The sequence below is a fragment of the Streptomyces sp. NPDC058637 genome (assembly GCF_042717325.1).
Lineage (GTDB): Bacteria > Actinomycetota > Actinomycetes > Streptomycetales > Streptomycetaceae > Streptomyces.
The window spans coordinates 140,697-198,367 of sequence record NZ_JBHXRD010000006.1 but is presented as its reverse complement, the minus strand read 5'-3'; the positions used below and the strand labels follow the sequence as shown (position 1 = coordinate 198,367).

Sequence of the window (57,671 nt, the reverse complement as noted above, 5' to 3'; positions counted from 1 at the left end):
GGCGCGCCGGAAACGAGAAGAAGGTCGCCTGGCCGGAGGTGACGAGTCACCCCGCCGCAGGTCAGGACGGTGGACAGGGCGCCGCCACCCCGGCACCGGACGGTGGGGACAACCGGGCGGACGCGGATGCCGGACCTCCCGGGATACCGGACGGCCCGCCGGACGGCGACGGCCCGCCGGACGGCGACGGCCCGCCGGACGGCGACGGCCCGCCGGACGGCGACGGCCCGCCGGACGGCGACGGCCCGCCGGACGGTCCGGTCGCGCCGGGCAGCGGGCCCGCCGTGCGTCGCACGGGCGCCGGGATAGCCGCGCTCTCGCTTCCGTACCAGATCACCGCGGCACTGGCCCTGTCCGTCGTGGGGCTCCTGGCCTGTGGACACCTGGCCATGGTGTTTCTGCACGTCGCCCCGTCCAACACGCTGACGAAGCAGCACGGCGAAGTGGTCGACGACTGGATCTACCCGGAGTTCGAGCAGAACTGGAAGCTGTTCGCCCCCAATCCGCTCCAGCAGAACATCTACGTGCACGTACGGGCCGAGGTGGCCGGTGCCGACGGGCGGACCACCACGCGCTGGATGAGCCTGACGCACGAGGACGGCGAGGCGATACGCGGTAACCCGCTGCCCAGCCACGTCCACCAGAACGAGCTGCGCCGTGCCTGGGACTTCTACACCGGGTCGCACACCGACGATAACCGTCCGAACGGCCTGCGCGGTGAGCTGTCCGAGCGCTACATCCGCCGGATCGTGATGATGCGCCTTTCCGGGCACGACTACGGCGGCACCGTGGAGCGCATCCAGGTGCGCTCCGCCGTGCGGTCGGTCGGCGCCCCTCCCTGGAGCGACGAGAAGATCAGCACCGAGCCGACCTACCGGGTCCTCCCGTGGTGGACCGTCACACCGGCCGATCTGCCCGCGAAGGCCGGGGAAGGCCAGGCATCACAGGGCGAGGAGGCGGAGAAGTGAGCGCCCCCGTTCAGGTCCGCGGCACCACCCGGAGCACCGCCCCTTCTTCGGCGGCCCGTGCCGTTCAGCGCATCACCGCCATGCCTCTCGGCACGTACCAGAGCGCGGTCGTCCGGATCGGCGTCTCGGCCACGTATCTGCTGTTCCTGCTGCGCGAGCTGCCGCACCGGCATGAGCTGTACGGCCCCGACAGTCCCTGGCAGTGGGACATGGCCCGTCAGCTCATCAGCAACAACGGCTCCTTCACCGTGCTCATGTGGTCGCAGAGCGCGCTCTGGTTCGAGATCGTGTACGCGCTCACGCTGGTGTCGGCCGCGCTCCTGATGGTCGGCTGGCGGACCCGCGTGACGTCCGTCCTGTTCATGGTCGGGGTGCTCTCCCTCCAGAACCGCAGCATCTTCATGGGCGACGGCGGCGACAACGTCATCCACCTCATGGCGATCTACCTGGTACTTACACGGTGTGCGCGGGTGTGGTCCCTGGACGCGCGCCGTGCCGCGCGGAACGCGGCACGCGTCGCGGAGGGCGAACGGCCCGCGCGGGACGTCACGGGACCCGCTCTGTGGGCCGTGCTCGGGCTGGTGCTGCTCCCGGCCACGGTGATGGGCGGGTTCGGCGGCACCTGGTGGCTGCCGTCCCTCCTGTGGGTGCTGTGGCTGGGCAACGCCGCGTGGTGGGCCCTGAGCCGTCACGCTCCGGACGCTCCGGACGCTCCGGACCGTGAACTGCGCACCCTGTTCGACGTCCTGGCCAACCTCGCCCACAACGCCACTCTCGTCGTGATCATGGCGGAGGTCTGCCTGATCTACGCGACCGCCGGCTGGTACAAGATCCAGGGCTCCCGCTGGCAGGACGGCACCGCGCTCTACTACCCGCTCAAGCTGGACTACTTCACCCCGTGGCCCGGCCTCTCCGGGATCCTCGCGTCCAGTGCGCTCGCGGTCCTGGTGCTGACGTACGCCACCGTCATCGTGCAGGTCGCGTTCCCGTTCACGCTGTTCAACCGGCGGGTCAAGAACATCCTGCTGGTCGTCATGATCGGCGAGCACGCCGGGATCGCCGTCCTGCTCGGGCTGCCGTTCTTCTCCCTGGCGATGATCAGCGCCGACGCCGTCTTCCTGCCGACGGTCTTCCTGGTCTGGCTGGGCGGCAAGGTGACGCTCGGCCGGCGGCGGCTGTTCTCCCGTCCCGCGGGCAAGACGGTGGTGCCCGGCCCGCGCCGGGCGGACACGGACGAGCCGGAGGCGGCGCGGACCGGTACCGGCACTGGCCATACGCTCGTCGGGTGACCAGCGAGACCGGCAGTACACGAGAGCCCGGGGCGACCGAAGAGCCCGACGCGGCAGCGGCGCCCGATCCGTCGGCGGATCCGATCCAGTACGACGACGGGTACGGCACCGAGATCGGCGTCGGGCCGCACCCTTCGCCCTGGCCCGAGGGTGAGCGCTACGACCCCGAACTGCTGGCCCAGGGGGACCGGCGGAACGTGGGCGACGCCTATCGGTACTGGACGCGGGAGGCGATCGTCGCCGATCTCGATCTGCGGCGGCACGACTTCCATGTGGCGGTGGAGAACTGGGGCCACGACTTCAACATCGGGTCGGTCGTGCGCACGGCCAACGCCTTCCTCGCCAAGGAGATCCACATCGTGGGGCGGCGCCGCTGGAACCGGCGGGGGGCGATGGTCACCGACCGCTACCAGCATGTGCGTCACCACCCCGACACCGCGGACCTGACCGCGTGGGCGGAGGCCGAAGGGCTGCCGATCATCGGTATCGACAATCTTCCCGGGGCCGTGCCGCTGGAGCGGACGGAGCTGCCGCGACGGTGCGTGCTGCTGTTCGGGCAGGAGGGTCCCGGGCTGACGGAGGAAGCACGCGCACACGCCTCGATGGTCTGCTCGATCGCTCAGTTCGGTTCCACCCGGTCGATCAACGCCGGTGCCGCCGCAGCCATCGCGATGCACGCCTGGGTGCAGCGGTACGCGGACATTCCTGACCCGCGGGGCCGGTAACCGGGGGAGCGGGTGGCCCGCTCTCCCGGCCACCGGAGGTCACTAGGCCTGGCGGCGGACCTCCACCACCCGGAAACGGTTGGACACGAAGGCTCCGTCGCACAGCGCCGCGTTGGCCGCCGGGTTTCCGCCCGAGCCGTGGAAGTCGGAGAACGCCGCGGTCTGGTTCACGAACACGCCGCCCGTGAGGTTGAGCGAGAGCTGGGCCGATTCCTCGAAGCAGACCGTCTCCACCGCCTGCTCCACGTCGGGGGACGTGGTGTAGGCGCCGACGGTCATCGCGCCCTTCTCCCGGACCGTGCGACGCAGCAGGTCCAGCGCGTCGCCGGTCGATTCGACGGCGACCGCGAACGAGACCGGGCCGAAGCACTCCGAGAGGTAGGCCGCCCCGTCATCGGGCTTGGTGCCGTCCAACTTCACGATGACCGGCGTACGCACCACCGCGTCGGGGAACTCCGGGTTGGCCACCGCGCGTGAGGCGAGCGCGACGTCCCCCAGGCCCGCGGCCGCGTCCAGGCGGGCCTTCACGTCCGGGTTCACCAGAGCGCCGAGCAGTCCGTTCGCCCGGGCGTCGTCGCCCAGGAGGCCGTTGACGGCCTCCGCGATGTCCGTCACCACGTCCTCGTAGGACTTGGCGCCCGCGTCGGTCGTGATGCCGTCCCGGGGGATGAGCAGATTCTGCGGGGTGGTGCACATCTGACCGCTGTAGAGGGAGAGCGAGAAGGCCAGGTTGGACAGCATGCCGCGGTAGTCGTCCGTGGAGTCGACGACGATCGTGTTGACGCCGGCCTTCTCCGTGTAGACCTGGGCCTGCCGGGCGTTGGCCTCCAGCCAGTCGCCGAAGGCGGTCGAGCCCGTGTAGTCGATGATCTTGATCTCGGGGCGTACCGCCAGGGTCTTGGCGATGCCCTCGCCGGGCCGCTCCGTCGCGAGCGCGACCAGATTCGGGTCGAAGCCCGCCTCGGCCAGGACCTCGCGCGCCAGCTGGACCGTCAGGGCGAGCGGCAGCACCGCCCGGGGATGCGGCTTGACCAGGACCGGGTTGCCGGTCGCCAGCGAGGCGAAGAGGCCCGGATAGCCGTTCCACGTGGGGAAGGTGTTGCAGCCGATCAGCAGTGAGATGCCCCGCCCGGCCGCCGTGTACGACTTGTGCAGCTGGAGCGGGTCGCGCTTCCCTTGGGGCTTCGACCAGTCGGCGGACCGGGGCGTGCGCGTCTGCTCCTCGTACGCGTATGCCACTGCCTCCAGGCCGCGGTCCTGGGCGTGCGGGCCACCTGCCTGGAACGCCATCACGAACGCCTGCCCGCTCGTGTGCATCACGGCGTGGGCCAGCTCGTGGGTCCGGGCGCTGATCCGGGCGAGGATCTCCACACAGACCAGTGCCCTGGTCTCCGGTCCCGCCGCGCGCCAGGCACCCATGCCGGCGCTCATCGCCGGGAGGAGGACGTCCGGGTCCGCGTGGGGGTACTCGACGCCGAGCTCCGGCCCGTACGGCGACACCTCCCCACCGGTCCAGCCGTCCGTGCCGGGCTGGCCGAGGTCGAACCGGGTGTTCAGCACGGCGTCGAACGCGGCCTTGCCCTCGGCCGCGCCCAGGCTGCCGGGAAGGCCGCCCTCGCCGTAGGCCTTGGGGTGCTCGGGGTGCGGCGACCAGTAGGCGCGGGTGCGGATCGCGTCGAGGGCCTGGTCGAGCGTGTGGCGGTGGGTCTCGAACAGCTTCTCGGGGGAAAGCTCGGCGGCCATGACGGACCAACTCCTCGTCGAGCCGGGCAGGGATGTGCGGACGGAGTTAGAGTAACCGAACGATCGGTCGGGACAAGGGGCCCCGGCGAACCTGTGGACAACTCATGGGGGAGGATCGCGGTCATGACCACGGCCAAGCGGGACACGTACACCCCGGAGACCCTCCTCACCGTCGCCGTCCGTGTCTTCAACGAGCGCGGCTACGACGGCACGTCCATGGAGCACCTCTCCAAGGCGGCGGGCATCTCCAAGTCGTCCATCTACCACCATGTGGCGGGTAAGGAAGATCTGCTGAGGCGCGCGGTGAGCCGCGCGCTCGACGGGCTGTTCGGCATTCTCGACGAGCCGGGTGCGACGCGGGGGCGCGCCGTCGCGCGGGTCGAATACGTCACGCGCCGGACCGTCGAGGTGTTGATGGACGAGCTGCCGTACGTCACCCTGCTGCTGCGCGTACGCGGCAACACGAAGACCGAGCGCTGGGCCCTGGAGCGGCGGCGTGAGTTCGACCAGCGGGTGTCCGAGCTGCTCACGGCGGCGGTGGCGGACGGGGACCTGCGTGCCGACGTGGACATACGCATGGCGACCCGGCTGCTCTTCGGGATGGTGAACTCCCTGGTCGAGTGGTACCGCCCCCAGCCCGGCGGGTCCCTCGAGCGGGAACAGCTGGCCGATACGGTCGTCCAGCTGGCCTTCGACGGCATGCGGGCCAGCCGCTGAACCCGTTCCGTCCCGTGCGACCGGGCCACTGAGCCGTCCGTGCGGGCTGCCTAGGCGAGCTCGGTGGGGCGGTCCGGGCGGGTGCCCAGGTCGGTCTCCTCGAACACCAGCAGAGTGCGGGTCGAGAGGACCTCGGGTATGGCCTGGATCCGGGTCAGGACCAGCTCACGCAGTGCCCGGTTGTCCGGGGTGTGGACCAGGAGCAGGACGTCGAAATCGCCGCTGACCAGGGCGATGTGGGTGGCGCCCGGGAGCGCCTGGAGCTCTTCACGCACAGTGCGCCAGGAATTCTGGACGATCTTCAGCGTGATGTAGGCGGAGGCCCCCTGCCCCGCCCGCTCATGATCCACCCGTGCGCTGAAGCCGCGGATCACGCCGTCCTCGACCAGCCGGTTGATCCGGGCGTACGCGTTCGCGCGTGACACGTGGACGCGCTCGGCGACGGCCCTGATCGACGCCCGGCCGTCCGTCTGCAGGATGCGGAGGATCGCCCGGTCGATGGAGTCCAGCGGTCGCGCGGGCGGAACCTGGCCGGCGTCCCCGCCCCGGTCGGCCATTTGTTCAGCTGCCATCTTCCCGTGCCTCCCTGTTGTGGACGACCTGCACCTATCCCAGGCTGTGGAGAACCGTTTGTCCACAGGCTGGCGGTGCCTGTAGCCAAATTGCCCTGACGACCGAACAATCGGTAGGTGAGGCACACCACACCGGTGCCTCGCCCACGCCTCGACGTTCCTGCGGATTTCGACACCCCTCGATATACCTCGATGCCTGGAGGTGCTTGTCATGACGGTCCAAGAGCTGCCCGGCGCAGCCGCCTATCGGCCCACGCCGCCCCCGGCCTGGAAGCCGCTCACCGACCCGGCGCCGCTGCTCCCGGACCCCGAGCCGTACCGCGTGCTCGGTACGGACGGCGCGGCCGCGGCGGACCCCGAGCTCCTGCTGCGGCTCTACGCCGAGCTGGTGCGCGGTCGGCGGTACAACGCCCAGGCCACCGCCCTGACCAAGCAGGGCAGGCTCGCGGTGTATCCGTCGAGCACCGGGCAGGAGGCCTGCGAGATCGCGGCGGCGCTCGTGCTCGAGGAGCGCGACTGGCTCTTCCCCAGCTACCGCGACACCCTCGCAGCCGTGGCGCGCGGCCTGGACCCGGTCGAGGCGCTCACCTTGCTGCGGGGGGACCGGCACACCGGGTACGACCCGCGTGAGCACCGCATCGCCCCGCTCTGCACCCCGCTGGCCACCCAGTTGCCGCACGCCGTCGGCCTGGCGCACGCGGCGCGGCTGAAGGGCGACGACGTGGTGGCGCTCGCCATGGTCGGCGACGGCGGCACGAGCGAGGGCGACTTCCACGAGGCACTGAACTTCGCGGCCGTCTGGCGGGCCCCCGTGGTCTTCCTCGTACAGAACAACGGCTTCGCGATCTCCGTGCCGCTGGCGAAGCAGACAGCCGCGCCGTCCCTCGCCCACAAGGCCGTCGGGTACGGGATGCCGGGCCGGCTGGTCGACGGCAACGACGCGGCCGCGGTGCACCAGGTGCTCGGGGAGGCGGTGGCGCGGGCCAGGCGTGGCGAGGGGCCGACGCTGGTCGAAGCCGTGACGTACCGCATGGACGCCCATACGAACGCCGACGACGCCACCCGCTACCGGATCGACAGCGAGGTGGAGGCGTGGCGCGCACACGATCCCATCCTGCTGCTGGAACGGGAGCTGACCGGGCGCGGGCTGCTGGACGAGGACGGCATCAGGACGGTGCGGGAGGCGGCGGAGCGGATGGCGGCCGGTCTGCGTGAGCAGATGAACGCCGATCCGGTCCTCGACCCGATGGACCTGTTCGCCCATGTCTACGAGGAACAGACCGGGCAGCTGCGCGAGCAGGCCGCCCGGCTGCGGGACGAGCTGGACGCCGAGCACGCGCACGGCGAGACCGGCGCGGAGGAAGGGCGATGACCACTGTTGCGGCGGCGGCCGGTGAGCGGACCGGCAGGGCCAAGCCGGCCACCATGGCGCAGGCCCTCGGGCGCGCGCTCCGCGACTCGATGGCCGAGGATCCGAGCGTGCACGTCCTCGGTGAGGACGTCGGCACGCTCGGCGGTGTCTTCCGTGTCACCGACGGCCTGGCCAAGGAGTTCGGCGACGATCGCTGCACGGACACGCCGCTGGCCGAGGCGGGAATCCTCGGTGCGGCGGTCGGCATGGCGATGTACGGGCTGCGGCCCGTGGTGGAGATGCAGTTCGACGCGTTCGCGTATCCGGCGTTCGAGCAGCTGATCAGCCATGTGGCCAAGATGCGCAACCGCACCCGGGGCGCCATGCCGCTGCCGATCACGGTGCGGGTGCCGTACGGCGGCGGGATCGGCGGGGTCGAGCATCACAGCGACTCCTCCGAGGCCTACTACATGGCGACGCCCGGCCTGCACGTCGTCATGCCGGCCACGGTCGACGACGCGTACGGGCTGCTGAGGGCGTCGATCGCCTCCGACGATCCGGTGGTCTTCCTGGAGCCCAAGCGGCTCTACTGGTCGAAGGCAGCCTGGTCCCCGGACGCGCCTGCGGCGGTGGAGCCGATCGGGCGTGCGGTTGTCCGCCGCCCCGGGCGCAGCGCGACTCTGATCACCTACGGGCCCTCCCTTCCTGTGTGCCTGGAGGCCGCGGAGGCCGCCACGGCCGAGGGCTGGGACCTCGAGGTCGTCGACCTGCGGTCGCTGGTGCCGTTCGACGACGAGACCGTCGCCGCGTCGGTACGGCGCACGGGGCGTGCGGTGGTAGTCCACGAGTCCTCCGGCTTCGGCGGTCCGGGCGGCGAGATCGCGGCCCGGGTCACAGAGCGGTGTTTCCACCACCTGGAGGCGCCGGTGCTGCGGGTGGCCGGGTTCGACATTCCGTATCCGCCCCCGATGCAGGAGCGGCACCACCTGCCGGGCGTGGACCGCGTGCTCGACGCGGTGGCCCGTCTTCAGTGGGAGGCCGAGGGCTGATGGCGCAGGTACTCGAATTCAAGCTGCCGGACCTCGGCGAAGGACTGACCGAAGCCGAGATCGTGCGCTGGCTGGTGGAGGTCGGCGATGTCGTCGCCATCGACCAGCCGGTCGTCGAGGTCGAGACGGCCAAGGCGATGGTGGAAGTGCCGTGCCCGTACGGGGGTGTGGTGACGGCAAGGTTCGGTGAGGAGGGGGCGGAGCTTCCGGTCGGGGCTCCACTGCTGACGGTCGCGGTCGGGACCGAGCCGGGGACGGGACAGCCGGCCTTCGGTCCCGCCTCCCGTTCCGGCGCCGAGAAGGAGACCGAGTCGTCCGGCAACGTGCTGGTCGGATACGGCACGGCCGCACCCGCAGCCCGCCGGCGCAGGGTCAGGCCCGCGCCGGTCACGGCTGCCGCTCCCGTGGCGGCCCCGGCTCCGGCCCCTCCCCCGGCTGCGGATGCCGGTTCCCATGAGGTGCGGGGGCCCGTGGCGGTCGTCTCCCCCCTGGTACGGAAGCTGGCGCGGCAGCACGGTCTCGATCTCCACACGGTCGTGGGTTCGGGGCGGGACGGGCTGATCCTGCGCACCGATGTCGAATCGGCGATCAGGGCGACGGACGAGGAGCTCTCGGCTGCGGCACCAACTGTGGCCCAGGGGCCGGCTCCTGTTTCGGCTTCCGCAGGCGAGCGCATCCCACTGCGCGGGGTCCGGAAAGCGGTCGCGGAAAAGATGGCGCGCAGTCGACGGGAGATTCCCGACGCCACGTGCTGGGTCGACGCCGATGCCACCGAACTGATGGCGGCGAGGGCCGCGATGAACGGTGCCGGCGGATCCGCCACGGCGCCCAAGGTGTCGGTACTCGCTCTGTTGGCCCGCATCTGCACGGCGGCTCTGGCCCGGTTCCCCGAGCTCAACTCCACCGTGGACACCGAGGCCAGGGAGATCGTGCGGCTTCGGGAGGTCCACCTCGGCTTCGCCGCCCAGACGGACCGGGGTCTGGTCGTCCCGGTCGTACGGGACGCGCACTCCCGGAACGTGGAGTCGATCGGTGCGGAGATCGCCCGGCTGACCGGGGCCGCCCGGGCCGGGAAGCTGACACCGGCCGAGCTGACCGGCGGGACCTTCACGCTGAACAACTACGGGGTGTTCGGAGTCGACGGCTCGACCCCGATCCTCAACCTTCCGGAGGTGGCGATGCTCGGTGTCGGCCGGATCGTTCCCAAGCCGTGGGTGCATCAGGGGGAGCTGGCGGTGCGCCAGGTCGTCCAGCTCTCGCTCACCTTCGATCACCGGGCGTGCGACGGCGGCACGGCGGGAGGCTTCCTCCGGTACGTGGCCGACTGCGTGGAACAGCCTGCGGTGCTTCTGCGCACCCTGTAGCCGCCTCTGGCACGCGGATGCGGCGCGTGACGCGGTGTCCGGATGCCGCGCGTGCGGACGAAGGGTGACCGGCCGGGGCCGTCGGCCGGTGGTCCAGGGACGGCCCCGTTCACAGGGGCCCGTCGCGGCCCGGCGCCCAGTGGCCCCGTTGCTCCCTGGCCGGGCTCCCCGCCGTCGTCTGCCGGTGAGTAGTTCCGCGCCGGTGCCGCGCCGGTTCCGCCCCGGTTCCGCCCCGGTTCCGCCCCGGCGGAATCGGCGGAGGCGGGTGGCGCGCATACTCGGGGCATGACCGCGTATGACGCCATCGTTCTTGCCGGAGGGGCCGCGAAGCGGCTCGGGGGAGCCGACAAGCCAGGACTCCGCGTGGGTGGCCGGGCACTCCTCGACCGGGTGCTCGCCGTCTGTGCCGATGCCGGGACCACCGTGGTGGTGGGCGGGCGCCGTCCCACGGTGCGCCCGGTCGTCTGGACGCGCGAAGTACCCGAACGCGGAGGCCCGTTGGCCGCGCTGGGGGCCGGGGTGCGGCACACGACCGCGGAGAGGGTTCTCGTTCTCTCCGCGGATCTGCCGTTCCTGGGGGAGGCGACGGTCCGTTCGTTGCTGGCTGCCGCGGGAGTGGGAGCCCACGAAGGTGCGTTGTGCAGGGACCCCGACGGGCGGGACCAGCCGCTCGTCGCGGTCTATCGCGGCGAGCCGCTCCGGCGGGAGCTCGCACTCCTCGCCACCGAGCACGGCGGTCTCGCCGGTCTGCCGCTGCGGTTGCTGACGGCCGAACTCGACCTGGCGCGGGTCGAGGCCGGCCCCCTCGCCTCGTTCGACTGCGACACCTGGGAAGACATTGCTGCCGCCAGGGCCCGGATCAGGGAGCATGGAACCGTGCTGGATGAATGGATCACCGCAGTCAAGAACGAACTGGGCATCGAGCTCGACGTCGACACCGGCGTCCTCCTCGACCTCGCGCGCGATGCGGCGCACGGCGTCGCCCGCCCCGCCGCACCGCTGACCACCTTCCTGGTCGGGTACGCGGCGGCGATGGCGAGCAGCGGGAAGAGCCCGGAAGTCGCGGCCGAAGCGGTTGCGGAAGCTTCCCGCAAGGCCACCGCGCTCGCGCTCCGGTGGGAGGAGGAGACGGCGACCGGTAGCGGAACCGGCTCACCATGACGGCCCCCGAAGGCGGGGCCCGTGGGTCCTTGCCCGCAAGCGGCCGGGACCGCCGATCGGACGCCTCGGCCCAGGCCCTACCTCGGACCGAGGCCCAGGTCTCGGCATCGAGCGCGGGCCCGTCCGGCCGGCCTTCGCCGCTGACGGCCGCAGAGACCCGGTCCGGCCAGGGACTCCGGACCGCCCAGGAGCCCGGGTCGGCTCAGCAGCGACTGTCAGCCGAGGCGAAACGGGCCGCCGAGGCCAAGCGGGTGACCGAGACGGAGCGGGTCGCCGAGGAGGAGCGGGCCGTGGAACAGGCGCTCGCCCTTGTGGGGCGGCAGGCGCAGGCCGGGCACCTCCCGCCGGACCGGGCCGACGGAACGCCCAGGCCGCCCAGGCCCGCCGGCCCGCCAGACCGGCCCAACTCGCAGCCGACGGGCGAGACCCCCGGCCACGCCGGCGCCTCCCCGGACGCCCCGAACCCTCCGGGCCGCGCACCGAAGGCACCCCCGACGCCGACGGCTCACCGCGCTCACGCCACACCCTGGAGCGAGGCCCGTGCCCTGGCCGAGCGGCTCGGCCGGGCCGCCCCCCGTACCGCCCACCGGCTTCCCCTGGAGCGGGCCCTCGGACACGTCCTGGCCGAGGCCGTCATGGCGCTCACCGATCTGCCGTCCTTCGACACCTCCGCCATGGACGGCTGGGTCGTCGCCGGGCCGGGCCCCTGGAACGTACGGGAGGGTGAAGGGCTCCTCGCGGGACGTGGGGCGGCGCAACCGCTCCTCGACGGCGAGGCGGTACGCATCGCCACCGGTGCCCGCATCCCGGCCGACGCCACCGCCGTCATCCGGAGCGAGCACGCACGCACCGACGTGACCGAAGGCCTGCTCCGCGCCACCCGCGAAGTCGTCCCCGGACAGGACATCCGGCCCCGCGGCCAGGAATGCCGTTCCGGCGACATGCTCCTGCCCGTCGGCACTCTCGTGACCCCGCCCGTTCTCGGTCTGGCCGCCGCCGCGGGGTACGACGCCCTCGTCGCCGTGCCCCGGCCCCGGGTGGACGTCCTCGTGCTCGGCGACGAGCTCCTCACCGGCGGGCTTCCGCACGACGGGCTCATCCGGGACGCCCTGGGACCGATGTTGGGCCCCTGGCTCCGGGCACTCGGCGCAGAGGTCACCACCCCTCGACGCCTCGGCGATGACGCGGGCGCGCTCCGGGAGGCTCTCACCGCCTCCGACGCCGATCTGATCCTCACCACGGGCGGGACCGCCGCCGGCCCCGTCGACCACGTCCACCCCGTCCTGGCCGAGACCGGGGCCGAACTGCTCGTCGACGGGGTGGCCGTGCGCCCCGGCCACCCCATGCTCCTGGCCCGGCTCGCCGGTGACGGCCCCTACCTGGTCGGGTTGCCCGGCAATCCCCTGGCCGCCGTGTCCGGACTGCTCACCCTGGCCGAGCCGTTGCTCCGCGGGATCGCCGGACGGCCCGCTCAGGACGCGTACCGTGCGCCCATGCGGGAAGCGGTGCACGGACATCCGCACGACACCCGGCTCGTCCCCGTGGTTCACCGTACGGACGGTGTCGTCGCCCTGCACTACAACGGTCCGGCCATGCTGCGGGGGATCGCCGCCGCGGACGGGCTGGCCGTCGTGCCGCCGGGCGGGGTACGGTCCGGCACCGAGGTGGAGATCCTCGATCTGCCGTGGGCCTCGGTGACGCCCTGGACGGAAGGGTGTTTCACGTGAAACTTCCCGGCCAAGACGCGATGGCCAGGCGCGCGGACGAGCACGTCGTCCCCACCCGGGTGCTCCTGCCCCGACGGGTGGTCGACAGACCGCTGCGCCAGGTGGCCAAACGCCTGGCGATGGCACTGACCGTGCTGGCCGTCACCGTGTTCATCGTCTGGGCGGACCGCAGCGGCTACCACGACAACGCCGACGGAAAGGTCGACTTCCTCGACGCCGTCTACTACGCGACGGTGACGCTGTCGACGACCGGATACGGCGACATCGTCCCGTACAGCGACCCGGCCCGGCTGATCAACGTCGTGCTGGTGACGCCGTTGCGCGTGCTCTTCCTGATCATCCTGGTCGGCACCACCCTCGAGGTCCTGACGGAACGGACCCGGGAGGACTTCCGGCTGAACCGTTGGAGAACCAACTTGCGTGAACACACCGTTGTCGTCGGCTTCGGCACCAAGGGCCGCTCGGCGATCCAGACGCTTTGTGCCACCGGTCTGAAGAAGGACCAGATCGTCATCGTCGATCCTGCGGGCAAGGTGATCGAAGCTGCCAACGCCGAAGGGTTCGTCGGTGTGCTGGGCGATGCCACCCGCAGTGATGTGCTGCTGAGGGCCGAGGTCCAGAAGGCGCGTCAGATCATCATCGCGACCCAGCGCGACGACACCGCCGTACTCGTGGCGCTGACCGCGCGTCAGCTCAACCGAGGGGCGAAGATCGTCGCCGCCGTGCGGGAGGAGGAGAACGCTCCGCTGCTTCGGCAGTCCGGTGCCGACGCCGTTATCACCAGCGCGAGCGCGGCCGGCCGTCTGCTGGGACTTTCCGTCCTCAGCCCGAGCGCGGGCACGGTGATGGAGGACCTCATCCAGCAGGGCAGCGGTCTCGATCTCGTCGAACGGCCGGTGATAAAGGCCGAGGTGGGCAAGAGCGTCCGGGAGACCGACGACCTGGTGGTCAGCGTGCTGCGGGGGCACCGGCTGATGGGGTACGACGATCCGGCGGCCAGTCCGCTGCAGTTGACGGACCGCGTGATCACGATCGTGCGGGCCTCACCGACACATGTCCCGCAGGCGAACCACCTGCCGCAGTCCAACCAGCGTTCCTGGAAGGACGGCGGCTCGCAGGCCTGACGGTCTCCAGGGCCTGACGGCGTCTCCCGGACCTGGCAGCCGCTCGCAGGCATGGTGTGGCGCTCCCGAGCCTGGTGGCGCCCCCAGGTTTGACGGCGCTCGCAGACCTGACGGTGTCCCCCGGGCCCGACGGTCGCTCGCAAGCCTGACGGCGGCTCGCAGGCTTGACGGCTGTCAGGGGGCGCACGGAGTAGCCTCGCGGCCATGCATGCGATCACGATCCCCGAACCCGGTGGCCCCGAGGCGCTCGTATGGGCCGAGGTACCCGATCCCGTACCAGGCGAGGGCGAGGCCCTCGTCGAGGTCGTGTCCAGCGCGGTCAACCGGGCCGACGTCCTTCAGCGGCAGGGCTTCTACAACCCACCGCCCGGCGCCTCCCCCTACCCCGGCCTGGAGTGCGCGGGCCGCATCGCGGCCCTCGGCCCGGGCGTGACCGGGTGGTCGGTGGGTGACGAGGTGTGCGGGCTGCTGGCGGGCGGTGGGTACGCGGAGAAGGTCGCCGTACCGGTCGGCCAGCTGCTCCCGGTACCCGACGGCGTGGACCTGGCGGTGGCCGCCGCGCTGCCCGAGGTGACCGCGACGGTCTGGTCCAACGTCTTCATGGTGGCCCACCTGCGCCCCGGTGAGACCCTGCTGGTGCACGGCGGGTCCAGCGGCATCGGCACGATGGCGATCCAGCTCGCGAAGGCCGTCGGCGCGCGGGTCGCGGTGACCGCCGGCGGACCCGAGAAGCTGGCGCGCTGTCAGGAACTCGGCGCCGACATCCTCATCGACTACCGCGAGCAGGACTTCGTCGAGGAACTGCGCAAGGCGACGGACGGAGCGGGGGCGGACGTCATCCTCGACATCGTCGGGGCGAAGTACCTGGACCGGAACGTACGGGCCCTGGCCGTGAACGGCCGCCTCGCGATCATCGGTCTCCAGGGCGGCGCCAAGGGCGAGTTGAACCTGGGCGCCCTGCTGAGCAAGCGGGCCGCCGTCACGGCCACCTCCCTGCGCGGACGCCCGCTCGCGGAGAAGTCCGCGATCATCGCCGCGGTACGGGAACACGTCTGGCCGCTGATCGGTGAGGGGGTCGTCCGCCCGGTCGTGGACCGTACGGTGCCGATGCCGGACGCCGCCGAGGCCCACCGGGTGCTGGAGTCCAGCACCCACATCGGCAAGGTGCTCCTGCTCTCCCCGAAGGCCACCGACCCGAAGGCCACCCCGAACGCCTGACACACGCGGCCGACACAGCACGGGATACGCGCGGGGCCCGGCACACATCACGTGTGCCGGGCCCCCGCGCGTACTGCTGTCGGTGCAAACGAAGAAGGGATGACAGAGGCGCGAATCAGAGCGGGTGGTTACAGATACGGACCGGAGCGCGCCGGGCCGTGCGGGTCCGTGCCGCCTTCCTCGTCCTCATGGACCGAACCCGGCGGGAGGGCGCGGCGCATCTGCTCGAGCTGTGCGCGGGCGGCCATCTGCTGGGCGAACAGCGCCGTCTGGATGCCGTGGAACAGACCCTCCAGCCAGCCGACCAGCTGCGCCTGCGCGATCCTCAACTCGGCCTCGGAGGGCACGGACTCCTCGGTGAAGGGCAGCGAGAGCCGTTCCAGCTCCTCCACCAGCTCCGGCGCCAGGCCGTCCTCGAGCTCCTTCACCGAGCTCTGGTGGATCTCCTTGAGCCGGACCCGGCTCGCCTCGTCGAGAGGAGCCGCCCTGACCTCCTCCAGAAGCTGCTTGATCATGCTGCCGATGCGCATGACCTTCGCGGGCTGTTCGACCATCTCCGTCACCGGGACCTCGCGCGACTCGTCGTCACTGCCACCGCCGCCGATAGCCATTCCGTCCTGTCCCACCACGAGGACCTGGGGGTGCTCCTGCGACCGGTCATTCCTCGGCATCTCCATGCCGCCATTGTCTCGTACACCTGCTGCACATCACGTTGGTGCCCCCGGAAAGGGATGATCCACCCTCCCCGGGGGTACCGGAACGGCCGGTCGGCGGTGGTCCGTCAGCCGGCGCGGCGGGTGAGCGTCAGTCGCTTCCCGGCGAACGCGGCGGCGAGCAGCCCGGCCAGCACGGGTACGACCAGGGCCAGCAGCCCGATGGTCTCCCATGGCAGCACGATCGGCGTGTACGCGGAATCCATGGGCTCCGCGCGCATGGACTCCATCGCGTCACGCAGGTCGATCAGACGCAGTGACACCGCGGGGACGACACCTGCCACCGTGCCGAGCAGTACACCCGTGAGTGCGACCACCAGGCACTGGAAGCCGGAGAGCGAACGGCGTACGCCCGGCGGTGCGCCGACCGCGCTGAGCGTGGTGAGGTCGGCCTCCGCGTCGGCCTTGGCGAGACCGGTCGTGATGGCGGCGGCGCCCAGGGTCACCACACCCGCGAACAGCGCGAGGATCAGCATGACCACGTCCTCGTCCCGGGAACTCGGCCCGCGTTCCGACTGGAGGTAGGCGGCGTTCCCCACCTGAGCGAACGCTGCCCGAAGCGCCTGCTGCTCGGCTTCCGTCGGGGGGTGCGCGACGGTGTAGAAGCTGCCGTGGTCCTGGGTGTGCAGCCCGAGCCGGTCCGCCGTGCCCTGCGGCATGATCATGCGGATCCCGGGGGTGGCGGCGTACCTCGCGGGCGCGACGTACACGGCCAACCGCTCCGTGGTGGTCCTCGCCTTGCCCGGGTGCAGCTTCCGGTTCTCCTTGTCCTGCTCGCTGTACGTGTGGACAGCCTTCAGGGTGACCCGGCCGTCCTTCGCGTAGGCGGGGTTCAGCAGCACCGGCGTGCCGTTCGCCAGCGCCCTGGCCGCCCCGGGGTCGTCGATCTTCGCGTACGAGGTGAGTACGGCGGTGTCGCCCACGACGATCTTGGCTGGGCCCGAGTTGAACGAGTACGCCTGGGTGTATTCGTCGACACACGCGGGGGAGCCCATCAGCTTCTTGTGCGCGTCGGCGGAGAGACCTTCGGCCAGCTTCCTGGCACCTGGTCCCTGCAGCGGGCAGTTGTGGCCCTTTCCGGTCGGCTTGACCAGTTCGAGCGTGCCGCAGCCGTCCTCCTCCTCGTGGTGGACGGCACAGTCGGAGCCGACCCAGACGCGTCCGAAATCGGCACGGCCGCCGCTGACGGCCAGATTCTGTTCGACGGCGGCACGGGCGAGGGGGAGCTGGTCGGCCGTCCCCGACTCGGAGCTCACGAGCGCCGCCGTGCCGGGCGTGAGCATGGGAACGTGGTCGTACGCGTGCTCGGCCGTCACGCTGGTCGTGTACGTGGCGATGGCCACCGTGCCCGCGACCGCGGCCATCACGGCGGCGACCGCGGGGGCCGTGCGTCCCCGGTTACGCGCGGCGTCGCGCAGTGCCATCCGGGGGGAGAGCGGCAGCCGGGAGCCGAACCGGCCGAGGAAGCCGACGATCACCGGGATGCAGGCGAGCACCCCGAGTTCGGCGACGATCGACCCGCCGACGACCAGCGTCGTGTCTCCCCCGGTCCCGCCGACGACGGCGACCGCGATACCGCCCGCCAGGGCCACGCAGCCCACGGCGGGCAGGATCCGGGAACTCCGGCGCGTGCCACGGCGGCCGGTGAGCGATTCCAGCACGGACTGGCGGCCGGCCACGATCGCGGGGGCCAGCGCCGCCAGAATTCCGGTGACGAAGCCGATCAGAGCGATCGCGAGCAGTTCCTGGACACGGATCTCGAGCGTGCCGAAGCGGCTCTCGGTCCAGCCCTCGATCATCGGACGGCACAGGACGGTCAGCCCGAGACCGCCGACGACACCGGCCACGGCGCCGAATCCGCCGAGCACCGCACCCCCGGCCAGCACCACCGCCCGTACCTGGCTCCGGTCACCGCCGCAGGTGCCGAGGAGACCGAGCTGCCTGCGCGAGCGGCGCGCACCGACCGCGAACGCGGGGCCCGCCAGCAGGACGACCTCCAGGACCGCCATGGCGACGACGGTCACGACGGCCGCGCTCAGCTCCATTGAGTCGTCGGGAAAACCGGATCCGGCGCGTGCGGCCAGGGGCACCTCGGAGTCCGGCGGCGGGTCGAGGGCCACCTGGCGGGACAGCACCAGCACGCCCTTCCTGTTGGCCGCGAGCACGTCCTGCCAGGTGACACCGGCCCCGGCCGCGCCCTGGACCAGCCACTTCGTGTCACCGGGATCGGGCGGGACGACCTTGTCGTCCCGGGCGGCCGCCGCCTTCCACGGTGCGACGACCGCACCCGGTTCGGCGTACAGCGCACTCCTGGCGAGGTTGCTGTGCACCTCGACGCTGCCGGTGATCGTGTACGTCTGCTCGGGGCCGCGCAGTGTCGTGCGGGAGCCGATGCCCAGCCCGGTGGCCTCCAGGAAGCGTTCGGTCGCGACGACCTCGTCCCTGCCCTCCGGATACGTCCCGTCGACCAGGTCGAGCTTGCCGCGGACCGCCGGGTCGGAGGTGCGCAGCTCGACGATCTCGATGTTGGCGATCCCGTGCCGGGTGGTGACGGTGGCGGGCACGGACTGCTCCGTGACGTACCGGGAGCCCTTCGGGAAGGCGCCCGGTACGTCGACCGGCTTCGCGGTGGCGCTGTCCGGCTGCGTCGCGCCGGGCGGAACGTCGTAGGTCCTGAGGTCGGGCAGCTGCTCGACCTGGACGGGCCCGATGCCCGCCGAACTGAACACGGCGTCCGCCGAACCCAGCGTGGCCGTCAGTTCCTCGGCGGCGGTCGGTGTGGAGCTGCGGTACGTGACATCGGCGGCCGTCACACCGAGGACCGGCAGGGCGATCATCGCGACGACGAGCGCGCTGCGGCCCCTGGACCGCAGTGCGTCGCGCCGGGCTATCCGGAAGGCGGCCCGCCACCCCGGGAGGAAGCTCACCGGGCACCCTCCACGGTCAGCAGCGACTCGGCGCCGGACGACAGCGTCTGGTCGACGATCGTCCCGTCCCGGAGGAAAACGACCCGGTCCGCCCACGCCGCGTAACGCGGCTCGTGCGTCACCATCACGCCCGCCGCGCCCTGGTCGCAGCGGTTGCGCAGGAGAGCGAGGACGGATTCCCCGGTCTCGGAGTCGAGCGCCCCCGTGGGCTCGTCGGCGAGCACGAGGCGCCGGTCGCCCACGAGGGCACGGGCGATGGCGACGCGCTGTTGCTGGCCGCCGGACATCTCGTCCGGGAAGCGGTCGGCGATCTCGGTGAGACGCATCTCCTCCAGTGCGGCCATCGCCTCCCTGCGCGCCTTGCGGACGGCGACACCGTCGAGCTCGCGCGGCAGGGCGATGTTCTCCGCGGCCGTGAGGGCGGGGATCAGGTTGTAGTCCTGGAAGACGTAGCCGACGCTGCGGCGGCGCAGGGCGGCGACGCCCTTGCGGCCGAGTGCGGAGATGTTCCGGCCCTCGATGACGACCTGGCCGCTGGTCGCGATGTCGAGACCGCCGGCCAGGGCCAGCAGGGTGGACTTGCCGGAGCCGGAGGGGCCCATCACGGCGACGAGCTCCCCGGCGCGCACGGACAGGTTGACGCCGCGCAGGGCGTGCACCTCGGCGATACCGGAGCCGTGGGTACGGGTCAGCGCCTGCAGTTCGAGGACAGGCGTGTCCACGGGCGGACCGGAGGACGGGGACGGGACGGACGAGGACATGACGGGTTACTCCCTGGGAAGGGCGTGCGGAAGCCGGGCGGGACCGCGGCGCCGGCGCTCTGCGCGCGGGCTGCGGCCTGTGCGGTCCGGGGCCGGGGCGTGAGAGGCGAGGGCCGCCCCGGTGGTGGGCGCCGGTGGCCGGCCCCGGCGGGGTCAGTGCCGGTTACCGGGCCGGGAAGCCGCTGTACGGGTTCCCGGCCGGCCCGTGGACGCGGCGGACGGGGCAGGCTCGGTGGCGGCGGCCTCGGCGAGGCGTACGAGGCGGGACTCGCAGTGGTCCAGCCACCGGGCCTCCGCCTCGGCCTGGAAGATCAGCTGCTCGACCACGAGGAGCCAGGCGACCTCGTCACGGTCGGAGGGCACGTCGGCGAGCGCCTGGGCCTTCAGCCGTGTGTAGTCCTGCATGGCCTTCAGCGTGTGGCCGCGCTGGGACTGGATCACGGCCCGGATGTCCACGCCGGGCGCTCCGACCGCCATCGCCAGCTTGATCGCCAGCTCGTCGCGGGGCGGACTGCTGCGGTCGACCGGGGTCTCGAACCAGCTCCGCAGCTCGGCGTGGCCGTCGTCGGTGATCGAGTAGAGCGCGTGGCCCGCGGCGTCCTCACCGTCCTGGACGACCATGCCGTCGCGTTCCAGACGGCTGAGGGTCGTATAGACCTGACCGACGTTCAGCGGCCAGGTGGAGCCCGTGCGGGACTCGAACTCGGTGCGGAGCTGGGAGCCGTACCGAGGCCCTCGCTCCAGGAGGGCCAGCAGGCCGTGACGGATCGACATACTGAGTATGTATACCGAGTAGGTTGCTGAACGCAAGTGCCTCGGCCAGCAGTTCAGGCCGGCGGTTCACGCTTCCAGTGCACGCCGGCGGTTCACGCTGTCAGTTCACGCGACGCATACGGAATGCCAGGAAACCCAGCCCCAGGCCGACCAGGGCGATTCCGCTGCCGAGGGAGACCTGCTGGACCTGCCGCACGGCGGGCTCGTCCAGTGCCTGCCGCTGCCGGGCGGTGCGGCCCGGTCGGGGGAACGCGTCGGGCGGAGGGGTGAAGGCGGGCACCTCGCCGGGGTCCGTCCCGGGCGGCACCTCGTCGGCCGAGGCCTCGGAGTCGGCGAGCTCCGCCGGCGACAACGACCGCCCGGGCCGCGCCCGGCCCTCGCCGGCCAGCCTTCCGGCCATGGGGGCCTCGGACTCCTCCGCCGAGGGCGATCCCGAGGCCGGTCCCGAGGGAGATTCCGAGGTCGCTCCCGGTGGTCGGTCCGATGCGCCGGGGGCGGGGCGTACCGCGGCGGGCCCGCTGTCCCCGTACGCCCCGGCCGACGGCCCGAGTGCCACGCCGGCCGCCATCACCAGACAGGCCACGCATCGTGACGACCGTGAGACCAGGAGTCCTGGAGGCATGAGATCAGCGTCACACGCCCTGCTGCGTCCGGCATCCCGGCGGCAGCCGACCGCCCGAGCCGCCCGACGGGCCGGGCATGATTGGGACCGAGCCGCGAACAGGACCGCTCACGAACGGGCAGGACCGCTCACGAGCGGGCAGACCGCGAACAACGCGGGTCACGCACGCGCCCACCCGCGGACGCGATCGCGAGTCGCCCGTTCACGCACCACCCCGCACACGAACCGTCCGTCGGCCCGCCCGCGCGTGACGTCAGGCCGGGTCGCCGGTGGAGACCTTCAGTTCGAAGTGGGCGCCGCGCTCCGCCACGGCCGTCCCGGCGGACGGGAACTGGCCGACGACCTGGCCTTCGGCGTATGTGTTGCCCGGCTCCTCGATCTCCTTGACGGTCCAGCCCGCGGCGAGGGCGCATTCCTTCGCCGAGAGGATGTCCTTGTAGACGAAGCTCGGCGCCTGCACCTTCTGCGGGTCGTCCGAGTCCTCCGTCGCGTCCGTGCACTTCTCGGTGTCCATCGTCCGGTTCCGCTCCGGCGGCCTGTGCTCACCCGCGACCGATTCGCCGGTGCTCGGGTCGTCGGTGCCGGGGTCCTCGTCGTCCATGGACAGGAAGCCGATCAGGCCGCCGATCGCCACCAGGGCCACCACGATCGAACCCACGATGACCGGGAGGTTCCGCCGGGAACCGCCGCCGTTGCCGCCCGTGACCGCCGTGGACCGGGGGGACATCGTGTAGGGCGGCGGAGTCCCGTGGGCGAGGGGCGCCTGGGTGCCGTACGGCTGGGCCGCCTGCGGGTAGCCGTAGCCCGGTGTGGGGGCGGGGGTCGGCGAGGCGTAGGGGCCTGGCTGCTGGTGGGTTCCCGGGTACGGCTGGTAGGGCGTGTGCACGCCGTGCGGTGCCGGGGCGGTCTGGTCGACGGGCGGGAAGACCGCCGAGCCGACGCCCGAGCCGCTGTTCGCCGGTGTGCCCCCGCCGATGATCACCGGAGCACCCACGTGGGCGCCCGCGTTCAGCACACGCGTGATCTCGTCCTGCATCGCCGCGGCGCTGGGAAAGCGCTCGTTCGGGTTCTTCTTGAGCGCGCGTGCGACGAGCGCGTCCATCGCGGGCGTGATCGAACGGTTGATGCTGGACGGCGCGACCGGCTCCTCCTGCACATGCGCGTACGCGATCGCGAGAGGCGAGTCCGCGTCGAACGGGATGCGTCCCGTGAGCAGTTGGAAGAGCATGATGCCGACGGAGTAGAGGTCGGACCGCGCGTCCACTCCGCGGCCCAGCGCCTGCTCGGGGGAGAGGTACTGGGGCGTGCCGACGACCATGCCGGTCTGGGTCATCGAGGTGACGCCCGACTGCATGGCGCGGGCGATGCCGAAGTCCATGACCTTCACGATGCCGCGCTTGGTCATCATCACGTTGCCGGGCTTGATGTCGCGGTGGACCAGGCCCATCTCGTGGCTGGTCTCCAGGGCGGCGAGCACGTCCGCCGTCACCTTGAGCGCCTTGTCGGCCGGCATCGCGCCATGGGTCCGGATGTCTGCCTGGAGCACGGAGCCGAGCGGCTGCCCCTCGACGTACTCCATGACGATGTACGGCATCAGCGCGCCGCCGAGCTCGTCCTCGCCCGTGTCGAACACCGAGACGATGTTGGTGTGCTGAAGCTTGGCGACGGCCTGCGCCTCGCGCCGGAACCGCTCGCGGAAGGACTGCTCGCGTCCCAGCTCGGTGTGCAGCGTCTTGATGGCGACCTGGCGGTCGAGCGCGGAGTCGTACGCGAGATAGACGGACGCCATCCCGCCTTCGCCGAGGAGGTCGCGCAGCTGGTAGCGGCCACCGGCCACGGAACCGCCCGCGTAGCGCCCCTGTGCGCCGTGTGCGCCGTCCTGGCTCATGACTTGCTCCCCCTAGGCGCCCACGGACGCGATGATCCCTATTACGGGCCAAGTCTGCCCGAGGGGTCCGACACGTCAAGCCAGGTGCCCGTTCCGTGACCCTACGCACAAGAAGCGTCTCGGAAGCGTTACAGGAAACGCATGGAATTTGCGTGTGCGCCACGCCAGCCGATTGGATGACCCGTCCCGCTCGGAACAGGTGGGTCCGGCGGAGGCTGTAGCGTGACGTGTCAATGCAGCAAGGCACCGTGAGAACCCGCGGACGCGCGGACAGAAACGACGGCGAGGACTGATGGCACCCGGATCCGAAGCAAACGGCGGCGGAGTTTCGGATGGCACCGACTCCTGGGGTGTCGACGGCGTGGTCGGGGACGGCCGTTACCGCATGACACACCGGCTCGGCCGCGGCGGCATGGCCGAGGTCTTCGCCGCGGAGGACGTCCGTCTGGGGCGCACGGTCGCGGTGAAGCTGCTCCGTTCCGATCTCGCAGAGGACCCGGTCTCCAAGGCCCGCTTCACGCGCGAGGCGCAGTCGGTCGCGGGGCTCAACCACCATGCGATCGTCGCCGTGTACGACTCCGGCGAGGACGTCGTGGGCGGCGCGACCGTGCCGTACATCGTGATGGAGCTGGTCGAGGGCCGCACCATCCGCGAGCTGCTGGTCAGCGCCGAGGCACCGCCGCCCGAGCAGGCCCTGATCATCGTCTCGGGCGTGCTGGAAGCACTGGCGTACTCGCACCAGCACGGCATCGTGCACCGTGACATCAAGCCGGCCAACGTGATCATCACGCATTCCGGCGCGGTCAAGGTGATGGACTTCGGCATCGCCCGAGCGCTGCACGGCGCCCAGTCGACGATGACTCAGACCGGCATGGTCATGGGCACGCCCCAGTACCTCTCCCCCGAACAGGCACTCGGCAAGGCGGTCGACCACCGCTCCGACCTGTACGCCACCGGTTGCCTGCTCTACGAACTGCTCGCCCTGCGGCCCCCGTTCACCGGCGAGACCCCGCTCTCCGTCGTGTACCAGCACGTCCAGGACATCCCGGTCCCGCCGTCCGAGGTCGCCGGGAGCGTGCCGCCGGAGCTGGACGGCATGGTCATGCGTTCCCTCGCGAAGGACCCGGACGACCGGTTCCAGAGCGCCGAGGAGATGCGCGGCCTCGTCCAGTACAGCCTGCAGATGCTCCAGGTCCAGGGCGGGCACACGGGTACGTGGAACACCGGCCCGGTCGTGCTGAACGACACCGGCCACACGGCCGCGATGAACATCGGCGGCGGTACGGCGGCCATGGGGCACCCGATGCACGGGGACACCTCGCAGGGCCCGATCCTGCCGCCGATGAACCCCGACGACGGCGCGTACTCCGGCGGCCACCACAACGGTGGCGGTCGCGGGAAGATGTGGCTGTTCGTCCTGCTCGCCCTCATCGCGATCGGTGCGGGTGTGGCGTTCGCGATGCAGGCGGCGAACGACGGCGGTGACAAGAAGACACCGACCACCCCCTCCACCTCGGTCTCCCCGTCCGCGACGGAGTCCTCGCCGGAACCGACGGACGACGAGACCGAGGAGACCGAGGAGCCGGACACCTCCACGGGCGGCCAGAACTGGAAGACCAAGGACCCGAGCTGGCCCCCGTCGGACACTCCGACGGAGCCGTCCGCGGAGCCGTCGGACACGCCGACGTCGCCGGACCCGGGCGCCAGCGAGGGCGGCAGCACGACGACGGACGGCGGTACCGGCGACGACGGCGGATCCGATGACGGCGGCACCGACGAGGGCACCACCGGTGACGACACGGGAACGACGACCGAGGGGACCGCGGCGGGAACCGCGGCCGGTACCTCGGCAGGTGCTGCCGCCGGGAACACCACCACCGGCACGACCACCCCGTAGCCGTCCGCGGGCCCTCACCCCGTGAAGGCCTCGCTCACCGCCTCGTACTCGCGCGTCCACCACACCGCCAGGGCCGACACCGCAGGGAACTGCGGGTCGGCCCTGCGGTCGTGCAGGCGGTAGCGCCAGCGCAGTATCCAGAAGTCGTTGAGCCGCTCCCACCACACCCGGTGCACCGCGGCGGCCAGTTCGGCCGCCCCGGCGCCGGCCGACCGCCGGTAGGCACTGGCGTACGCCCGCACCTTCTCCAGGGCCAGTTCCCCGTCCGGCCGTACGAAGAAGATCGCCGCGGCCCGCACCGCCTCCTCCGCCCGTGGCTGCACACCGAGCCGGTCCCAGTCCACGATCGCGACCGGGTCGGCGCCCCGGTAGAGCAGGTTCAGGGGATGGAAGTCACCGTGCACCCATCCCCTCGCGGGCTCCCCGGGCGTCGGCGGGCGGCGGTGCGCGTGCTGTTCCAGCAGGGCGCGGCGCTCGACGAGACGGTGCACGGCGAGTTCGTCGAACGCGTCTCGGAGGCCCATGGCGCGCGCGGACGCCAACAGGTCGTCGATCAGGGCGAACGTGTCGGCGGGATCGGGACTCTGCCCCCGTACGGGAGGCGGCGGGTCCGCCTCCATGACCTGTTCCAGGCCCGTGTGCACGGCGCCGAGGAGCGCACCGAGCCGTTGCGACTCGGCGGTCGTGAGCTGGGCGCCGTCGCGGTGCAGGCCGTCCACCCAGGGGTGCAGGGCATAGCGTTCCCCGCCGATCACCGTGACCGTGTCACCCTCCGTGTCCGCGAGGGGCGGGGCGACCGGCACGCCGAGGGAGTGCAGCTGCTGGGTGGCACGGTGCTGCCGGACGATCGTGTCGTGGTCACCGCTGGCGTCGTCGAGGTGGTGCTTGTCGAGGTGGTGCTTGAGGAAGTACGAGCCCCGGGTCGTGGAGACCCGGTAGCCGTGGTTGAGCAGGCCCTTGGTGAGGGGCTCGCAGGCGAGAGGTTCACCTGCGCCCGGGTAGCGGCGCATGACCTCGCCGACCGGAGGAACAGGTGGAAAGGTCACAGATGAGCGCAGCACTCGCCACATGTTAGGTGACGCTGCGTGGCTGGTTTTACTAACTTGCTTCGTAGGTCAAAGTGTGCATATGGATCACGTGCGGATCGAGCCGGAGATACACCGGATCGAAGGCTTCGCCGTTCACCTCGGACGGCCCGGTGCCGAAGAGTTCCCGCTGATCGGAGTCGGGGTGCACGATCTCGGCGGGGCCGGTGAACTGCACGGACCAGAGTTCCTCGCCGCCGTCGGGGCCGCGGTCGGACGCGGGGACGGCGGCGGGGGAGTCGAAGTTGTCCGCCCCGTAGGCGATGACACTCCCGTCGCAGGACTCGTGACAGCCGAGCCCCCGGTGCATCCGCAGGACGACCCGGCCCTCGATCACCAGGTGACGGGCCACCGCCAGGAAGGGCAGGGCCCGCATGCTCGTGGCCAGCCGGCCGTAACGGACGCGGCCGAGGAGCTCGATGGCGCGGAGTTCGTCGGAGGGTCGGGGAGAGAGCATGCGCTCCACTCTCCGGCACCTGTAGGGGCCGGGTAAGAGTCCGCGGCCCCGTCGGCCAGGGACCAAAGTCCCGGCCGCACGGCTCGGCGCGCCCCCTGCCCGCGCCGCCCGCCCCGCATCGCTCGGCGCGCCCTGGCCCGGACCCCGCCGGTCGTCCCACGCGCCCCGGCCCGACGCGCCGAACGCCCGAGAACCCGGACACCCGGGACGCCCTGCGCCCGCACACCCGGGACGCCCGCACCGCCGCGGCCCGCGCCGCTCAGCGCTTCTCCGCCTGGAGCCGGGCCACGTACGCCGCCGCCTGCGAGCGCCGTTCCATGCCCAGCTTGGCGAGAAGGCTGGAGACGTAGTTCTTGATGGTCTTCTCGGCGAGGTGCAGCCGCTCGCCGATGACCCGGTTCGTCAGCCCCTCGCCGATCAGGTCGAGGATCCTGCGCTCCTGGTCGGTCAGGCCGGCGATCCGGTCGTCGCCCTTCCCGTCCTTGCCCTCGCGGAGCCGTTCCAGCACGCGCGCGGTGGCCACCGGGTCCAGCAGGGACTTCCCGGCCGCCACGTCCCGTACGGCGTTCAGCAGCTCGTTGCCCCGGATCGCCTTGAGCACGTATCCGGACGCGCCCGCCATGATCGCGTCGAAGAGGGCCTCGTCATCGGCGTACGAGGTCAGCATCAGGCATTTGATGCTCTCGTCCTTCGAGCGGACCTCGCGGCAGACCTCCACACCGCTGCCGTCGGGCAGGCGCACGTCGAGGACGGCGACATCCGGCCGTGTCGCCGGGATCCGTACGAGCGCGTCGGCCGCCGTGCCGGCCTCGCCGACGACCTCGATGTCCTCCTCGACGGAGAGCAGCTCATGAACGCCGCGCCGGACGACTTCATGGTCGTCGAGCAGGAATACGGTGATTTTTCCTTCTTCGCGCACAATCGAAGTCTCACATACTCCTTTCCTGTCTGCCCTTCCCTGGCGCTGCCGCCCGGGATAACGTGCCGTTGTTCCGGCGGCCTGCAAGGCTGTTGCCAGTGCTGTGACCAGCAGGAGTCCCCGTTTTTTGCGATTTACTTGGAAATCCAAGCAAAATTGCAGGTCACAAGGTGTTTCGCAGTTATGCGGTGCACTGGGTAACGTGCCTATGACAGGGCGCTCGCCGGGGCACCTGTCACGCCTGTTCCCGGCCGAGCGGCACCCACCCCGTGCACGGGTCCGGACACAGGCGAGCCGCACTGGTTCCCGGCCATCCCGGGGGCCGGACCGACGGAGGAGCACGCACGTGACCGTGGAGAGCACTGCCGCGCGCAAACCGCGACGCAGCAGCAAGCGGACCAGCGCCGCGAAGACGCCACAGAGTTCCGAGCCCCAGCTGGTTCAGCTGCTGACGCCCGAGGGCGAGCGCGTCGAGCACCCGGACTACCAGATCGACCTGAGCGGCGACGAGCTGCGCGGTCTCTACCGGGACATGGTCCTGACCCGCCGCTTCGACGCCGAGGCCACCGCGCTCCAGCGCCAGGGCGAGCTGGGTCTGTGGGCCTCGCTGCTGGGCCAGGAGGCCGCGCAGATCGGCTCCGGCCGGGCGCTGCGCGACGACGACTACGTCTTCCCGACCTACCGGGAGCACGGCGTGGCCTGGTGCCGGGGGGTGGACCCGACGAATCTGCTCGGGATGTTCCGCGGCGTGAACCACGGCGGCTGGGACCCCACCACGAACAACTTCCACCTGTACACGATCGTCATCGGCTCGCAGACCCTGCACGCCACCGGCTACGCCATGGGCGTCGCCAAGGACGGCGCGGACTCGGCCGTGATCGCGTACTTCGGTGACGGAGCCTCCAGCCAGGGCGACGTCGCGGAGGCCTTCACCTTCTCCGCGGTCTACAACGCACCCGTCGTGTTCTTCTGCCAGAACAACCAGTGGGCCATCTCCGAGCCGACCGAGAAGCAGATGCGAGTGCCGCTCTACCAGCGCGCACAGGGCTTCGGCTTCCCTGGTGTCCGGGTCGACGGGAACGACGTACTGGCGTGCCTGGCCGTCACCAGGTCGGCGCTGGAGCGTGCCCGCCGGGGCGAGGGGCCGACCCTCGTCGAGGCGTTCACGTACCGCATGGGAGCCCACACCACCTCCGACGACCCGACCAAGTACCGGGCGGACGAGGAGCGTGCGGCATGGGAGGCCAAGGACCCGATCCTGCGCCTGCGTGCGTACCTGGAGAAGCAGGACCTCGCCGACGCGGCGTACTTCACCGCGCTGGAGGAGGAGAGCGAGACCCTCGGCAAGCGGGTCCGCGAAGCGGTGCGGGCCATGCCCGACCCGGACCGGCTGGCGATCTTCGACCACGCCTACGCCGACGGCAGCCCGCTCGTCGACGAGGAGCGCGCCCAGTTCGCCGCCTACCAGGCATCGTTCGCCGAGGAGGGCAACTAGCCATGGCCATGGAAAAGATGTCCATCGCGAAGGCGCTCAACGAGTCGCTGCGCAAGGCCCTCGACACCGACCCCAAGGTCCTCATCATGGGTGAGGACGTCGGCAAGCTCGGCGGCGTCTTCCGGATCACGGACGGGCTGCAGAAGGACTTCGGCGAGGACCGGGTCATCGACACCCCGCTCGCCGAGTCAGGCATCGTCGGAACGGCCATCGGCCTCGCCCTGCGCGGCTACCGCCCGATCGTCGAGATCCAGTTCGACGGCTTCGTCTTCCCCGCGTACGACCAGATCGTCACGCAGCTCGCCAAGATGCACGCCCGCGCGCTCGGAAAGATCAAGCTGCCGGTCGTCGTCCGCATCCCGTACGGCGGCGGCATCGGTGCCGTCGAGCACCACAGCGAGTCGCCCGAGGCCCTGTTCGCGCACGTGGCGGGCCTGAAGGTCGTCTCCCCCTCGAACGCGAGCGACGCCTACTGGATGATGCAGCAGGCCGTGCAGAGCGACGACCCGATCATCTTCTTCGAGCCGAAGCGGCGCTACTGGGACAAGGGTGAGGTCGACACCGAGTCCATCCCCGGCCCGCTGCACAAGGCCGTCGTGGCCCGCGAGGGCGCCGACCTCACGCTCGTCGCGTACGGCCCGATGGTGAAGGTCTGCCTGGAGGCGGCCGCGGCCGCGCAGGAGGAGGGCAAGTCGCTGGAGGTCCTGGACCTGCGGTCGATGTCCCCGATCGACTTCGACGCCGTGCAGAAGTCCGTCGAGAAGACCGGCCGGCTCGTCGTGGTCCACGAGGCGCCGGTGTTCTACGGCTCCGGGGCCGAGATCGCCGCCCGCATCACCGAACGCTGCTTCTACCACCTCGAGGCACCGGTGCTGAGGGTCGGCGGCTACCACGTTCCGTACCCGCCGGCCCGGCTCGAGGACGAGTACCTGCCGGGTCTCGACCGGGTGCTCGACGCCGTCGACCGCTCGCTGGCGTACTGAGGAGAGGGCTCGTGACGACGATGACCGAAACGTCTGCTCGCTTCCGTGAGTTCAAGATGCCCGACGTGGGCGAGGGACTCACCGAGGCCGAGATCCTCAAGTGGTTCGTCCAGCCCGGCGACACCGTCACCGACGGCCAGGTCGTGTGCGAGGTCGAGACGGCCAAGGCCGCGGTCGAGCTGCCGATCCCGTTCGACGGGGTGGTGCACGAGCTGCGCTTCCCCGAGGGCACGACCGTCGACGTCGGCGAGGTGATCATCGCGGTGGACGTGGCACCCGGCAGCGGTGACGCCCCGGCCGCGGAGGCGACCCCGGCACCCGTCGCGCAGCCGGTGGCGGAAGCGGAGCCGGAGGCCCCCAGGGGCCGGCAGCCGGTGCTGGTCGGCTACGGCGTGGCCGAGAGCTCCACCAAGCGCCGCGCCCGCAAGGGTGTCGAGGTCCCCGGTCCGGCCGCCGCCGCCGTCCAGGCCGAGATCAACGGCCACGGTGCGGTGGTCCCGGAGAGCCGGCCGCTCGCCAAGCCGCCGGTGCGCAAGCTCGCGAAGGACCTGGGCATCGACCTCGCGACGGTCACCCCGACCGGCGAGGGCGGCATCATCACCCGCCAGGACGTCCACGCGGCGGCCGTTCCGGCCGCGGCCGAGGCTCCCGCCCCGTCGCCCGTACCCGCGGCGGTCCAGGTTCCGGCCGAGCCCGAGCGGGCCGCGAGCCCCGTGGCCGCGGGCGCCCGGGAGACGCGTGTCCCGGTCAAGGGCGTACGCAAGGCCATCGCGCAGGCCATGGTCGGCAGTGCCTTCACGGCGCCGCACGTCACGGAGTTCGTGACGGTCGACGTGACGCGCACGATGAAGCTGGTGGCGGAGCTCAAGGAGGACAAGGACATGGCGGGGGTCCGGGTCAACCCGCTCCTGATCATCGCCAAGGCCCTCCTGGTCGCGATCAGGCGCAATCCCGAGGTCAACGCGGCCTGGGACGAGGCCGCCCAGGAGATCGTGCAGAAGCACTACGTCAACCTGGGTATCGCCGCGGCCACCCCGCGCGGTCTGATCGTGCCGAACATCAAGGACGCGCAGGACAAGACCCTGCCGCAGCTGGCCGCCGCACTGGGCGAACTGGTCTCCGTGGCCCGCGAGGGCAAGACGTCCCCCGCGGCGATGGCGGGCGGCACGGTGACCATCACGAACGTCGGTGTCTTCGGCGTCGACACGGGCACGCCCATCCTCAACCCGGGCGAGTCCGCGATCCTCGCGGTCGGGGCGATCAAGCTCCAGCCGTGGGTCCACAAGGGCAAGGTGAAGCCCCGCCAGGTGACCACGCTGGCCCTGTCGTTCGACCACCGGCTGGTCGACGGCGAGCTCGGCTCCAAGGTGCTCGCGGACGTCGCCGCGATCCTGGAACAGCCGAAGCGGCTGATCACCTGGGCCTAGCGCCTTTCGTTCGGATCAGGCCCCGCGAGCCCGGCATGATCCGAGCGAGAGGCCCCGGCGGTCCGTCGCACAACGAGGGAGGGGCCTGCCGCATCGTGCGGCAGGCCCCTCCCCGTGTCATCCGGTCGCGTGCCGGGGCTACTTCTTGAAGCCGTAGTCCAGGAGCTTCTTCGCGTCCGCGGTGCGGGTCGTCGAGGAGGTCGAGGTGAGGACCGTCCCGATGATCGTCTTGCCGTTGCGGGTGGCCGCGAATACCAGGCAGTACTTGGCCGCCGGGCCGGAACCGGTCTTCACGCCGATCGCGCCGCTGTAGCTGCCGAGCAGGGTGTTGGTGTTGGTCCACGACATGTAGCGGTAGCCGCCGCTCTTCGTCGTGACCTTCTGCTTAGTCGACTTCGTCTTCACGATCGCGCGGAACGTGGAGCTCTTCAGCGCGCTGCTGGCGATCTTCGTCAGGTCGCGGGGCGTCGAGTAGTTCGAGCCGCTGCTGATCCCGTCGAACGAGTCGAAGTGGGTGTTCTTCAGGCCGAGGCTCTTCGCGCTGGCGTTCATCTTGCCGATGAAGGACTTCACCCGGGCCGCGCGGGTCGTGCCGGAACCGAACTTGTCGGCCAGGGCGTAGGCCGCGTCGCAGCCGGACGGCAGCATCAGCCCGTACAGCAGCTGACGGACCGTGACCTTGTCGCCGACGATCAGCCGGGCCGACGAGGCGTTCTTGGAGACGATGTAGTCGCTGTACGCCTTCTGGATCGTGACCTTGGAGTCCAGATTCAGATTCTTCTGGGCCAGCACCACCTTGGCCGTCATTATCTTGGTGGTCGAGCCGGTGGAGCGACGGGTGTCCGCGGATTTGCTGTAGAGCGCCTTCGCGGTGCCGTTGTTCATCACGAAGCCGCCCTTGGCGGCGATCGTGGGCGTCGGCAGTGTCGCTGCCTGCGCTGTCGAGGCGAGCGCGCTGCCTGCGAGGACGGCACCCGCGGTGAGAGCCACGGTGGCGGCAACGGTTGCGCGGTTTATGCCCTTAAGACTGATATTCAAGTCAAACGCTCCAAATACCCCTGTTTTGCGGCCGCATGAGGGTGCCGCTCGGTGGTGAGACTCATGAGGCGGGCGAATGGATGTGCTGCCGCAGGGGTGATTCAGGGAACCCCGCGTACGGAGGGCGGACTCCGGCACGAGCGTCGCGGGCCGGCCCGGCGTGGGGGCGCGGGAGGGCCGGCGTACGGGAGCACTGTCCGGCGTGCGGGCGGCGGGAACGGTGCGCGGACCGGTGTGGACCAGGGTGGACCGGGGTGCGGGCATTGCGCGGACCGGGGTGTTCGGCGGCGCGGAGGCGGCGCGCGGACCGGGGTGCGCGGGGCGCCCGGGTGTCCCGCATCGTGGAACCGTTCTGCCATGCGTGCATGTTGTATCTATGCTGTGTGCATGCCTGCCGCGTCTCCTGCTCCCGTCGAGCCCGCCAAGCCCCCCGTCAAGCAGCCTCCCGCCGCCGAACGCGTCTACACCCACATCAAGGAGGCGGTCCTCGACCGCCGCTACGAGGGCGGCACCCTCCTCACCGAGGGCGACCTCGCGGAAGCCGTCGGGGTGTCCCGTACGCCGGTACGGGAGGCGCTGCTGCGGCTGGAGGTCGAGGGGCTGATCAGGCTCTACCCGAAGAAGGGCGCCATGGTCCTGGCCGTCTCCGCGCAGGAGATCGCCGATGTCGTGGAGACCCGGCTGCTCGTCGAGGAGTTCGCGGCGCGCAAGGCCGTCCCCGCCTCGGCGCGGCTGATCGCCCGTCTCGAAGAGCTCCTGGAGGAGCAGCGTCAGCTGGCCGAGGCCGGCGACCTGGCAGCCGTGTCCGTCAAGGACCGCTGTTTCCACGCCGAGATCGTGAAGAACGCGGGCAACGAGATCCTCTCCCGCCTCTACGACCAGCTCCGCGACCGGCAGCTGCGGATGGGCGTCGCCGTGATGGAGGCGCACCCCGGCAGGATCGCCGCCAACATCACCGAGCACGGTGAACTGCTGGACGCCATCAGGGCAGGCGACGCCGAAGGCGCCGCGCAGGTCGTACGGCGGCACGTCAGCCGGGTCAAGGTGCTGGTCAGGGGTGAGGACCGGTGACGTCCGCCGCCCCCACCCTCGCCCTGCCCGGAGACCCGCCCGGCGGCCGGCGTGCCGCCTGGGTCTGGGGCATCGGGGTCGCCGTCTACTTCGTCGCCATCATCTTCCGTACGAGCCTGGGGGTCGCCGGCCTCGACGCCGCCGACCGGTTCGACGTCAACGCCTCGGCCCTGTCGACGTTCTCCATCCTGCAGCTGCTCGTCTACGCGGGCATGCAGATACCCGTCGGCCTGATGGTCGACCGGCTCGGGACGAAGAAGGTCCTCACCATCGGGGTGGTGCTGTTCACCCTGGGGCAGTTGGGCTTCGCCCTCTCCCCCTCGTACGGTATGGCGCTCGCCTCCCGGGCCCTGCTCGGCTGCGGCGACGCGATGACGTTCATCAGCGTCCTGCGGCTCGGCGCCCGCTGGTTCCCGGCCCGGAGCGGGCCGATGATCGGGCAGGTCGCCGCGCTCTTCGGCATGGCGGGCAACCTCGTCTCGACCCTCTTCATCGCCCGCGCGCTGCACGGATTCGGCTGGACCGCGACCTTCGCGGGCAGCGCGGTGGCGGGGGTGGTGGTGCTGGTCCTGCTGCTGCTCTTCCTGAGGGACCACCCGGAGGGGCACGAGCCGCCGCCGTCCGAGCACGCCGGTTCCGCGTACGTGCGCAGGCAGATCGCCGCCGCGTGGCGGGAGCCGGGCACCCGCATCGGCATGTGGGTGCACTTCACCACGCAGTTCCCCGCCATGGTCTTCCTCCTGCTGTGGGGCATGCCCTTCCTGGTGGAGGCCCAGGGGCTGAGCCGGGGCACCGCCGGTGAACTGCTCACCCTGGTGGTGCTCTCCAACATGGTGGTGGGCCTCGTCTACGGGCAGGTCATCGCCCGGCACCACGCGGCGCGCGCGCCACTGGCCCTCGGCACCGTCGGGCTGACCGCGCTGCTGTGGGCGGCCACGATCCTGCACCCCGGTGAACACGCCCCGATGTGGCTGCTGGTCACCCTGTGCGTGGTGCTCGGCTCCTGCGGACCCGCGTCGATGATCGGCTTCGACTTCGCTCGGCCCGCCAATCCTCCGGAGCGCCAGGGGACGGCGTCGGGGATCGTCAACATGGGCGGCTTCGTCGCCTCCATGACCACGCTGTTCGCGGTCGGTGTACTGCTCGACGCGACGGGTGACGACTACCGCGTCGCGTTCGCCTCGGTCTTCGTCCTGGAGGCGCTCGGAGTCGTACAGATCCTGCGGCTGCACGCCAGTGCCACACACCGGGAACGGGACCATCACGTCGTCAGCCGGGTGGAGGCCGTGCACGTCCCGGTCTGACCGTGCCCGGCGGCGCGCCCGTCCCGGTCCGCGTACGGGCGGGCGCCGCCGATCGGCTCGCTAGCGCGTCACCGCGAAGTGCCGCAGGATCGTCGCCGCCAGGTCCTGGTCGCCCTCGATCTTGATCCGGTCCTCCACCGCCTGCGGCCGTACCCTGCCGCAGGCCAGGCGGTAGTACGTCTCCCAGTCCGTCGCCAGCGTCACCGCGGGGCCCAGCGACGGCGCACCGTCGACCGAACCGCGCCCGTCGCCGTCCACCCGGACCGTGCGCAGGAACTCCACGGGGCCGTGCACATCGACGACCACCGCCGAATTGGGCGGTGCGCCCGCGTCCTTGGCGACCACGTCCGGCAGCGCGGCCAGCAGGGTGTCCCGCGCGACCAGGGCGCCGGGGGAGTCCAGGTTGCCCGGCTGACCCAGCGTCGTACGCAGGTCCTGCTCGTGCACCCAGACGTCGAAGGCGCGCATGTGCAGCGCCAGTTCCAGTGTCTGCTCGGCGCCCAGCGGTGCCCGGACCATGGTCTCGGGGGCGCGTGACTCGTTGCGCAGCTGACGCATGCGGCGGATGAGCGTGTAATCGAGCTCCGAGGTCATCTCCGGCGCCGTGTGGTGGCGTCGTACGTCGACCTGCATCTCCATGTAGCGCTGGTAGTCGTTCTGCACGTGGTAGAGGTCGCGCGGCAGCGTGTGGATCGGGCGCGGATCGCCGAGCTGTTCGCACTCCATGCCGATGACGTGCGAGACGATGTCGCGCACCGACCAGCCCGGGCAGGGCGTACGGCGGTTCCACTCCCCCTCGGCGAGCGGCTTGACCAGCTCGGCTATCGACTCGACGGAGTGGGTCCAGGCATCGGCGTAGGTCTGGAGGCTGGGATGGACGGTCACGGGACCCCTCGTGCGGTTCTGCGGTGCATGGGCTGGAGAGCAGGGAGTGCCGGCGGGCTGGCCGGCACTGACGGCGCTGTCTGCGGGCTGCGTGGGAGGTTCGCTCGCTAAGTTACGCTGCGAGCAGGCACCCCGGCAGTGCTTTCGTGTGACGATCGTAGGCCCGTGTTGACGTCTCTCATGCCAGGACGGTGGTAGTGTGCACGCCTCCCTCATCCAGATCGCAGTAAACCCGGACGAATCTGCCAATTCTCGTAGGGAGCGCGCGGCTTCACTGGTCGTGGCGCAGCGGGGAGCGGACCTGGTGGTCCTCCCCGAGCTCTGGCCGGTCGGTGCCTTCGCCTACACCGCGTTCGCGGACGAGGCCGAACCGCTGCGGGGCCCCACGCACGACGTGATGGCGAAGGCCGCGGCCGAGGCCGGTGTCTGGCTGCACGCGGGGTCCTTCGTGGAGCGCGCCGGGGACGGCACCCTCTACAACACCTCGCTCGTCTTCACACCCGAGGGTGAGCGGGCCGCCGCGTACCGCAAGATCCACCGTTTCGGCTTCGACAAGGGCGAGGCGGTGATGATGGGCGCCGGCGAGGAGCTCGTCACCGTGGCCCTGCCGCAGACCACGCTCGGCCTCGCCACCTGCTACGACCTGCGCTTCCCCGAGATGTTCCGGGGGCTCGTCGACGGGGGTGCCGAGACGCTGGTCGTCGCGGCCGGCTGGCCGGAGCGCCGCCGCTCGCACTGGACCCTGCTGGCGCGGGCCCGAGCCGTCGAGAACCAGGCGTACGTCCTGGCGGTCGGCACCGCGGGCACGCACGCCGGGGTCGAGCAGGCCGGGCACAGCACCGTCGTCGACCCGTGGGGCGAGGTGCTGGCCGAGGCCGGAGCGGGCGAGGAGGTGCTCACCGTGGAGTTCGACCCGGCGAGGACCGCCACCACCCGGGAGCAGTTCCCGGCCCTCAAGGACCGCCGTTTGGGCCTCGCCCCGCCGCGCTGAACACCGCGACGGGGGAACCCCTTGCCGCTTCACGGGGCCCTCCCTGTTTCACGTGAAACAGGGAGGCCCGGGCTCAGTCCTTCCCGTCCTCCTTGTCGGCGAGCACGATCACGCACACCGCCACCGCGACGAGCAGCGGCATGTCGGCGTCCTCCCGCACGATGTCGATCCCGTAGGTGTCCCGGACGGTGAGCCAGCGCCGGGAGACCTGTGCCAGCAGCTCGCCGTCGTAGTCGACGGCGAACTCGCGGTCCAGGATCTTGCCGCTGACGTCGAGTTCGGTACCGTCCACCAGCGTCACCCGGTAGTGGTTGCGCAGCAGTGAGAGCCGCTTCCGCTTGACCTTGGCGAGCTCCTCGCCGTCACGCTCGATGATCATCGTGTCGCGCAGGCTGACCAGCTTCTGGCGGATCTCCACCAGCACCCGGCCGTCGGTGTCCTTCAGCTCGAAGGTGTCGCGGAGCCGCATGGCCTTGCCGTCGACGAGGAAGACCTTGTGTCCGTCCGCGTCCTCGATCCAGTAGTCGTCGCCGACGGCGAACAGGCGCTCACGCACGAGAAGTCTCATGGATCACAGGTTCCCCGACGCCCCGTCGGAATGCGCGCAGGCCGCGGTGCTGTTGACTGGTGGCATGACAGCACGTGCACGGGTCCGCGCCCCCGAACTGATCGGCAAGGGCGGCTGGCTCAATACAGGCGACCAGCAGTACACCCTCGCTGACCTGCGAGGACGCATTGTGATCCTGGATTTCTGGACCTTCTGCTGTGTCAACTGTCTGCATGTCCTCGATGAGCTGCGCGAGCTGGAGGAGAAGCACCGCGACACCGTGGTGATCATCGGCGTCCATTCGCCGAAGTTCGTGCACGAGGCCGAGCACCAGGCGGTCGTCGACGCCGTCGAGCGCTACGCCGTGCACCACCCCGTCCTGGACGACCCCGAGCTCGCCACCTGGAAGCAGTACGCCGTGCGCGCCTGGCCGACGCTCGTCGTCGTCGACCCGGAGGGCTATGTCGTCGCCCAGCACGCGGGCGAGGGGCACGCCCACGCCATCGAGAAGCTCGTCCAGGAGCTGGAGGACGAGCACGCCGCGAAGGGCACGCTGCGCCGCGGTGACGGCCCCTATGTGGCGCCGGAGCCCGTCGCCACGCATCTGCGGTTCCCCGGCAAGGCGCTCGCCCTGCCCGACGGCGGCTTCCTGGTCTCCGACACGACCCGTCACCGGCTGGTCGAGCTGGACGCGGACGGCGAGACGGTGCGCAGGCACTTCGGTTCCGGTACGCGCGGGTTCGCGGACGGCGGCCCCGCCGAGGCCGGGTTCAGCGAGCCGCAGGGCCTCGCGGTCCTGCCCGACGGCCGGATCGCCGTCGCGGACACGGTGAACCACGCGATCAGGGCCCTCGACCTCGCCACGGGCCTGACGACCACGCTGGCCGGCACGGGACGCCAGTGGTGGCAGGGTTCCGCCACCAGTGGCCCGGCCACCGAGGTAGACCTCTCCTCGCCGTGGGACATCGCCTGGTTCGGCGACCGGCTGTGGATCGCCATGGCCGGGGTGCACCAGCTGTGGACGTACGACCCCGGCGCGGGAACCGTGCGGGTCGCCGCGGGCACGACCAACGAGGGGCTGGTCGACGGGCCCGGCGCCGAGGCGTGGTTCGCGCAGCCGTCGGGTCTGGCGGCGGCCGGTGACCGGCTCTGGGTCGCCGACCCGGAGACCTCCGCGCTGCGGTACGTGGACCTGGACGGAACCGTCCACACCGCCGTCGGCACCGGACTTTTCGACTTCGGCCACCGCGACGGCCCAGCCGAGCAGGCGCTCTTCCAGCACCCGCTGGGCGTCACGGCCCTGCCCGACGGCTCCGTTGCGGTCAGCGACACGTACAACCACGCGCTGCGGCGCTACGACCCCGAGAGCGGTGAGGTCACCACGCTGGCAACGGACCTGCGTGAGCCGAGCGACGCCGTGCTCGTCGACGGCGACCTGGTCGTCGTCGAGTCCGCCCGGCACCGGCTGACCCGGCTACGGCTCCCCGAGGAGGCCGTCAGGGTGGCCGACCGGGCCCATCGCACGCAGCGGGCCGCCACCGAGGTGGCGGCCGGCATACTCCGCCTGGACGTGGTCTTCCAGGCCCCCGCCGGGCAGAAGCTGGACACCCGGTACGGGCCCTCGACCCGGCTCCTGGTCTCCTCGACCCCGCCCGAACTGCTGGCCGAGGGTTCGGGGCAGGGCACGGACCTGGGCCGCGACCTCCGCCTGGCGGACGATGTCACCGAGGGCGTCCTGCACGTGTCGGCGATGGCGGCGTCCTGCGACGACGACCCGGCGAACGAGTATCCGGCCTGCCATATGCACCAGCAGGACTGGGGTGTTCCCGTCCGCGTCACCGCCGACGGGGTGGCCAGGCTCCCGCTGGTGCTGGCCGGACTGGACGAGCGGGGCTGACGGCTCAGGAGGGCGCCGGCGGGGCACCGCCGCGCCCTCCGGGTCGGCGACGGGCCACCGGCAGGTCACTGGTAGCGGCGCTCGTCCTCCGTCACGACCGTGGTGGTGGGCGGCACGACCATGCGGCGCCGCCGCGCGATGCTCACGTAGACGAACACCCCGACGAGGCCGACCAGCATCATGATCCAGCCGACCATGTCGACGTTGACGGTCTCGAGCTTCCAGTCGGTGGCGAAAGCGAGAATCGCCCCGGCACCGATCAGGAGTATGCATCCTCCGAGTCCCATGAATTCCGCCTCCTCGACGGCCCGGTGAATCCGGGCCGGTGTACGGGTCGGGTACCCGGTCCGGCGGCAACCATGTCCGGCGACCGCCGAGGAGACGGCGCGTCAGCCTGCCAGGAACGTCGCGAGCGCGCCGGCCAGGAGGTGCGGGTCGTCCGCGCCGCACAGCTCACGGGCACTGTGCATCGACAGGATCGCGACGCCGATGTCGACGGTCTGGATGCCGTGCCGGGCGGCGGTGATCGGACCGATCGTGGTACCGCAGGGCATCGAGTTGTTGGAGACGAAGGTCTGCCACGGCACACCCGCCTTCTCGCAGGCCGCCGCGAACACGGCCCGGCCGCTGCCGTCGGTCGCGTACCGCATGTTGACGTTGACCTTGAGGATCGGTCCGCCGTTGACCACCGGGTGATGCGTCGGGTCGTGGCGTTCGCCGTAGTTCGGGTGGATCGCGTGGCCGGTGTCGGAGGAGAGGCAGACGGTCCCGGCGAAGGCCCGGGCCCGGTCCTCGTACGAGCCGCCGCGGGCGAACACGGAGCGCTCCAGGACGCCGCCGAGCAGCGGCCCGTCCGCGCCCGTGTCGGACTGCGAGCCGTTCTCCTCGTGGTCGAAGGCGGCCAGCACCGGGATGTACGGGATCTCGTCGTCCGGCAGCCCGGCCACGGCGGCCAGCGCGGCCGTCGCGGCGTGCACGGAGAGCAGGTTGTCCATGCGCGGACCGGCCAGCAGCTCATGGTCCCGGCCCAGATAGGCCGGCGGTTCCACGGCGTGCGGCATCAGGTCCCAGCCGGTCACGTCCGCCGGGTCGACGCCCGCCTCCTCGGCCACGAAACGGATGAGGTCGCCCTCGTGGACGTCACCGAGCCCCCAGATCGGCTGCATGTGCTTCTGGCGGTCCAGCTTGAGGCCGTCGGTGTTCGCGGACCGGTCCAGGTGCACGGCCAGTTGCGGTACGCGCAGCAGCGGCCGGTCGATGTTCACCAGACGGTGGGTCCCGTCGCGCAGCGAGAGCCGCCCGGCCAGGCCGAGGTCCCGGTCGAGCCAGGTGTTGAGGAGCGTCCCGCCGTAGATCTCGACAGCGACCTGGCGCCAGCCGTGGGAGCCCGTGTCGGGCTGCGGCTTGACCCTCAGGTTCGGGGAGTCGGTGTGAGCCCCGGCGATCCTGAACGGGGTGTGCGCCTCGGCGCCCTCCGGCACGTACCAGGCGACGATCGCGCCGCCCCGCAGCACGTACTTCCCACCCGTGGTGGCGTCCCAGGCCGCCGTCTCCTCGACCTGCCGGAAACCGGCCTTTTCCAGCCGTGCGGCAGCGGTGGCTACGGCGTGGTACGGGGTGGGACCGGCCATGAGGAAGGCCATCAGGTCGTCGGTGTGCCCGCGGTCGAAGCGGAGGGGAGAGCTCATGTACTTCACTGTATCGACGGCCGCCGCGGAGGGTTCACGGTGGACGGCCGCCGCCCACTGACCTGTCCGAAAAGCAGCGCCGGGTGCCCGGCGCACTCAGAGCTTCGCGGACGGTTCCTCGCCGTTCTGCGCCTGCTGCGCGCGGTCGGAGAACAGTGCCGCGAGATCCTTGGCCTGTTCCTTGTCGAGCTTCTTCTCGCTGCGGGCGTCCGAGGCGACCCAGAGCAGCGCCGTACCCACCCGGATCTGGCCCGTGATGCCGTAAGCGCCGTCGTAGCCCACCGGGCCGCCCACGGCGTCACGCCGCGCGCCCACCGGCCCCAGGTCGGCCTCGTCCTTGCCCGCGGTGCGCGCGGTGTTCTTCCACAGCACGTCGTACGCGGCCTCGGCGGCCTTCTCGTCCTCGTACGCGACCATCCAGAACCGGGCCCGTGACTGCTCGTCCTCGCGTACGAACGAGGCGGAGCCCATGAACAGGGAGTCCTCGCACCCCTTGTCGCCCGCGGACGCACAGAAGCTGCGCCGGGCCAGGTCGTTCATCGGGGCGACCGAGGAGTCCTCCGTGAGGTCCCAGCCCGCGAGCGCGTCCTTGTCCGGCAGCACGGAGGTGACCTGGGCCCTGTCCAGCGCGGTCGCCTTGCCCTCGGCGTCCCCGCCGCAGCCCGTGAGCAGCAGAGCGGCCGCTCCGGCCGCCACCGCCCACCGCGCCGCGGGCCGTGTCCCGGCCGTTCCCGTCGAATTCGCACCCATGACCGCATCCCCCCTCGGAATCCACCGACGATCATAGGTACGGCCCGCCCCCGGCAGGGGACGGGCCGTACCTATTTCTGTGCGAAGAGCGTGAAGAGGACTAGAAGGCGGCCTCGTCGAGCTCCATCAGCGAGTTGTCCACGGACTCGGCGAGCGCGCGCTCGGCCGAGACGCCCGGCAGGACGTTCGCCGCGAAGAACTTCGCGGCGGCGATCTTGCCCTGGTAGAAGGCGACGTCCTTCGCGGAGGCGGTCGGCAGCTTCTCGGCCGCCACGGCCGCGCCCTTGAGCAGCAGGTAGCCGACGACGACGTCACCCGAGGCCATGAGCAGGCGGGTGGTGTTGAGGCCGACCTTGTAGATGTTCCTGACGTCCTCGCCGGTCGCGGTGAGGTCGGTGATCATCGTGCCGACGATCGCCTCCAGGTCCACGGCGGCCTTCGCGAGGTTGTCCAGCGCGCCGGACAGCTCCTCGTTGCCCTGGGCACCCGCGAGGAACTTCTTGATCTCCTCGGAGAGGGTGTTCAGCGAGGCGCCCTGGTCACGGACGATCTTCCGGAAGAAGAAGTCCTGGCCCTGGATCGCCGTCGTGCCCTCGTACAGGGTGTCGATCTTGGCGTCACGGATGTACTGCTCGATCGGGTACTCCTGGAGGTACCCGGAGCCGCCGAAGGTCTGGAGCGACTGCGCGAGCTGCTCGTAGGACTTCTCGGAGCCGTAGCCCTTCACGATCGGGAGCAGCAGGTCGTTGAGGCCGATCAGCGCCTTGGCGTCCTCGCCCGCGGCCTCCTTCACCTGGATCGCGTCCTGGACGGAGGCGGTGTACAGCACGAGGGAGCGCATGCCCTCCGCGTACGCCTTCTGCGTCATGAGGGAGCGGCGCACGTCGGGGTGGTGCGTGATGGTGACCTTGGGGGCCGTCTTGTCCATGAACTGCGACAGGTCGGTGCCCTGGACGCGCTCCTTGGCGTACTCCAGCGCGTTGAGGTAGCCCGTCGACAGGGTCGCGATGGCCTTCGTGCCGACCATCATGCGGGCGAACTCGATGATGCGGAACATCTGGCGGATGCCGTCGTGCTTGTCACCGATGAGCCAGCCCTTGGCGGGGTGCTGGTCGCCGAAGGTCATCTCGCAGGTGTTGGACGCCTTGAGGCCCATCTTGTGCTCGACGTTCGTCGCGTACACGCCGTTGCGCTCGGCGAGCTCGCCGGTGGTCCAGTCGAAGTGGAACTTCGGGACCATGAAGAGGGACAGGCCCTTGGTGCCCGGTCCGGCGCCCTCGGGGCGTGCCAGCACGTAGTGGATGATGTTCTCGGACATGTCGTGCTCGCCCGAGGTGATGAAGCGCTTCACACCCTCGATGTGCCAGGAGCCGTCCTCCTGCTCGACCGCCTTCGTGCGGCCGGCGCCCACGTCCGAACCGGCGTCCGGCTCGGTCAGCACCATCGTCGAGCCCCACTGCTTCTCGACGGCGATCTCGGCGATCTTCTTCTGCGCCTCGTTGCCCTCGTCGAAGAGGATGCCGGCGAAGGCGGGGCCGGAGGAGTACATCCAGACCGCCGGGTTGGCGCCGAGCAGCGTCTCCGCGTAACCCCAGATCAGGGAGCGGGGCGAGGTGGTGCCGCCGATCTCCTCGGGCAGGCCCAGGCGCCAGTACTCGGAGTCCATGAACGCCTGGTAGGACTTCTTGAAGGAGTCCGGGACCGGCGCGGTGTTGGTCTCGGGGTCGAAGACCGGCGGGTTGCGGTCGGCGTCGGCGTACGAGTCGGCGAGCTCGTTCTCCGCGAGGCGGGTGATCTCGTCCAGGATGGTCTTCGCGGTGTCGACGTCCATCTCCGCGAACGGTCCGGTGCCGTAGACCTTGTCGCGCCCGAGGACCTCGAAGAGGTTGAACTCGATGTCGCGGAGATTCGACTTGTAGTGCCCCATGGGAAGGCTCCGTAATCAATAGCAGTGGCGCGCAGCGCGCCGTGGAGGAGTGAGGATCGGGCGACGGGCCGGCGGGGATGTAACAGCTGACTCCTTCCATGATGCTACCCGCCAGTAATAAGACGCAACCCCTCAAGGCGTGGATGTGTCCGATTACTCTTTGTGGCATGTATGGCTACGACCAGAACCCGGGTGCACAGCAGCAGATGGGTGGCGGCTACGGCGAGCAGCCGCTGTATCCCGAACCCTCGCCGCCCTCCCTGGCGGACGCGGTACGGGCCTTCACGACGGGTTCGCTGTCCGCGGAGGACTTCCAGCAGATCTTCGCGACCTCGAAGGTCTACTGCCCGCGCGGCGACAACCCCGGCTTCCTGGCGCTCCACAACACCCAGCAGCCGGTGATCCCCATGTTCACCACGCTCAAGGAGCTCCGTCGGTACGCCGGCAAGGAGTCCAAGTACTTCGTGATCACCGGGGCCGAGGTGATCGACCTGCTGCCGACCGGCTACGGCTTCGTCCTGGACATGGAGGGTGATCACCGCATGGTCTTCGACGCCAAGGCGGTGGAGCAGATGGTCGACTTCGCGATGCGCCGCATGTACGGCTAGAGCCGCCCGCCCGGAGTGCGCCGGGCGCTGGATCGGCTGACCGGGAGGGGCTCGTACCGACAGGGTGCGGGCCCCTTTCCGGTGCTCGGAGGCGTCGGGGAATGGATGTTGCCTTGCCAGATGTTCATCATTCAACTAAATTGATGGCAGAAGACTCCCGGAGGTGGCTCCCATGCCCGCAGTGACCGTCGAAAACCCGTTGACCCTGCCGAAGGTCGCGGCCCAGGCCGAGGCCGTGGCGCGCCCCGTGCTCACCGTCACGACCGCGCCGAGCGGTTTCGAGGGCGAGGGGTTCCCGGTGCGGCGCGCCTTCGCCGGGATCAACTACCGGCACCTCGACCCGTTCATCATGATGGACCAGATGGGTGAGGTGGAGTACGCCGCCGGGGAGCCCAAGGGCACCCCCTGGCACCCGCACCGCGGCTTCGAGACCGTCACCTACCTCATCGACGGGAGCTTCATCCACCAGGACAGCAACGGTGGCGGCGGCACCATCGAGAACGGCGACACCCAGTGGATGACGGCCGGCAGCGGTCTGCTGCACATCGAGGCCCCGCCGGAGTCCCTCGTCATGTCCGGCGGCCTCTTCCACGGCCTCCAGCTCTGGGTGAACCTGCCCAAGGCCGACAAGATGATGGCCCCGCGCTACCAGGACATCCGCGGCGGCCAGGTCCAGCTCCTCGCGTCCCCGGACGGCGGCGCGCTCCTGCGCGTCATCGCCGGTGAACTGGACGGCCACGAGGGCCCGGGCATCACGCATACCCCGATCACCATGGTCCACGCGACGGTCCGCCCGGGCGCGGAGGTGACCCTGCCGTGGCGCGAGGACTTCAACGGCCTCGCGTACGTCCTGGCCGGCCGCGGGACCGTCGGGGAGGAGCGCCGACCGGTCCGTACGGGGCAGACCGCGGTGTTCGGCAAGGGGTCCTCGCTGACCGTCCGCGCCGACGAGGCGCAGGACGGCAACACCCCGGACCTGGAGATCGTGCTGCTCGGCGGGCGTCCGATCCGTGAGCCGATGGCGCACTACGGGCCGTTCGTGATGAACACCCAGGACGAGCTCAAGCAGGCCTTCGAGGACTTCCAGGCGGGCCGTCTCGGCACGGTGCCCGCGGTCCACGGAATGTGACGGAGCGCACGGGCGTACGGGTGACGGTCCGTCACCCGTACGCCCGTCCGGGCGGGCCGCCCCCGGCCGCCCGTGATCGGGTGGGAAGGTGCCTACCCGGAAGCCCCTCCTGCCCGACAGTGCGCGGCGGACGGCCGCCTGGTGCGGCGTCCTGCTCCTGGCCGCCGGTGTCGCGGCGGTGGCCATCTGGCTGTGTGTCGCCCTCAAGACCGCCGTCACCCCCGTGCTCCTCGCCCTGCTCGGCACGGCGCTGCTGGGGCCCGTGCACCGCTGGCTGACCGCGCACCGGGTGAACAGGTCGCTGGCGGCGGGGCTCACCTGTGCCGCGCTCGTCGCGGTGGTCGGGGGCGCCGGGTACATCGTCGTCACCGCGCTCGTGGACACCGGTGACCAGATCGTCAGATCGCTCAAGGACGCGGCGCAGTGGGTCATCGACCACTTCGACATCGCCGGGGTCGCGGACGTGGACGACCTCGCCGACAACGCCAGGGGCCTCGTCGAGAAGTTCGGCGCGAGCGCCGCGGGAGGGCTCCTCACGGGCATCAGCCTCATCGGCTCCCTCGTCACCACGGCCGTCCTGACCCTGCTGCTCACCTTCTTCTTCCTGCGCGACTCCGACCGTGCCGCCCACCTCGCCCACAGCATCGCCCCGCGCGGCACCGGCGGCCTCGTGGAGGCCATGGGACGCAGGGCCTTCGAAGCCGTCGAGGGCTTCATGCGCGGCACCACGTTCATCGCCCTCATCGACGCGCTGTGCATCACGGTCGGCCTGCTGGTCCTGCGCGTGCCGGGCGCGGTGGGGCTGGGGGCGCTGGTCTTCGTGGGCGCCTACATCCCGTATCTCGGGGCCTTCATCTCCGGGGCCGTCGCCGTGCTCGTCGCCCTCGCCGACCGGGGTTTCGTGATCGCGCTCTGGGCGCTGGGGGTGGTGCTCGCCGTCCAGGTCCTGGAGGGGCACGTGCTGCAGCCGGTCATCCAGAGCCGTACGGTCCAGATGCACCCCGCCATGATCATGGTCGCGCTGACCGCCGGTGCGAGCGTCGCGGGCCTGCTGGGCATGCTGCTCGCCGTGCCGGTGTGCGCCGCGGTCGTCGGCGTGATCGGCGAACTGCGCCGGGCCGCTGGGCTCCCGGACCCGTCCTGAGGACCCGCGGAGCCCTCAGGGACCGCTGACGCCGGCGAGCTCCGCCGACTCGTACAGCTCGAACCAGATCGACTTCCCCTCCCCCTGCGGGTCCACCCCCCACGCGTCGGCCAGCATCTCCATCAGCACCAGCCCCCGGCCGCTGGACGCCATCTCGCCGGGGCGCCGCTTGTGGGGCAGCTCGTCACTGGAGTCACCCACCGCGACGCGCAGCCGCCGCTCCCCGTACACGCCGCTCACCTCCGCCACCAGCAGGGCGTCCCCGTCCGTGTGGACCAGCACGTTCGTGGCCATCTCGGACACCATCAGCACCGCCGCGTCCACCTGTTCCTCGTCGGCCCAGTCGTGCAGCAGCTCCCGCACCTGCTGCCGGCTCGCAGCGACCCGCTCGGGCTCCGCCTGAGCGATGGTCATCGCCGAACGGCGGCCCAGCGGCCTGCGGGAGGGAGGGGCCTCGCGGCGCAGGACGAGCAGCGCGATGTCGTCCTCACGGCGGTCCGCGAGCGGCCCGGTCGTGTAGTGCGAGGTGGGACCGTGCACCGCCTGGACCAGGGTGTCGGCGAGCTTCTCCAGGTCCTCCACCGGCCTCTCCAGGATCGGCCGGAGCCTGGTCCAGCCGGTGGCCATGTCGTGCCCGCCGGTCTCGATGAGCCCGTCCGTGCACAGCATGATCGTTTCACCGGGTCCGAGGACGACCCGGGTCGTCGGATAGTCGGCGTCCTTCTCGATGCCCAGAGGCAGTCCTCCGGCGGTCTGCCGGATCACCGCGGTGCCGTCGACGCTGATCACCACCGGGTCGGGGTGACCCGCGCGGGCGATGTCCAGGGTGCCGGTCTCCGGGTCGGCCTCCGCGTACAGGCAGGTGGCGAAGCGTGCCGCGCCCGGCCCGTCGCCGCCCTCGGCGAGTCCGTCCGCCCCGGTGAGACCCGACAGGAAGCGCGAGGCCCGGGAGAGCACGGCGTCGGGACGGTGCCCCTCGGAGGCGTAGGCCCGCAGGGCGATCCGCAGCTGGCCCATCAGCCCCGCGGCCCGCACGTCGTGCCCCTGGACGTCACCGATGACGAGGGCGATACGGCCGTTGGGGAGCGGGATCATGTCGTACCAGTCGCCGCCGACCTGGAGCCCGCCGCCGGTCGGGACGTACCGGGCGGCCACCGTCAGCCCCGGTACGCCGGGACCGAGGGACGGCATCATCGCCTTCTGGAGCCCCAGCGACAGCTCGCGCTCCGTCTCGGCGGCCCCGGCGCGGGTCAGGGCCTGCGCCAGCATCCGGGCCACCGTCGTCAGCACGGAACGCTCGTCCGGCGAGAAGCCCACGCTGTGCCGGAACCCGGCCATCCAGGCCCCCATGGTGCGGCCGGACGCGATCAGCGGGAGGAAGGCCCAGGAGCGCCGCCCGAAGCCGCTGGCGAGCGGCCAGGTGGCGGGGTAGCGGGTGCGGTACGCCTCGGGGGAGGGCAGATAGACCGGCTGCCCGGTCCGCACCACCTCGGCGGCCGGGTAGTCGGTGTCCAGCGGCATGTCGGTGAACGGCTTCTCGTCGCCCATGTTGTGCCCGTGGTGCCCGACGACGCTCAGCCGTTCGCCCGCGATGCCGAAGACGGCGAGGCCGTCCGGTGAGAACCCCGGCATGGAGAGCGAACCGGCGACCCGCAGCACCTCCTCGGTGGACCCGGCCTCGGCCAGCGCCCGCCCCGCGTCCAGCAGGAAGGCCTCGCGGGACCTGCGCCAGTCGCCCGTGAGCGGGGTGTACGCCGCCGAGGCCGCGGAAGGCTCGGCGACGTCCTGGAGGATGCCCACCAGCAGGTACTCATGGCGGCCGGGGGACTCGACGGAGACCGGCTTCGACCGGCTGCGCACCGTACGCAGGACCGTGCCGTCCTCGTCCACGATGCGCATTCTGGCCTCGGCCACGGTGCCCTCGGCGATCGCGTAGTTCACGACTCCGTCGATCTCGTTCCAGTCGGCCGTGTGGAAGCGGGGGCGCACGTCGTGCCCGTGACAGGTCACGGGCTCGGTGGGCAGGCCGATCAGCCTGGCCGCCTCGGCGTCGAACGTGACCATCCCTGTGGAGCTGTCCCAGCTCCACAGGCCGGTCCCGATCGCAGCCAGGATCTCCTCGGTGCGCATTGCCCCACTTTAGGAAGATGTTCTCCACCGTCGCCACCGAGGGACGGCCGCCCTACGACCGTCCGGGCCGGACCCCGGGCTCCTCCCGGCGGGTCCGGGAGCGGTCCCTCGGCGGCGATGTCAATGAAGCGGTGCGCCCACGGGCGGTAGCCTGGGGTGTCAATCCGCCCCGAACCGCGAAGACTGGATGAACGACGATGCATCGGTACAGGTCCCACACCTGCGGCGAGCTCCGCGCCTCTGACGTCGGCACCGACGTCCGGCTGAGCGGCTGGCTGCACAATCGCCGAGACCTGGGCGGCATCCTCTTCATCGATCTGCGTGACCACTACGGTCTGGTGCAGCTCGTCGCCCGCCCCGGCACCCCCGGCAACGACGCCCTGTCGAAGCTGACCAAGGAGACCGTCGTCCGGATCGACGGCAAGGTCTCGGCGCGCGGTGCGGACAACGTCAACCCCGAGCTCCCGACCGGTGACATCGAGATCGAGGTCACCGAGGTCGAGGTGCTGGGCGAGGCCGCCCCGCTGCCCTTCACGATCAACGCCGAGGACGGGGTCAACGAGGAGCGGCGTCTGGAATACCGCTTCCTGGACCTCCGCCGCGAGCGAATGCACCGCAACATCATGCTGCGCTCGTCCGTCATCGCGTCCATCCGCTCCAAGATGGTGGCCCTCGGCTTCAACGAGATGGCGACCCCGATCCTCGCCGCGACGTCCCCCGAGGGCGCCCGTGACTTCGTGGTCCCGTCCCGCCTGAACCCGGGCAAGTTCTACGCCCTTCCGCAGGCGCCGCAGCAGTTCAAGCAGCTGCTGATGATCTCCGGCTTCGACCGCTACTTCCAGATCGCGCCGTGCTTCCGCGACGAGGACGCGCGCGCCGACCGCTCGCCCGGCGAGTTCTACCAGCTCGACGTCGAGATGTCGTTCGTCGAGCAGGAGGACGTCTTCCAGCCGATCGAGAAGCTCATGACCGAGCTCTTCGAGGAGTACGGCAACGGCCGCCCGGTGACCTCGCCGTTCCCGCGCATCCCGTTCCGCGAGTCGATGCTGAAGTACGGCAACGACAAGCCGGACCTGCGTGCCCAGCTGGAGCTCGTCGACATCTCCGACATCTTCGCGGACTCGGAGTTCAAGGCGTTCGCCGGCAAGCACGTCCGCGCCCTTCCGGTGCCGGACACCGCCGGCCAGTCCCGGAAGTTCTTCGACGGCCTCGGCGCGTACGCGGTCGAGCACGGCGCCAAGGGCCTCGCCTGGGTCCGCGTCGGCGAGGACGGGACGCTGGCGGGCCCGATCGCCAAGTTCCTCACCGAGACGGACATCAAGACCCTCACCGAGCGTCTGTCCCTCGTCCCCGGCCACGCCGTGTTCTTCGGCGCGGGCGAGTTCGACGAGGTCTCCAAGATCATGTCCGTCGTCCGCGTGGAGGCCGCCAAGCGCGCCGGCCACTTCGAGGAGGGCGTCTTCCGCTTCTGCTGGATCGTCGACTTCCCGATGTACGAGAAGGACGAGGACACCGGGAAGATCGACTTCTCGCACAACCCGTTCTCCATGCCCCAGGGTGGCATGAAGGACCTGCAGGAGAAGGACCCGCTCGACATCCTGGCGTGGCAGTACGACATCGTCTGCAACGGCATCGAGCTGTCCTCCGGAGCCATCCGTAACCACGAGCCCGAGGTCATGCTGAAGGCCTTCGCGATCGCCGGTTACGAGGCGGAGACCGTCGAGAAGGAGTTCGCGGGCATGCTGCGCGCGTTCCGCCTCGGCGCCCCGCCGCACGGTGGCATCGCCCCGGGCGTCGACCGCATCGTGATGCTGCTGGCCGACGAGCCCAACATCCGGGAGACCATCGCCTTCCCGCTCAACGGCAACGCCCAGGACCTGATGATGGGCGCCCCGAGCGAGCTGGACGAGACCCGGCTGCGTGAGCTGAACATCCAGCTCCGCAAGCCCGTCGCGGCGGCGAAGGAGAAGGCCGAGGCCAAGGACTCGGTCGCACGGGACACCGGGGCCAAGTAGGTACCCCGGTTCCGCTTCGGTTCCACGTGAAACAGTCCCCGGCCGCCCGGCCGGGGACTGTTTCGTACGCCCACCGCATACGCACAGGAACGCACAGCTCGCACCCACGTCCCTGCCGGCCGGGCTGCCTGGCCTCGCTTCTCATGACAGAGAATCAGGGACCCTCGCACAAGAAGGATTCGACCCGCCGACGCGTCATCCTCGTGAGTGGTGCGGCCGTCGCCGCGGCAGGGATCGGTGCCGGGCTTGTCGCCACCGCCTCGGCCGGTGAGGAGAAGAGCACCGGCGCCGAGAAGGCCGGTCAGGGCGAGGCGTGCTACCGGCTGACCTCGGAGACCACCGGGGGCCCGTACTACATCGACGCCGACAAGATCCGGAAGGACATCACCGAGGACAAGGAGGGCATCCCCCTGACCCTCCGTCTCAAGGTGATCGACTCCGACACCTGCAAGCCGCTGAAGCGGGCCGCCGTCGACATCTGGCACTGCGACGCGCTGGGGATCTACTCCGGTTACGAGAGCATGAGCCAGGACGGCCCCGGCGGCGGGACCCCGCCGAGCGGCGCCCCCACGGACATGCCGACCGACGCGCCCACCGGCGCCCCGACCGGGACACCTCCGTCCGGCGGGCCGGGCGGAGGCGGCGGCGGGCACAGCGAGCCCACCGACGACGAGCGGTACCTCCGGGGCACACAGCTCACGGACAAGCACGGGTACGTGGAGTTCACGACGGTCTTCCCCGGCTGGTACCAGGGCCGTGCCGTGCACATCCACACCAAGGTGCACGTCGGCGGGAAGATGACCGACGCCGGGTACGAGGGCGGGCACGCCTGCCACACCGGCCAGTTCTTCTTCGCCGAGTCCGCGGTCCTGGACTCCGCGAGGATCGAGCCGTACGCGACCAGCACCACCACCCGTACGACGCCCACCGAGGACACCATCTACGACCGGAGCGGTGTCACCGGCGGGCTGCTCAAGCCGACCTACGGCAAGGGCCGCATGGCGCGCGGTGTGGTCGGCTCGATCACGATGGGCGTCGACCCGGACGAGACCGACGACGGCACCGGCCTCTAGCGACCCGCCCGGCCCGGGTGCCCCAGGCACGTACCCCCTCCGGGCCGTGAGGACCGGGCGCGCCCCCGAACGCCGCCCGCGCGTGGGCACGGCGACCTCCTCCGCCCCGCACGGCCGCGCGGCAACGATCCCGCTTCCCGGTCCGCCCGATCCGAAGGCCGGACCGGGGAAGCGGAGCGATGGGCCCGCAACCCCCACGGTTCCGGGCCCATCGTCCTGTGCACGGACAGCCGCACGGACAGCCGTGCGTACGTCCGCGGCCCGGGTGCGGGGCCCGGTACAGCCGGATGGCCCCCGCTTCCGATTCGACGCCGCGGGGCCCGGCAATGACTGGCACCGAAGGAGACCGACCGCCCGTCACCGAGGAGTTCCGCCCGTGTCCCTCCCGCGCCGCCCCCACGTCCTTCTCGTCGTCCTGTTCCTGCTGGTCATCGGCTGCTCCGCCGGTGCGGAGCAGCCCCCCGCACCCCGTGGCGCCGCCGGACCCGAGTCCTCGGCCGCGGCGTCGCCCTCCCCGGAGCCCGTACGCCCCCGGGAGATTCCCGGGCTGGGCCCGCGCGTCCGGGCGGAGATCCCGGAGACCGTCCGGCAGGCCGTCGTGGTGACCGGTGAGGGGCCCGACGCCAACCTCTCCACGGCCGTCCTCTACACCCGTGACGACCCCGCGCTCGGCTGGAGACCAGAGGCAGGTCCCTGGCCCGCCCACAACGGCATGGAGGGCTGGACGGACCACCACGTGGCGGGCGATCTCCGGTCACCCGTCGGCATCTTCGGCCTCACCGACGCGGGCGGCCGGCTGCCGGACCCCGGAGCGCTGCTCCCGTACGACGAGCAGTCGCGCTTCGCGGTGAGCGGCGAGGGCTTCCTCGGGGAGCCGCTGGAAGGGTCCTTCGACTACGTCGTCGCCATCAACTACAACCGGATCCCGGGCAGGACCCCGCTCGACCGCACCCGGCCGCTCGGCGAGGAGAGGGGCGGCGGTATCTGGATCCACGTGGACCACGGCGGCCCGACCCAGGGCTGCGTCTCGCTCCCGGAGGGGCGGATGAGGGAGCTCCTGCGCCTCCTGGACCCGGTGAAGTACCCGGTGATCGTCATGGGGGACGCCGCGGCGCTGGGCCGGTGAGCACCGTACGCGCGGGAGCCCGGGACCGATGACCGGTCCCGGGCTCCCCGCTGTGTACGGAAGGCGGCGTACGCGGGTTACGCGGGCTTCTCCTCCAGGCGCGGGAACAGCACCGCGCCCTTCGTCACCGTCGCGCCCACGGCCAGCTGACCCCAGCGGCCCGCGTCCTGCACCGGCTGGTCGGCCAGGGCGCCCAGGGACGCCTCGGCGCCCAGGGAGTCCCACAGCTTCTGCGAGGTGTCCGGCATCACGGAGTTCAGCAGGACCGCGACACCGCGCAGCGAGTCGGCCGCCGTGTACAGGATGGTCGCGAGCCGGGCCTGGCCCTCGGGCGACTCGTCCTTGGCGACCTTCCACGGCTCCTGCTCCGTGATGTAGCCGTTGACCTGCTTCACGAAGTCGAAGATCGCCAGGATGCCGCCCTGGAAGTCCAGCTCCTCGCCGATCTTCCGGTCCGCCGTGGCGACGGCCTGCGCGAGGCCCTCCTGGACCGCCCGCTCGGCGTCACCGGCTGCCGTGGCCTCCGGGAGCGCCCCGCCGAAGTACTTGCCGACCATGGCCGCGACCCGCGAGGCGAGGTTGCCGTAGTCGTTGGCGAGCTCCGAGGTGTAGCGGGCGCTGAAGTCCTCCCACGAGAACGAGCCGTCGCTGCCGTACGCGATGGCCCGCAGGAAGTACCAGCGGTACGCGTCCACGCCGAAGTGCGAGGTCAGGTCCTGCGGCTTGATGCCCGTCAGGTTCGACTTGGACATCTTCTCGCCGCCGACCATCAGCCAGCCGTTGGCGACGACCTTGCCGGGGAGCGGCAGGCCCTGCGCCATCAGCATCGCCGGCCAGATGACCGAGTGGAAGCGCAGGATGTCCTTGCCGATCAGGTGCACGTCCGCCGGGAAGGTGCCGTCGAACTTCTCCTGGTTGGCGCCGTAGCCGACCGCCGTCGCGTAGTTGAGCAGCGCGTCGATCCACACGTAGATCACGTGCTTCTGGTCCCACGGCACCGGGACGCCCCAGTCGAACGTGGAGCGCGAGATCGACAGGTCCTGCAGACCCTGCTTGACGAAGTTCACGATCTCGTTGCGCGCCGACTCGGGCTGGATGAAGCCCGGGTTGGCCGCGTAGAACTCCATGAGCTTCGGGCCGTACTCGCTCAGCTTGAAGAAGTAGTTCTCCTCCTTGAGGAGTTCCACCGGCTTCTTGTGGATCGGGCAGAGCTTCGTGCCGTCCTCGGCCTCGATCAGGTCGCCGGGGAGCTTGTACTCCTCGCAGCCCACGCAGTACGGGCCTTCGTACCCGCCCTTGTAGATCTGGTCCTTGTCGTACAGGTCCTGCACGAACTCCTGCACACGGTCGGTGTGCCGCTTCTCCGTCGTACGGATGAAGTCGTCGTTCGCGATGTTCAGGTGCTCCCAGAGGGGCTTCCAGGCCTCCTCGACGAGCTTGTCGCACCAGGCCTGGGGCGTGACGTCGTTCGCCTCGGCCGTGCGCATGATCTTCTGACCGTGCTCGTCCGTGCCGGTGAGGTACCACACCTTCTCGCCGCGCTGACGGTGCCAGCGGGTGAGCACGTCGCCTGCGACGGTCGTATAGGCGTGCCCCAGGTGAGGAGCGTCGTTGACGTAGTAGATGGGGGTCGATACGTAGAAACTCTTCACGCCGTCGCCCCCTTGCTTCTCGGATCCAGTGGCCGCCATGGTCGAAATCCTAACGGCCCGTGGGAGGTCCCCTCACATCGATAAACGCGGCCCCGTGCCCGGAGAGCTTTACGGAACATCCTTTCCCGTACCGAAGGCGCATCCTGGGAGGAGCGGGCACGCGTGCCCGAGGCAGGAGAGAACACGACGCGGGTACCGGCAGCTCCTCGCGCAGCTGGTGGGGAACCCGCTGTCCGACGCGGTGCGGTACATCGTGCCCGGCGGCCGTGTGCGGGTGTCGCCGGCGCCGGGCGGCGTCCTCGTCGTGCGGAACACCGGTCCGCCGGTGGCCGAGGCGGACATCACGGAGTTCTTCCAGCCGTTCCGGCGCGGCGAGGGGCGGGACCGGTTGGGCCAGGGCTCGGGACTCGGTCCGTCGATCGTGCGGTCCATCGCGGTGGCTCACGGCGGTACGGTCACGGCGGTGCCCGGCCCCGAGGGCGGGCTCGCCGTGACCGTACGGGTGCCGGTGGATCAGTCCCCGACGACTCCACGGGCGGCGGCCCAGGCGGACAGTCCGGTGAGCACCTCCTGGTAGAACGCCGCGTCGGGCACCTCGCGCGGGGCGGGGCCGGCGTGGAAGAACCCGGCGTTCTCCACGTCCAGCCTGCGCAGGAAGTCGAAGCCCTTCGCGTCCTCGTCGCCGAACGCGACGAACTGGAAGAACAGCGGCAGCCGTGCCGCGTCCGCCAGGGCCTGCTTGGCCGCCACCTTGGCGTCCGGCGCGCCGTCCGTCTGGAAGATCACGAGCGCCGGGCCCGAGGCCCCGGACTTCTCGTAGTGCGCGACGATCTCCTCGACGGCCCGGTGGTAGTTCGTGCGTCCCAGCCGGCCGAGGCCCGCGTGCAGCTCGTCGATCCGGCCTTCGTGGGCGGTGAGGTCGATCGCCCCGGTGCCGTCGATGTCGGTCGAGAAGAAGACGACGGGCACGGTGGCGTTCGCGTCCAGGTGCGCGGCGAGCGCCAGGGTACGGTCGCCGAGATGCTGGGCGCTGCCGTCCTTGTAGAACGGCCTCATGGACCCGGACCGGTCGAGCACCAGATACACGGTGGCCCGCAGCCCGGTCAGCCCGTGCGCCTTGAGCCCGGCCTGCGCCGCCTGGTAGGGCGCGACGAGCTCGGGCGCGGCGGCCTTGACCCGGGCGAGGGTGGTGGCGGGCTTGCCGACGGGGGCGGCGGCGGCCTCCGTGACCGGTGCCGTCTCCGGCTCGGCGGCGGGGGTCTCGACGAGGGCTTCGGCGGCGGGAGCGACGGGCTCCGCCTCCGCGGCCGGTCGGGGGGCGACGGGTGCGGCTTCGGCGACCGGTGCGGCCTTCGGCTCGGTCTCAGGTTCGGCGGCGACGGACTCCGGCGTGGCCTCCGGCGTGGCCTCCGGCTCGGTGGCGACCGGTGCGGTCTCCGCGACCGGTGCGGCCTCCGATTCCGCTGCCGGAGCAGCTTCGGCGACGGGCTCGGGGGCAGCTTCGGCGACGGGCTCCTCGGCGACGGCCTCCGGCTCGGTGGCGGCCTCCGGCGTGGTCTCCGCGGCCTTCGGCGCCTCGGCCGCGGGGGCGGTGTCCGGCTCGGACACCGTCTCCTCGGCCGCTGCCGTCTCGACGGGCTCGGCAGCGGTCTCCGAGACCACGGGAGCGGCTGCCTCCGCGACGGCCTCGGGCTCCTCCGCCGTGATCGGCTCGGCAGAGGGCTTCGCCTCCGCCTCCGCGACGGGCTCGACGGCCGCGACCGGCTCGGCGGGTACCTGGACCGGCTCCGGCTCCGGGTCCATGTCGATCGTGATCGGTGACGCGTCGGCGGCCGGCTCGGCCGCGACGTCCGCCGCCTCCTCCTTGGCCCCCTTCGCGTCCGGGTCCGGCCCCTGTGCGGGAACCGTCGGCGTGGGCGCGGAGGTCGAGGTGGACGCAGATGTGGCGGCCGCCTTGTCGAAGGCAGCCGCCACCAGGTCCGACGCCGGTCCGTCCTCACGTCCGGTGGTGGTGGCCGTGGCGGACCGGGCCGAAGAGGAGGAGGCCGGGGCCGGTACCGAGGCCTTCGCGGGCTCGGCCGCCGAAGTGGTGGTCTTCGGCTCCGGCTCCGTGGGCTGGGTGCGCTCGGCCTGGGGCGGGACGGTGGCCGTGGTCGGCTCGTCCTGCTCCGTCCGGCCGAACACCTTGCGCAGCAAGCTCCGAATGCCCATGGGCGAGGCCTTTCGCATGAGGTGGGTGCGATAAATGTCCGTACTGCGGGAATTGATCCCTGGCCAGGGCGGATACGTAAGGTTAGCGGCCGGATCCGGCCGTTCGGCGGTGCGGCCCGCCCCTGCGTCAACCGAGCTCCAACCGAGTTCCATCCGAGTCCCGCGCGAGCGCCCGAACGGGGCCGAGGGGGCAGCGGTGTCCGGGACTTCACCCCCTGTTCACCGGCAGTCCGACGGGCCGCGTGAATGCGCACCTACCGTCACGCAGGACACACAGACGGAGGGACGACAACGTGCGCAATCTGCTGCCGCTCATCAGCTCGCACCCGGGCGGGCGCTCTGCGCTGACCTGCCGCTACCGCTGCGGAGACGCCTGCTTCCACGAGGTACCCAACACCAGCGACAACGAGTACGCCGGCGACATCATCGCCGGTGCCCTGTCACGCCGGTCGATGATGCGCGCCGCGGCGGTGGTCACGGTCGCCGCCGCAGCCGGTACCGCTGCTCTCACCGGCCCCGGCACCTCGCAGGCCGAGGCCGCGCCGCTCGCCGGCCACCCCGGCAAGAAGCCGAAGCCCACTCCTTCGGGCGCACGCGGTCTGCGTTTCACGCCTGTGGCGCCGAACAAGGACGACAAGGTCACCGTGCCCGACGGGTACGGCCAGAACGTCGTGATCCGCTGGGGCGAACCGATTCTGCGCGGTGCCCCCGCGTTCGACGCGGACAAGCAGTCCGCGAAGGCGCAGGCGGGCCAGTTCGGTTACAACAACGACTTCCTCTCCCTGCTCCCGCTGCGTGGTGAGCACGGCCGGCAGGTGCTGGTCGCCAACCACGAGTACACGGACGAGATCCTGATGTTCCGTGGATACGATCCGGCCAATCCGACCCGTGAGCAGGTCGAGATCGCCTGGGCCGCGCACGGACTCTCCGTGGTCGTGGTCCAGGAGGAGAACCGCACCGGCAAGCTCGGCCCGGTCAACCGTCATCCGCTGAACCGACGCCTCACCGCCACCAGCGAGTTCCAGGTCACCGGCCCGGCCGCGGGCAGCCCCCTGCTCCGCACCTCCGCCGACCGCACCGGCCGCAAGGTGCTCGGCACCCTGAACAACTGCGCGGGCGGCACGACCCCGTGGGGCACCACGCTGCACGGCGAGGAGAACTTCAACCAGTACTTCGCCAACGGCTCCAGCGTCACCGACAAGCGCTACGGCATCGGAACGGCCGCCACGGAGCGCAAGTGGGAGCGTTTCGACAAGCGTTTCGACCTGGCGCAGGAGCCCAACGAGGCGCACCGCTTCGGCTGGGTCGTCGAACTCGACCCGTACGACCCCGAGTCCACGCCCCGCAAGCGCACCGCGCTCGGCCGCTTCAAGCACGAGGCGGCGGAGCCCCGGCTGACCGCCGACGGGCGCCCGGTCGTCTACATGGGCGACGACGAGCGGTTCGACTACCTGTACAAGTTCGTCTCCAGCAAGCAGATGAAGAAGGGCAACTCGCGGGCCGCTCGCGAGCACAACCTCACGCTGCTG

47 protein-coding genes and 1 pseudogene (2 of these 48 cut by a window edge) are annotated in these 57,671 nt (G+C 71.1%); 27 read left to right on the top strand and 21 right to left on the bottom strand.

The features are described from left to right. The 3 genes from ACFWVP_RS08295 to ACFWVP_RS08285 form a co-directional block, all read left to right on the top strand. Positions 1–968, top strand: partial view of a DUF5819 family protein gene (locus tag ACFWVP_RS08295; RefSeq protein WP_384494637.1) — the 3' portion only. It extends 19 nt beyond the left edge of the window; the window shows 968 of its 987 coding nt (coding positions 20–987); the start codon falls outside the window, past its left edge; its stop codon occupies positions 966–968. Positions 969–1,048: 80 nt separating this feature from the next. Beyond that, a complete protein-coding gene (locus ACFWVP_RS08290) occupies positions 1,049–2,257 on the top strand; it encodes an HTTM domain-containing protein (RefSeq protein ID WP_384494736.1) in 1,209 nt (402 codons plus the stop codon). Next, the gene (locus tag ACFWVP_RS08285) at positions 2,254–2,982 is read left to right on the top strand and encodes a TrmH family RNA methyltransferase (RefSeq protein WP_384494636.1); all 729 of its coding nucleotides are present in this window, start codon (positions 2,254–2,256) and stop codon (positions 2,980–2,982) included. Before ACFWVP_RS08290 ends, ACFWVP_RS08285 begins: the two co-directional genes overlap by 4 nt. Positions 2,983–3,024: 42 nt before the next feature. Here the strand turns inward: ACFWVP_RS08285 and paaN are convergent, their stop codons facing one another. Further along, entirely contained in the window at positions 3,025–4,725 is a 1,701-nt protein-coding gene (paaN, locus tag ACFWVP_RS08280) for a phenylacetic acid degradation protein PaaN (RefSeq protein WP_384494634.1), read from the bottom strand. 123 nt (positions 4,726–4,848) lie between these two features. Between paaN and ACFWVP_RS08275 the strand changes: the two genes are divergently transcribed. Further along, positions 4,849–5,442 (top strand): TetR/AcrR family transcriptional regulator, encoded by a 594-nt coding sequence (locus ACFWVP_RS08275; protein WP_384494633.1) that lies wholly within the window; start codon positions 4,849–4,851, stop codon positions 5,440–5,442. Positions 5,443–5,492: 50 nt separating this feature from the next. Here ACFWVP_RS08275 and ACFWVP_RS08270 read toward each other — a convergent pair whose 3' ends face one another. Beyond that, positions 5,493–6,014, bottom strand: coding sequence for an Lrp/AsnC family transcriptional regulator (locus ACFWVP_RS08270; protein WP_384494632.1), 522 nt, complete (start codon positions 6,012–6,014; stop codon positions 5,493–5,495). Positions 6,015–6,225: 211 nt separating this feature from the next. Between ACFWVP_RS08270 and pdhA (ACFWVP_RS08265) the strand changes: the two genes are divergently transcribed. From pdhA (ACFWVP_RS08265) to ACFWVP_RS08235, 7 genes are all read left to right on the top strand, one after another. Next, the gene (gene pdhA, locus ACFWVP_RS08265) at positions 6,226–7,386 is read left to right on the top strand and encodes a pyruvate dehydrogenase (acetyl-transferring) E1 component subunit alpha (RefSeq protein ID WP_384494630.1); all 1,161 of its coding nucleotides are present in this window, start codon (positions 6,226–6,228) and stop codon (positions 7,384–7,386) included. After that, positions 7,383–8,414 carry an alpha-ketoacid dehydrogenase subunit beta gene (locus tag ACFWVP_RS08260; RefSeq protein ID WP_384494628.1) on the top strand — a complete coding sequence of 344 codons (1,032 nt, stop codon included), beginning with the start codon at positions 7,383–7,385 and terminating at the stop codon, positions 8,412–8,414. Before pdhA (ACFWVP_RS08265) ends, ACFWVP_RS08260 begins: the two co-directional genes overlap by 4 nt. Next, on the top strand, positions 8,414–9,778 hold the full coding sequence (locus ACFWVP_RS08255) for a dihydrolipoamide acetyltransferase family protein (protein WP_384494626.1): 1,365 nt from the start codon (positions 8,414–8,416) through the stop codon (positions 9,776–9,778). Before ACFWVP_RS08260 ends, ACFWVP_RS08255 begins: the two co-directional genes overlap by 1 nt. Positions 9,779–10,063: 285 nt before the next feature. Further along, positions 10,064–10,939 carry a DUF6457 domain-containing protein gene (locus tag ACFWVP_RS08250; protein ID WP_384494624.1) on the top strand — a complete coding sequence of 292 codons (876 nt, stop codon included), beginning with the start codon at positions 10,064–10,066 and terminating at the stop codon, positions 10,937–10,939. A 251-nt stretch (positions 10,940–11,190) separates the two neighbouring features. Continuing rightward, positions 11,191–12,666 (top strand): molybdopterin molybdotransferase MoeA, encoded by a 1,476-nt coding sequence (locus ACFWVP_RS08245; RefSeq protein WP_384494622.1) that lies wholly within the window; start codon positions 11,191–11,193, stop codon positions 12,664–12,666. Beyond that, positions 12,624–13,790: a potassium channel family protein gene (locus ACFWVP_RS08240; protein ID WP_384494620.1), complete on the top strand. Its 1,167-nt coding sequence runs from the start codon at positions 12,624–12,626 to the stop codon at positions 13,788–13,790. The genes ACFWVP_RS08245 and ACFWVP_RS08240 overlap by 43 nt, the downstream gene beginning before the upstream one ends. Before the next feature lie 204 nt (positions 13,791–13,994). Then, complete coding sequence (locus tag ACFWVP_RS08235; protein WP_384494619.1) at positions 13,995–15,008, top strand: NAD(P)H-quinone oxidoreductase; 1,014 nt, start codon at positions 13,995–13,997, stop codon at positions 15,006–15,008. 128 nt (positions 15,009–15,136) lie between these two features. Here ACFWVP_RS08235 and ACFWVP_RS08230 read toward each other — a convergent pair whose 3' ends face one another. The 6 genes from ACFWVP_RS08230 to ACFWVP_RS08205 all read right to left on the bottom strand — a co-directional run bounded on the left by ACFWVP_RS08230 (position 15,137) and on the right by ACFWVP_RS08205 (position 22,693). Further along, a complete protein-coding gene (locus tag ACFWVP_RS08230; protein WP_384494618.1) occupies positions 15,137–15,685 on the bottom strand; it encodes a bacterial proteasome activator family protein in 549 nt (182 codons plus the stop codon). 104 nt (positions 15,686–15,789) lie between these two features. Beyond that, entirely contained in the window at positions 15,790–18,648 is a 2,859-nt protein-coding gene (locus ACFWVP_RS08225) for an ABC transporter permease (RefSeq protein ID WP_384494616.1), read from the bottom strand. Further along, positions 18,645–19,409: an ABC transporter ATP-binding protein gene (locus ACFWVP_RS08220; protein WP_384494615.1), complete on the bottom strand. Its 765-nt coding sequence runs from the start codon at positions 19,407–19,409 to the stop codon at positions 18,645–18,647. The genes ACFWVP_RS08225 and ACFWVP_RS08220 overlap by 4 nt, the downstream gene beginning before the upstream one ends. Before the next feature lie 153 nt (positions 19,410–19,562). Further along, positions 19,563–20,183, bottom strand: a complete 621-nt coding sequence (locus tag ACFWVP_RS08215) for a PadR family transcriptional regulator (protein ID WP_384494613.1) — start codon at positions 20,181–20,183, stop codon at positions 19,563–19,565. A 100-nt stretch (positions 20,184–20,283) separates the two neighbouring features. Continuing rightward, positions 20,284–20,583: a hypothetical protein gene (locus ACFWVP_RS08210; protein WP_384494611.1), complete on the bottom strand. Its 300-nt coding sequence runs from the start codon at positions 20,581–20,583 to the stop codon at positions 20,284–20,286. Between the two features lie 475 nt (positions 20,584–21,058). Then, positions 21,059–22,693 (bottom strand): protein kinase, encoded by a 1,635-nt coding sequence (locus ACFWVP_RS08205; protein WP_384494609.1) that lies wholly within the window; start codon positions 22,691–22,693, stop codon positions 21,059–21,061. 292 nt (positions 22,694–22,985) lie between these two features. Here ACFWVP_RS08205 and ACFWVP_RS08200 point away from each other — a divergent pair, with 292 nt between their 5' ends. After that, a complete protein-coding gene (locus tag ACFWVP_RS08200) occupies positions 22,986–24,590 on the top strand; it encodes a protein kinase (protein WP_384494607.1) in 1,605 nt (534 codons plus the stop codon). 14 nt (positions 24,591–24,604) lie between these two features. On the opposite strand, the gene ACFWVP_RS08195 is transcribed toward ACFWVP_RS08200, so the two are convergent. The 3 genes from ACFWVP_RS08195 to ACFWVP_RS08185 form a co-directional block, all read right to left on the bottom strand. Further along, a complete protein-coding gene (locus ACFWVP_RS08195; RefSeq protein WP_384494605.1) occupies positions 24,605–25,660 on the bottom strand; it encodes a phosphotransferase in 1,056 nt (351 codons plus the stop codon). A 28-nt stretch (positions 25,661–25,688) separates the two neighbouring features. Further along, a complete protein-coding gene (locus ACFWVP_RS08190) occupies positions 25,689–26,132 on the bottom strand; it encodes a pyridoxamine 5'-phosphate oxidase family protein (RefSeq protein WP_384494603.1) in 444 nt (147 codons plus the stop codon). Between the two features lie 259 nt (positions 26,133–26,391). Then, positions 26,392–27,051, bottom strand: a complete 660-nt coding sequence (locus ACFWVP_RS08185; protein WP_384494601.1) for a response regulator — start codon at positions 27,049–27,051, stop codon at positions 26,392–26,394. Between the two features lie 346 nt (positions 27,052–27,397). Between ACFWVP_RS08185 and pdhA (ACFWVP_RS08180) the strand changes: the two genes are divergently transcribed. Genes pdhA (ACFWVP_RS08180) through ACFWVP_RS08170 form a run of 3 tightly spaced genes read left to right on the top strand, consistent with a single transcriptional unit; the run spans position 27,398 to position 30,956 of the window. After that, positions 27,398–28,546, top strand: coding sequence for a pyruvate dehydrogenase (acetyl-transferring) E1 component subunit alpha (gene pdhA / locus ACFWVP_RS08180; RefSeq protein WP_384494599.1), 1,149 nt, complete (start codon positions 27,398–27,400; stop codon positions 28,544–28,546). Between the two features lie 2 nt (positions 28,547–28,548). Further along, positions 28,549–29,529 (top strand): alpha-ketoacid dehydrogenase subunit beta, encoded by a 981-nt coding sequence (locus ACFWVP_RS08175; protein ID WP_384494598.1) that lies wholly within the window; start codon positions 28,549–28,551, stop codon positions 29,527–29,529. Positions 29,530–29,540: 11 nt separating this feature from the next. Next, positions 29,541–30,956, top strand: coding sequence for a dihydrolipoamide acetyltransferase family protein (locus ACFWVP_RS08170; protein WP_384494596.1), 1,416 nt, complete (start codon positions 29,541–29,543; stop codon positions 30,954–30,956). Positions 30,957–31,094: 138 nt separating this feature from the next. Here ACFWVP_RS08170 and ACFWVP_RS08165 read toward each other — a convergent pair whose 3' ends face one another. Then, positions 31,095–31,946, bottom strand: coding sequence for a D-alanyl-D-alanine carboxypeptidase family protein (locus ACFWVP_RS08165; protein WP_384494594.1), 852 nt, complete (start codon positions 31,944–31,946; stop codon positions 31,095–31,097). Between the two features lie 435 nt (positions 31,947–32,381). On the opposite strand from ACFWVP_RS08165, the gene ACFWVP_RS08160 reads away from it, so the two are divergent. Together ACFWVP_RS08160 and ACFWVP_RS08155 are read left to right on the top strand one after the other, a co-directional pair. Further along, positions 32,382–33,065: a GntR family transcriptional regulator gene (locus ACFWVP_RS08160; protein WP_384494592.1), complete on the top strand. Its 684-nt coding sequence runs from the start codon at positions 32,382–32,384 to the stop codon at positions 33,063–33,065. Continuing rightward, the gene (locus tag ACFWVP_RS08155) at positions 33,062–34,369 is read left to right on the top strand and encodes a nitrate/nitrite transporter (RefSeq protein ID WP_384494590.1); all 1,308 of its coding nucleotides are present in this window, start codon (positions 33,062–33,064) and stop codon (positions 34,367–34,369) included. Before ACFWVP_RS08160 ends, ACFWVP_RS08155 begins: the two co-directional genes overlap by 4 nt. A gap of 60 nt (positions 34,370–34,429) precedes the next feature. On the opposite strand, the gene ACFWVP_RS08150 is transcribed toward ACFWVP_RS08155, so the two are convergent. After that, a complete protein-coding gene (locus tag ACFWVP_RS08150; RefSeq protein ID WP_384494588.1) occupies positions 34,430–35,254 on the bottom strand; it encodes a maleylpyruvate isomerase family mycothiol-dependent enzyme in 825 nt (274 codons plus the stop codon). A 199-nt stretch (positions 35,255–35,453) separates the two neighbouring features. Between ACFWVP_RS08150 and ACFWVP_RS08145 the strand changes: the two genes are divergently transcribed. Continuing rightward, the gene (locus ACFWVP_RS08145) at positions 35,454–36,245 is read left to right on the top strand and encodes a carbon-nitrogen family hydrolase (protein ID WP_384494586.1); all 792 of its coding nucleotides are present in this window, start codon (positions 35,454–35,456) and stop codon (positions 36,243–36,245) included. Positions 36,246–36,318: 73 nt separating this feature from the next. Here ACFWVP_RS08145 and ACFWVP_RS08140 read toward each other — a convergent pair whose 3' ends face one another. After that, entirely contained in the window at positions 36,319–36,813 is a 495-nt protein-coding gene (locus ACFWVP_RS08140) for an LURP-one-related/scramblase family protein (protein WP_384494584.1), read from the bottom strand. Between the two features lie 64 nt (positions 36,814–36,877). Here ACFWVP_RS08140 and ACFWVP_RS08135 point away from each other — a divergent pair, with 64 nt between their 5' ends. Next, positions 36,878–38,689: an NHL domain-containing thioredoxin family protein gene (locus tag ACFWVP_RS08135; RefSeq protein WP_384494582.1), complete on the top strand. Its 1,812-nt coding sequence runs from the start codon at positions 36,878–36,880 to the stop codon at positions 38,687–38,689. 65 nt (positions 38,690–38,754) lie between these two features. Here ACFWVP_RS08135 and ACFWVP_RS08130 read toward each other — a convergent pair whose 3' ends face one another. From ACFWVP_RS08130 to ACFWVP_RS08115, 4 genes are all read right to left on the bottom strand, one after another. Beyond that, complete coding sequence (locus ACFWVP_RS08130) at positions 38,755–38,976, bottom strand: DUF6458 family protein (RefSeq protein ID WP_384494580.1); 222 nt, start codon at positions 38,974–38,976, stop codon at positions 38,755–38,757. Between the two features lie 102 nt (positions 38,977–39,078). Continuing rightward, positions 39,079–40,377, bottom strand: a complete 1,299-nt coding sequence (locus ACFWVP_RS08125; protein WP_384494578.1) for a M18 family aminopeptidase — start codon at positions 40,375–40,377, stop codon at positions 39,079–39,081. Between the two features lie 96 nt (positions 40,378–40,473). Beyond that, on the bottom strand, positions 40,474–41,127 hold the full coding sequence (locus ACFWVP_RS08120; protein ID WP_384494576.1) for a hypothetical protein: 654 nt from the start codon (positions 41,125–41,127) through the stop codon (positions 40,474–40,476). Between the two features lie 100 nt (positions 41,128–41,227). Then, positions 41,228–43,054: an acyl-CoA dehydrogenase gene (locus ACFWVP_RS08115; RefSeq protein ID WP_384494574.1), complete on the bottom strand. Its 1,827-nt coding sequence runs from the start codon at positions 43,052–43,054 to the stop codon at positions 41,228–41,230. Between the two features lie 167 nt (positions 43,055–43,221). Between ACFWVP_RS08115 and ACFWVP_RS08110 the strand changes: the two genes are divergently transcribed. The 3 genes from ACFWVP_RS08110 to ACFWVP_RS08100 all read left to right on the top strand — a co-directional run bounded on the left by ACFWVP_RS08110 (position 43,222) and on the right by ACFWVP_RS08100 (position 45,935). Continuing rightward, complete coding sequence (locus ACFWVP_RS08110) at positions 43,222–43,662, top strand: SseB family protein (protein ID WP_307126116.1); 441 nt, start codon at positions 43,222–43,224, stop codon at positions 43,660–43,662. 172 nt (positions 43,663–43,834) lie between these two features. Then, complete coding sequence (locus ACFWVP_RS08105; protein WP_384494573.1) at positions 43,835–44,791, top strand: pirin family protein; 957 nt, start codon at positions 43,835–43,837, stop codon at positions 44,789–44,791. Positions 44,792–44,879: 88 nt separating this feature from the next. Beyond that, positions 44,880–45,935 (top strand): AI-2E family transporter, encoded by a 1,056-nt coding sequence (locus ACFWVP_RS08100; RefSeq protein WP_384494571.1) that lies wholly within the window; start codon positions 44,880–44,882, stop codon positions 45,933–45,935. Positions 45,936–45,950: 15 nt separating this feature from the next. Here the strand turns inward: ACFWVP_RS08100 and ACFWVP_RS08095 are convergent, their stop codons facing one another. After that, complete coding sequence (locus tag ACFWVP_RS08095; protein WP_384494569.1) at positions 45,951–48,065, bottom strand: SpoIIE family protein phosphatase; 2,115 nt, start codon at positions 48,063–48,065, stop codon at positions 45,951–45,953. 197 nt (positions 48,066–48,262) lie between these two features. On the opposite strand from ACFWVP_RS08095, the gene aspS reads away from it, so the two are divergent. From aspS to ACFWVP_RS08080, 3 genes are all read left to right on the top strand, one after another. Beyond that, positions 48,263–50,080, top strand: a complete 1,818-nt coding sequence (gene aspS, locus ACFWVP_RS08090; RefSeq protein WP_384494567.1) for an aspartate--tRNA ligase — start codon at positions 48,263–48,265, stop codon at positions 50,078–50,080. Positions 50,081–50,223: 143 nt separating this feature from the next. Then, entirely contained in the window at positions 50,224–51,153 is a 930-nt protein-coding gene (locus ACFWVP_RS08085; RefSeq protein ID WP_384494566.1) for an intradiol ring-cleavage dioxygenase, read from the top strand. Between the two features lie 376 nt (positions 51,154–51,529). After that, positions 51,530–52,279 carry a hypothetical protein gene (locus ACFWVP_RS08080; RefSeq protein ID WP_384494564.1) on the top strand — a complete coding sequence of 250 codons (750 nt, stop codon included), beginning with the start codon at positions 51,530–51,532 and terminating at the stop codon, positions 52,277–52,279. Between the two features lie 77 nt (positions 52,280–52,356). Here ACFWVP_RS08080 and metG read toward each other — a convergent pair whose 3' ends face one another. Next, complete coding sequence (gene metG, locus ACFWVP_RS08075) at positions 52,357–53,970, bottom strand: methionine--tRNA ligase (protein WP_384494563.1); 1,614 nt, start codon at positions 53,968–53,970, stop codon at positions 52,357–52,359. A gap of 148 nt (positions 53,971–54,118) precedes the next feature. Between metG and ACFWVP_RS08070 the strand changes: the two are divergent. Continuing rightward, a pseudogene (locus ACFWVP_RS08070) lies at positions 54,119–54,508 on the top strand (sensor histidine kinase); the annotation flags it as partial. On the opposite strand, the gene ACFWVP_RS08065 reads toward ACFWVP_RS08070, so the two are convergent. Continuing rightward, on the bottom strand, positions 54,445–56,142 hold the full coding sequence (locus ACFWVP_RS08065; protein WP_384494561.1) for a VWA domain-containing protein: 1,698 nt from the start codon (positions 56,140–56,142) through the stop codon (positions 54,445–54,447). The pseudogene ACFWVP_RS08070 and the gene ACFWVP_RS08065 sit on opposite strands and share 64 nt — an antisense overlap. Before the next feature lie 293 nt (positions 56,143–56,435). Between ACFWVP_RS08065 and ACFWVP_RS08060 the strand changes: the two genes are divergently transcribed. After that, positions 56,436–57,671 carry the 5' portion of a PhoX family protein gene (locus tag ACFWVP_RS08060; protein WP_384494559.1) on the top strand. Its footprint extends 825 nt past the window's final position, so 1,236 of the gene's 2,061 nt are visible here — the first part of the coding sequence; its start codon is at positions 56,436–56,438; its stop codon lies beyond the right edge, outside the window.

Coding starts and splice junctions, on each gene's coding strand:
- ACFWVP_RS08290 (WP_384494736.1), top strand. CDS start 1,049: ATGCCTCTCGGCACGTACCAGAGCGCGGTCGTCCGGATCGGCGTCTCG.
- paaN (WP_384494634.1), bottom strand. CDS start 4,725: ATGGCCGCCGAGCTTTCCCCCGAGAAGCTGTTCGAGACCCACCGCCAC.
- ACFWVP_RS08275 (WP_384494633.1), top strand. CDS start 4,849: ATGACCACGGCCAAGCGGGACACGTACACCCCGGAGACCCTCCTCACC.
- ACFWVP_RS08270 (WP_384494632.1), bottom strand. CDS start 6,014: ATGGCAGCTGAACAAATGGCCGACCGGGGCGGGGACGCCGGCCAGGTT.
- pdhA (WP_384494630.1), top strand. CDS start 6,226: ATGACGGTCCAAGAGCTGCCCGGCGCAGCCGCCTATCGGCCCACGCCG.
- ACFWVP_RS08260 (WP_384494628.1), top strand. CDS start 7,383: ATGACCACTGTTGCGGCGGCGGCCGGTGAGCGGACCGGCAGGGCCAAG.
- ACFWVP_RS08255 (WP_384494626.1), top strand. CDS start 8,414: ATGGCGCAGGTACTCGAATTCAAGCTGCCGGACCTCGGCGAAGGACTG.
- ACFWVP_RS08250 (WP_384494624.1), top strand. CDS start 10,064: ATGACCGCGTATGACGCCATCGTTCTTGCCGGAGGGGCCGCGAAGCGG.
- ACFWVP_RS08235 (WP_384494619.1), top strand. CDS start 13,995: ATGCATGCGATCACGATCCCCGAACCCGGTGGCCCCGAGGCGCTCGTA.
- ACFWVP_RS08230 (WP_384494618.1), bottom strand. CDS start 15,685: ATGGAGATGCCGAGGAATGACCGGTCGCAGGAGCACCCCCAGGTCCTC.
- ACFWVP_RS08220 (WP_384494615.1), bottom strand. CDS start 19,409: ATGTCCTCGTCCGTCCCGTCCCCGTCCTCCGGTCCGCCCGTGGACACG.
- ACFWVP_RS08215 (WP_384494613.1), bottom strand. CDS start 20,183: ATGTCGATCCGTCACGGCCTGCTGGCCCTCCTGGAGCGAGGGCCTCGG.
- ACFWVP_RS08210 (WP_384494611.1), bottom strand. CDS start 20,583: ATGGCCGGAAGGCTGGCCGGCGAGGGCCGGGCGCGGCCCGGGCGGTCG.
- ACFWVP_RS08205 (WP_384494609.1), bottom strand. CDS start 22,693: ATGAGCCAGGACGGCGCACACGGCGCACAGGGGCGCTACGCGGGCGGT.
- ACFWVP_RS08200 (WP_384494607.1), top strand. CDS start 22,986: ATGGCACCCGGATCCGAAGCAAACGGCGGCGGAGTTTCGGATGGCACC.
- ACFWVP_RS08195 (WP_384494605.1), bottom strand. CDS start 25,660: ATGTGGCGAGTGCTGCGCTCATCTGTGACCTTTCCACCTGTTCCTCCG.
- ACFWVP_RS08190 (WP_384494603.1), bottom strand. CDS start 26,132: ATGCTCTCTCCCCGACCCTCCGACGAACTCCGCGCCATCGAGCTCCTC.
- ACFWVP_RS08175 (WP_384494598.1), top strand. CDS start 28,549: ATGGCCATGGAAAAGATGTCCATCGCGAAGGCGCTCAACGAGTCGCTG.
- ACFWVP_RS08160 (WP_384494592.1), top strand. CDS start 32,382: ATGCCTGCCGCGTCTCCTGCTCCCGTCGAGCCCGCCAAGCCCCCCGTC.
- ACFWVP_RS08140 (WP_384494584.1), bottom strand. CDS start 36,813: ATGAGACTTCTCGTGCGTGAGCGCCTGTTCGCCGTCGGCGACGACTAC.
- ACFWVP_RS08135 (WP_384494582.1), top strand. CDS start 36,878: ATGACAGCACGTGCACGGGTCCGCGCCCCCGAACTGATCGGCAAGGGC.
- ACFWVP_RS08130 (WP_384494580.1), bottom strand. CDS start 38,976: ATGGGACTCGGAGGATGCATACTCCTGATCGGTGCCGGGGCGATTCTC.
- ACFWVP_RS08125 (WP_384494578.1), bottom strand. CDS start 40,377: ATGAGCTCTCCCCTCCGCTTCGACCGCGGGCACACCGACGACCTGATG.
- ACFWVP_RS08120 (WP_384494576.1), bottom strand. CDS start 41,127: ATGGGTGCGAATTCGACGGGAACGGCCGGGACACGGCCCGCGGCGCGG.
- ACFWVP_RS08115 (WP_384494574.1), bottom strand. CDS start 43,054: ATGGGGCACTACAAGTCGAATCTCCGCGACATCGAGTTCAACCTCTTC.
- ACFWVP_RS08110 (WP_307126116.1), top strand. CDS start 43,222: ATGTATGGCTACGACCAGAACCCGGGTGCACAGCAGCAGATGGGTGGC.
- ACFWVP_RS08105 (WP_384494573.1), top strand. CDS start 43,835: ATGCCCGCAGTGACCGTCGAAAACCCGTTGACCCTGCCGAAGGTCGCG.
- ACFWVP_RS08095 (WP_384494569.1), bottom strand. CDS start 48,065: ATGCGCACCGAGGAGATCCTGGCTGCGATCGGGACCGGCCTGTGGAGC.
- aspS (WP_384494567.1), top strand. CDS start 48,263: ATGCATCGGTACAGGTCCCACACCTGCGGCGAGCTCCGCGCCTCTGAC.
- ACFWVP_RS08085 (WP_384494566.1), top strand. CDS start 50,224: ATGACAGAGAATCAGGGACCCTCGCACAAGAAGGATTCGACCCGCCGA.
- metG (WP_384494563.1), bottom strand. CDS start 53,970: ATGGCGGCCACTGGATCCGAGAAGCAAGGGGGCGACGGCGTGAAGAGT.
- ACFWVP_RS08065 (WP_384494561.1), bottom strand. CDS start 56,142: ATGGGCATTCGGAGCTTGCTGCGCAAGGTGTTCGGCCGGACGGAGCAG.